Annotated in this window: 45 protein-coding genes and 2 pseudogenes; 24 read left to right on the top strand and 23 right to left on the bottom strand. The window is 47.4% G+C overall.

What is annotated here, in order from left to right:
* Nucleotides 1-378 precede the first annotated feature (378 nt).
* From JCM12259_RS03970 to efp, 8 genes are all read right to left on the bottom strand, one after another.
* Nucleotides 379-1041 (bottom strand): NigD1/NigD2 family lipoprotein, encoded by a 663-nt coding sequence (locus JCM12259_RS03970; protein ID WP_025065508.1) that lies wholly within the window; start codon nt 1039-1041, stop codon nt 379-381.
* 3 nt (nt 1042-1044) lie between these two features.
* Nucleotides 1045-2193: a 1-acyl-sn-glycerol-3-phosphate acyltransferase gene (locus JCM12259_RS03965; protein WP_025065507.1), complete on the bottom strand. Its 1149-nt coding sequence runs from the start codon at nt 2191-2193 to the stop codon at nt 1045-1047.
* A 152-nt stretch (nt 2194-2345) separates the two neighbouring features.
* Nucleotides 2346-3350: a D-alanine--D-alanine ligase gene (locus JCM12259_RS03960; RefSeq protein WP_025065506.1), complete on the bottom strand. Its 1005-nt coding sequence runs from the start codon at nt 3348-3350 to the stop codon at nt 2346-2348.
* Nucleotides 3351-3363: 13 nt separating this feature from the next.
* Nucleotides 3364-4428, bottom strand: coding sequence for an RluA family pseudouridine synthase (locus JCM12259_RS03955; RefSeq protein WP_025065505.1), 1065 nt, complete (start codon nt 4426-4428; stop codon nt 3364-3366).
* Nucleotides 4429-4430: 2 nt separating this feature from the next.
* Nucleotides 4431-5135 (bottom strand): PASTA domain-containing protein, encoded by a 705-nt coding sequence (locus JCM12259_RS03950; protein WP_025065504.1) that lies wholly within the window; start codon nt 5133-5135, stop codon nt 4431-4433.
* A gap of 362 nt (nt 5136-5497) precedes the next feature.
* On the bottom strand, nt 5498-6184 hold the full coding sequence (gene radC, locus JCM12259_RS03945) for a RadC family protein (RefSeq protein ID WP_025065503.1): 687 nt from the start codon (nt 6182-6184) through the stop codon (nt 5498-5500).
* On the bottom strand, nt 6184-7179 hold the full coding sequence (locus JCM12259_RS03940) for a glycosyltransferase family 2 protein (protein WP_025065502.1): 996 nt from the start codon (nt 7177-7179) through the stop codon (nt 6184-6186). Before JCM12259_RS03940 ends, radC begins: the two co-directional genes overlap by 1 nt.
* Nucleotides 7180-7310: 131 nt before the next feature.
* Nucleotides 7311-7877: an elongation factor P gene (efp, locus tag JCM12259_RS03935; RefSeq protein WP_025065501.1), complete on the bottom strand. Its 567-nt coding sequence runs from the start codon at nt 7875-7877 to the stop codon at nt 7311-7313.
* Between the two features lie 192 nt (nt 7878-8069).
* On the opposite strand from efp, the gene rpmH reads away from it, so the two are divergent.
* The gene (gene rpmH, locus JCM12259_RS03930; protein WP_025065500.1) at nt 8070-8225 is read left to right on the top strand and encodes a 50S ribosomal protein L34; all 156 of its coding nucleotides are present in this window, start codon (nt 8070-8072) and stop codon (nt 8223-8225) included.
* A gap of 412 nt (nt 8226-8637) precedes the next feature.
* On the opposite strand, the gene rnhB is transcribed toward rpmH, so the two are convergent.
* The 10 genes and pseudogenes from rnhB to JCM12259_RS03885 all read right to left on the bottom strand — a co-directional run bounded on the left by rnhB (nt 8638) and on the right by JCM12259_RS03885 (nt 21538).
* The gene (gene rnhB, locus JCM12259_RS03925) at nt 8638-9240 is read right to left on the bottom strand and encodes a ribonuclease HII (protein ID WP_025065499.1); all 603 of its coding nucleotides are present in this window, start codon (nt 9238-9240) and stop codon (nt 8638-8640) included.
* 11 nt (nt 9241-9251) lie between these two features.
* The gene (locus tag JCM12259_RS03920) at nt 9252-10466 is read right to left on the bottom strand and encodes an aminotransferase class V-fold PLP-dependent enzyme (RefSeq protein ID WP_025065498.1); all 1215 of its coding nucleotides are present in this window, start codon (nt 10464-10466) and stop codon (nt 9252-9254) included.
* Nucleotides 10467-10601: 135 nt separating this feature from the next.
* Nucleotides 10602-11507 (bottom strand): Fe-S cluster assembly protein SufD, encoded by a 906-nt coding sequence (sufD, locus tag JCM12259_RS13690; protein ID WP_234396539.1) that lies wholly within the window; start codon nt 11505-11507, stop codon nt 10602-10604.
* Nucleotides 11499-11953: pseudogene (locus JCM12259_RS17150) on the bottom strand (Fe-S cluster assembly protein SufD); the annotation flags it as partial. The gene sufD and the pseudogene JCM12259_RS17150, both read right to left, overlap by 9 nt.
* A gap of 17 nt (nt 11954-11970) precedes the next feature.
* Nucleotides 11971-12723, bottom strand: coding sequence for a Fe-S cluster assembly ATPase SufC (gene sufC / locus JCM12259_RS03910; RefSeq protein ID WP_024991619.1), 753 nt, complete (start codon nt 12721-12723; stop codon nt 11971-11973).
* Between the two features lie 132 nt (nt 12724-12855).
* Nucleotides 12856-14300, bottom strand: a pseudogene (sufB, locus tag JCM12259_RS13685) (Fe-S cluster assembly protein SufB).
* Nucleotides 14301-14404: 104 nt separating this feature from the next.
* Nucleotides 14405-17359 carry a translation initiation factor IF-2 gene (gene infB, locus JCM12259_RS03900; protein ID WP_025065497.1) on the bottom strand — a complete coding sequence of 985 codons (2955 nt, stop codon included), beginning with the start codon at nt 17357-17359 and terminating at the stop codon, nt 14405-14407.
* A 121-nt stretch (nt 17360-17480) separates the two neighbouring features.
* Nucleotides 17481-18746: a transcription termination factor NusA gene (gene nusA, locus JCM12259_RS03895; RefSeq protein ID WP_025065496.1), complete on the bottom strand. Its 1266-nt coding sequence runs from the start codon at nt 18744-18746 to the stop codon at nt 17481-17483.
* Nucleotides 18747-18897: 151 nt separating this feature from the next.
* Nucleotides 18898-19365, bottom strand: a complete 468-nt coding sequence (gene rimP, locus JCM12259_RS03890) for a ribosome assembly cofactor RimP (RefSeq protein WP_025065495.1) — start codon at nt 19363-19365, stop codon at nt 18898-18900.
* 463 nt (nt 19366-19828) lie between these two features.
* Nucleotides 19829-21538, bottom strand: coding sequence for a Na/Pi cotransporter family protein (locus tag JCM12259_RS03885; RefSeq protein WP_025065494.1), 1710 nt, complete (start codon nt 21536-21538; stop codon nt 19829-19831).
* A gap of 83 nt (nt 21539-21621) precedes the next feature.
* Between JCM12259_RS03885 and JCM12259_RS03880 the strand changes: the two genes are divergently transcribed.
* Nucleotides 21622-23283 (top strand): nucleoside kinase, encoded by a 1662-nt coding sequence (locus JCM12259_RS03880; protein ID WP_025065493.1) that lies wholly within the window; start codon nt 21622-21624, stop codon nt 23281-23283.
* A 74-nt stretch (nt 23284-23357) separates the two neighbouring features.
* On the opposite strand, the gene JCM12259_RS03875 is transcribed toward JCM12259_RS03880, so the two are convergent.
* On the bottom strand, nt 23358-24485 hold the full coding sequence (locus JCM12259_RS03875; RefSeq protein ID WP_234396537.1) for a C1 family peptidase: 1128 nt from the start codon (nt 24483-24485) through the stop codon (nt 23358-23360).
* Between the two features lie 158 nt (nt 24486-24643).
* Nucleotides 24644-25348, bottom strand: a complete 705-nt coding sequence (locus tag JCM12259_RS03870; protein ID WP_025065491.1) for an SIR2 family NAD-dependent protein deacylase — start codon at nt 25346-25348, stop codon at nt 24644-24646.
* Between the two features lie 132 nt (nt 25349-25480).
* On the opposite strand from JCM12259_RS03870, the gene bamJ (JCM12259_RS03865) reads away from it, so the two are divergent.
* The 16 genes from bamJ (JCM12259_RS03865) (at nt 25481) to JCM12259_RS03790 (ending at nt 44104) form a co-directional block, all read left to right on the top strand.
* Nucleotides 25481-26086, top strand: coding sequence for a BamJ family beta-barrel-assembly machinery protein (gene bamJ / locus JCM12259_RS03865; protein WP_025065490.1), 606 nt, complete (start codon nt 25481-25483; stop codon nt 26084-26086).
* Between the two features lie 63 nt (nt 26087-26149).
* On the top strand, nt 26150-27022 hold the full coding sequence (gene bamJ, locus JCM12259_RS03860; protein WP_025065489.1) for a BamJ family beta-barrel-assembly machinery protein: 873 nt from the start codon (nt 26150-26152) through the stop codon (nt 27020-27022).
* Between the two features lie 13 nt (nt 27023-27035).
* Entirely contained in the window at nt 27036-28013 is a 978-nt protein-coding gene (gene bamJ / locus JCM12259_RS03855; RefSeq protein ID WP_025065488.1) for a BamJ family beta-barrel-assembly machinery protein, read from the top strand.
* Between the two features lie 528 nt (nt 28014-28541).
* Nucleotides 28542-30392, top strand: coding sequence for a 2-oxoacid:acceptor oxidoreductase subunit alpha (locus tag JCM12259_RS03850; protein WP_025065487.1), 1851 nt, complete (start codon nt 28542-28544; stop codon nt 30390-30392).
* A 43-nt stretch (nt 30393-30435) separates the two neighbouring features.
* Nucleotides 30436-31440, top strand: a complete 1005-nt coding sequence (locus JCM12259_RS03845) for a 2-oxoacid:ferredoxin oxidoreductase subunit beta (protein ID WP_025065486.1) — start codon at nt 30436-30438, stop codon at nt 31438-31440.
* Between the two features lie 322 nt (nt 31441-31762).
* Nucleotides 31763-33253, top strand: a complete 1491-nt coding sequence (cysS, locus tag JCM12259_RS03840) for a cysteine--tRNA ligase (protein WP_025065485.1) — start codon at nt 31763-31765, stop codon at nt 33251-33253.
* Between the two features lie 762 nt (nt 33254-34015).
* Nucleotides 34016-35446 (top strand): DUF6242 domain-containing protein, encoded by a 1431-nt coding sequence (locus tag JCM12259_RS03835; RefSeq protein ID WP_025065484.1) that lies wholly within the window; start codon nt 34016-34018, stop codon nt 35444-35446.
* Between the two features lie 15 nt (nt 35447-35461).
* On the top strand, nt 35462-36142 hold the full coding sequence (gene porG / locus JCM12259_RS03830) for a type IX secretion system protein PorG (protein WP_025065483.1): 681 nt from the start codon (nt 35462-35464) through the stop codon (nt 36140-36142).
* On the top strand, nt 36143-36925 hold the full coding sequence (locus JCM12259_RS03825) for an isoprenyl transferase (RefSeq protein WP_025065482.1): 783 nt from the start codon (nt 36143-36145) through the stop codon (nt 36923-36925).
* 32 nt (nt 36926-36957) lie between these two features.
* Nucleotides 36958-39576, top strand: a complete 2619-nt coding sequence (locus tag JCM12259_RS03820; protein ID WP_025065481.1) for a BamA/OMP85 family outer membrane protein — start codon at nt 36958-36960, stop codon at nt 39574-39576.
* A 41-nt stretch (nt 39577-39617) separates the two neighbouring features.
* Nucleotides 39618-40130: an OmpH/Skp family outer membrane protein gene (locus JCM12259_RS03815; RefSeq protein WP_025065480.1), complete on the top strand. Its 513-nt coding sequence runs from the start codon at nt 39618-39620 to the stop codon at nt 40128-40130.
* A 64-nt stretch (nt 40131-40194) separates the two neighbouring features.
* On the top strand, nt 40195-40695 hold the full coding sequence (locus JCM12259_RS03810; RefSeq protein ID WP_025065479.1) for an OmpH/Skp family outer membrane protein: 501 nt from the start codon (nt 40195-40197) through the stop codon (nt 40693-40695).
* A gap of 66 nt (nt 40696-40761) precedes the next feature.
* The gene (locus JCM12259_RS03805) at nt 40762-41274 is read left to right on the top strand and encodes an OmpH family outer membrane protein (protein WP_025065478.1); all 513 of its coding nucleotides are present in this window, start codon (nt 40762-40764) and stop codon (nt 41272-41274) included.
* Nucleotides 41275-41303: 29 nt separating this feature from the next.
* Complete coding sequence (murI, locus tag JCM12259_RS03800) at nt 41304-42152, top strand: glutamate racemase (RefSeq protein ID WP_025065477.1); 849 nt, start codon at nt 41304-41306, stop codon at nt 42150-42152.
* 9 nt (nt 42153-42161) lie between these two features.
* Nucleotides 42162-42497: a 30S ribosome-binding factor RbfA gene (gene rbfA / locus JCM12259_RS03795; RefSeq protein ID WP_025065476.1), complete on the top strand. Its 336-nt coding sequence runs from the start codon at nt 42162-42164 to the stop codon at nt 42495-42497.
* Between the two features lie 263 nt (nt 42498-42760).
* Nucleotides 42761-44104 (top strand): FtsX-like permease family protein, encoded by a 1344-nt coding sequence (locus JCM12259_RS03790; protein ID WP_025065475.1) that lies wholly within the window; start codon nt 42761-42763, stop codon nt 44102-44104.
* 127 nt (nt 44105-44231) lie between these two features.
* Here JCM12259_RS03790 and JCM12259_RS03785 read toward each other — a convergent pair whose 3' ends face one another.
* Complete coding sequence (locus JCM12259_RS03785; protein ID WP_025065474.1) at nt 44232-44504, bottom strand: HU family DNA-binding protein; 273 nt, start codon at nt 44502-44504, stop codon at nt 44232-44234.
* Nucleotides 44505-44716: 212 nt separating this feature from the next.
* Between JCM12259_RS03785 and JCM12259_RS03780 the strand changes: the two genes are divergently transcribed.
* The 3 genes from JCM12259_RS03780 to secDF all read left to right on the top strand — a co-directional run bounded on the left by JCM12259_RS03780 (nt 44717) and on the right by secDF (nt 49838).
* Nucleotides 44717-45646 (top strand): rhomboid family intramembrane serine protease, encoded by a 930-nt coding sequence (locus tag JCM12259_RS03780; protein WP_025065473.1) that lies wholly within the window; start codon nt 44717-44719, stop codon nt 45644-45646.
* 1 nt (nt 45647) lies between these two features.
* Nucleotides 45648-46730 (top strand): endonuclease/exonuclease/phosphatase family protein, encoded by a 1083-nt coding sequence (locus tag JCM12259_RS03775; protein ID WP_025065472.1) that lies wholly within the window; start codon nt 45648-45650, stop codon nt 46728-46730.
* Nucleotides 46731-46847: 117 nt separating this feature from the next.
* Nucleotides 46848-49838 carry a protein translocase subunit SecDF gene (gene secDF, locus JCM12259_RS03770; RefSeq protein ID WP_025065471.1) on the top strand — a complete coding sequence of 997 codons (2991 nt, stop codon included), beginning with the start codon at nt 46848-46850 and terminating at the stop codon, nt 49836-49838.
* Nucleotides 49839-50233: 395 nt separating this feature from the next.
* On the opposite strand, the gene JCM12259_RS03765 is transcribed toward secDF, so the two are convergent.
* On the bottom strand, nt 50234-51799 hold the full coding sequence (locus tag JCM12259_RS03765; RefSeq protein ID WP_025065470.1) for a sulfatase-like hydrolase/transferase: 1566 nt from the start codon (nt 51797-51799) through the stop codon (nt 50234-50236).
* Nucleotides 51800-51831: 32 nt separating this feature from the next.
* Nucleotides 51832-53607 (bottom strand): alpha-1,3-galactosidase-related protein, encoded by a 1776-nt coding sequence (locus tag JCM12259_RS03760; RefSeq protein WP_025065469.1) that lies wholly within the window; start codon nt 53605-53607, stop codon nt 51832-51834.
* A 290-nt stretch (nt 53608-53897) separates the two neighbouring features.
* Between JCM12259_RS03760 and JCM12259_RS03755 the strand changes: the two genes are divergently transcribed.
* The 3 genes from JCM12259_RS03755 to JCM12259_RS13680 all read left to right on the top strand — a co-directional run bounded on the left by JCM12259_RS03755 (nt 53898) and on the right by JCM12259_RS13680 (nt 57079).
* Nucleotides 53898-54818: a YitT family protein gene (locus tag JCM12259_RS03755; protein WP_025065468.1), complete on the top strand. Its 921-nt coding sequence runs from the start codon at nt 53898-53900 to the stop codon at nt 54816-54818.
* A gap of 391 nt (nt 54819-55209) precedes the next feature.
* Nucleotides 55210-55431, top strand: coding sequence for a hypothetical protein (locus JCM12259_RS03750; RefSeq protein WP_025065467.1), 222 nt, complete (start codon nt 55210-55212; stop codon nt 55429-55431).
* A 19-nt stretch (nt 55432-55450) separates the two neighbouring features.
* Nucleotides 55451-57079: a hypothetical protein gene (locus JCM12259_RS13680; protein ID WP_025065466.1), complete on the top strand. Its 1629-nt coding sequence runs from the start codon at nt 55451-55453 to the stop codon at nt 57077-57079.
* Nucleotides 57080-57671: the final 592 nt, after the last annotated feature.

Below are 57671 nucleotides of genomic sequence, written 5' to 3'. Positions count from 1 at the left end.
TATTTGACTATTCTTCCGCTGCAAAATTTATAATTGAGAATTGATCATTGAGAATTGTTTATTCATCGATTGAGTTTCGGATATTAAAACAGCGAGACTTACTTCAAATAGGTTCTATCTACTGTGATCTGGCAGGCATTTATAAACAGCACAACAACGAATCGTTAGTTAACCTCCAAATAAGCATCAATCGTAGTGCAATCAACGTTTAATTAGCGTGCGATTAACGGTTAACCGAGATACAGTTTGTAAATGTCTGCCAGCTCACAGTAGATAGAATCTATTTGAAGTTGGCTTTTAGGTGCTTTTGTTCAAGACCTAAGCAAAGAATGATCCTTTCTCAATTCTTAATTGGCAACAGCCTCCCAATTCCTTAACTTAGGGCGCTAAGGTTTTGGTTAAATGAATCATTCCTTTGTAAGTATAGACGGTGAGATGAATGACTGACCCCTTGGCAACATCTCGCAGCGACACGCTGAGATGGCCACGGACACTGTAATATTGAGGCACTCCGTTCTGATGATGCAACAAGGTGAGGTAAATGTGCGACACGTTGTTGGCCGATTGCTTGACGGAATCACACGAAACGCCGAGCGTCTGACGAGCATCGGAGGTGTCAGTCTTACCTGTTTTAACAGCGAAACCGATATTGAGATACTTCCGGTTGCGACTGATCCACGCACTCTCAAAGATGAGCGGATCGGTGAACCGCGTCTCACCCTCGGCCATTTTACGCCATTTCATCACAGGAATTTGCTTCATTCGCACCGCTTCCGGTCCCTCTTCGCTAAGGTTGTAATAGGCTAACACACGATAAACGGAATCGCCCCGTACGGCCCAATCAACCGTAATGCGCGGCGAAAAAGTAACGGAATCACCGTCGTCGGTGATAAGATAATCGACCACTCGGGGCGAAGTGGTGTGCAACTCGGCAAAATCGGCACGCAGATAAGAATATTTTCCGTCGCCTGTCCGGTAGTTTTCACGTCGGCAACTCATCACGATGACAAGCAGACCGACTACTGCAAGGAATTTCTTCATAGGTTATTGGGCGGCAAGATAATTGATGGCGGGATTGGCATACATTGTCAACAGGCGTTCACGCAGATAGGATTCGTCTTTGTTTTCAAGCTCAATCTTGGCCAACTGACCACTGATGTATTGTTCAAAAGCGGTTTGGTCGACATCCGTATACGCCGAACGGTAGGCCGTCGCCCCCCGAAGCAGATCGAGTGCAACATAATTGCAGGGGTAGAGTCGATAGTTTCGGTGAATCTGTCGGTCGATAAACGCAGCGACAGAAGCATACAGTTCGGTCTTCGGCAGCGCCGGATCGAGTTGCGTGAGATAGTTGTCGAGACACGGTGCACATTGATAATGGATACGCCCTTTGTATCCGAAAATACCCGTTTGCATACTGACAAGGTCGTCTTGCGGACTCTTCTTCCATCCCTGCACATCGCGTTTGAGCTGAAACTCCTGTGCTTTGAGATAGTCGCAGGGGTCGAATTCATACGAAATTGTCAGCGGAACGATATGCAATTGGATGAGTCGCTCGACCGCAGAACCAGTTCCTCCCATCGCCATCATTTTAAGAACGGCCTCCTGTGTACGGTCATCCGAGTCCTTAGCACGGCCTTCGCGCTGTGCAATCCACACGTTTTCGTGCTTCACATTCACTGCATAGTGCATATATTCGGACAGTCTTCGGCTGGCCGCCAGCATCTGTCGTATCGGCAGATTGCGCTCGACAATAAACGATTTGTTGACTCTCACGAGGTCTTTTATCCACGGAAGCGACAGCAGGTTGTCGCCGATGGCTATCTCACAGGTCGTCGTGAAGCCCGCATCTATGAGTAATTTGTCGAGGAAAGCAGAGTCGAGCACGATGTCACGGTGGTTACTTATAAAGGTAAATCGGCCCTGATTACTAATCGCCGAGATATCGATATCGCAGCTTTTGCTGGCTTTTGACAGGAGCTTTTCAAGAAAACCGTAACAGAAAGTGTGCTGAAACTCCAAGCCGGTCTTACATTCCCGCATCCTTGTTGCAAACACATCGAAAGACATTTCGGGCATAATGAAAGCGATAACTTTGCGAAACTGCTCGTTATTCAGCAGTCTTTCAAACACTTCGGGCAGCTCTTCGGGCTCGAAAGGACGTATCGGATCGAATTCAGATAGCGTGGACATAGATTCTTGTTGATTTTTGGGAATTGTGCGTTTAGACGTTAAATCGTGTGCGTTTAATCATTAGTTGGATTGCATTTAACCGTTAGTTGGATTACGTTTAACCGTTAGTCAGGTTGCGTTTAACGGTTAAATGCAACTCGACTAACGTCTTTTCACGACATCTGATTTTCAATAATATCGGTCAAGACATCCTTAATGTCTAAGCCAGCAGCTTTCACTTGCTGCGGAATAAAGCTCGTGGCGGTCATTCCCGGAGTACTATTGATCTCGAGCATATTGATGACATCGCGACCGTTTTGATCTTGGGAAATGATGTAATCGATGCGAATGATGCCGTTGCAATGCAATATGTCATAGATCTTCGACGTCTCTTCGGCCACCCGTTCGGCCGTTTCGGGATTGAGACGAGCAGGTGTTATCTCTTCGACTTGCCCGTTATACTTGGCGTCGTAATCAAAAAACTCGTTGTTGGTAACGACTTCCGTGGCGGGAAATACGACCGACTTGTTTTTCGTTTTGTAGCAACCGACAGAGATTTCCGTACCTTTCAGGTAACGTTCTATCATCACTTCGTCGCTCTCCATAAATGCAACGCGCAAGGCAGGAGCTAACTGATCGGCGTTCTTTACCTTTGAAATACCGAAGCTCGAACCGTCGGCCGCAGGCTTGACAAAGCACGGCCACCCAATGCGCGACGCTATTTCAGCCTCGGAATACTTATCTTCTTCACCGCGACGAAGCAGCAAACTGTCGGCCACATTCACACCGAAGCCGCGCAGATAATTGTTAAGCACGAATTTATCAAACGTCATTGCCTCGACCAAAACGCCACTTGTGCTGTACGGAATATGCAGAAGCTCGAAGTAACCTTGCATTATTCCGTTCTCACCGGGCGTTCCGTGAATCGTAATATACGCATAATCGAACACTACGAGCTTGCCATTCACCAGAAAAGAAAAGTCGTTTTTATCAATGGGAGCCGTGGTTCCGTCTTCAAAATGCACGTTCCAATCGAGTCCTTTCACGTCGACAATGTAGACATTATAGCGCTCTTTATCAAAGAAAGAGTACAAACCTTGAGCCGAACGCATTGAGACGTCATGCTCGGAAGAATCTCCACCGCACACGATGGCTATGTTTCTTTTGGGATTTTTCATATCTTTTGTGTCCTTAATTATCGTAAGTGTCGATGGTGGTACCCGTTATAAAGGCTCTCCATTTATCTATCAGCTGCTCCATATCACGCGGAAGCGGTGCACAGAAATCCATCTCTCGGCCAGTAGTCGGGTGCCGGAAGCCCAGCGTTCGGGCGTGAAGTGCCTGACGATTGCATAATTTAAAGCAGTTTTGAATGAACGACTTGTACGTCGAACTACGGTTACCGCGCAGGATTTCGGTACCTCCATAACGCTCATCGGCAAACAACGGGTGACCGATATGCCGCAAATGAGCTCGAATCTGATGTGTCCGGCCTGTCTCGAGCATACATTCTATCAACGTAACATAGCCGAAACGCTCGAGCACGCGATAGTGAGTGATGGCCGGTTTGCCGATACCCGAAGTGGGATCGAATACTTTCATCCGTAGCCGATCACGTGGATCGCGCCCAATATTGCCCTCGATGCGACCTTCATTTTCAGCAAAATGCCCCCACACCAAGGCGTTATAACTGCGCCGAGTGGTCTTATTGAAGAACTGAACACCTAACTTACGCTTAGCATCGGGCGTCTTCGCAACAAGCAACAGACCGCTGGTGTCTTTATCGATACGGTGTACCAAGCCAACCTCGGGGTCGTTGGGATCATACGAAGGCAAGTCTTTCAGATGCCAGGCAACGGCATTCACCAACGTGCCATGGAAGTTCCCGGCACCCGGATGGACAACAAGTCCAGCGGGTTTATCGACTACCAGCAGCTCAGCATCTTCGTAAACGATGTTCAACGGGATGTCCTCGGCCTCGATAGTGCTATCGTGTCGCGGGCGGTCAAGCATTAAAGTGATTACGTCGTTGGACCTAACTTTATAATTACTTTTCACCGGACGATCGTTCACATGCACAAAACCGGCATCCGCAGCCTGCTGAATGCGGTTGCGACTGGAATGCTGCAACTTCTCGAACATATATTTATCGATGCGCAACGGGCTTTGCCCCTCGTCTACAACGATGCGGAAATGTTCATAGAGCGGCTGTTGTTCATCTTCCAATTCGTCGATTTCTTCTGTATATTCAGTCATTATCACTTCTTTTCCTGACCGTTGGCCGGTGCGGGTTTCGGTGCTGTTGGCGACTCGTTCGTAGGCGGACCTGTCACCTCTTCGAACTCATCGACATCGCCTTCTGTGCCTTGTTCAATGGGGTCTACATAGTTCACGGAGTCTGATTCACTACGCATGCCGTTGCCGACTTGTATTGTCAGTACGTCGTCTATGGATATTCTGTCGCCAGTCGACACGTGGTGGCCCTGCACCAAGACACCGTACACCCAATCTTTTTCACCTGGAATAAACTCGGGTGGCCCCAACTTAAAGCCCATTGCCTTGAGTTTGGCCATCGCTTCACGCAGAGAACTGTTGTCGATAACATCCGGCAGGGTAATGGTCGGCGTGTTCAGCGAGTTGATCGTGAGGTAAACGATATGCCCGGTCTTCACTCGTTCTCCTGCACCCGGCGATTGGGCGAGGATCGATCCGGGTGGAAGCGTCTTGACATAACCCGTATCTGCGACTTCGACTTGCAGTCCGGCATCGTTGAGAATATGTTTGGCGTCTTCGTAAGATTTATGCAGCACATTGGGAATCGATATGGCTTCGCCGTGATGGGTGTAGATGTCGAGCCCGAATTTGACGCCGAGTCCCAACACAATGATCACCGCAATCATGGCTAAGAGATTGCCCCAAAGGTATTTACCCATCAGTTTATGTACAAAATCCGAAGACTTCATTCCGTTCGTTTCATTGTCAGATGCAAAGTTAGAAAATAAAAGTGAGAAACCGTGTTAGGAATTGATAATTGACAATTGAGAAGTGATAATTCGTTGATTGAGTCTCAAATACAAAACCAAAAGAGCATACATCGATTGAATGTTATATGTCATTAGTAATCAAATGTTTACAAACCACACGTCAATTGACTGTAAATGGCACGACAAGTAAGCATTAGTTGCAGCGCGATCGATGGTTAGTTGCAGTGTCGTTTATAGATATCTGATGGGGCATGAGCTATGGATTCCATGTGAAGTATGCTCTTTTGTTTTTGTATCTGAAGCTCAACGCCCAATTCTCAAGCCTTCATTCTCAATGAGGATTAAAGTCTTCCGTTCTCGTGATAACTGTAATATCGGCCATCGGTGATGATGACATGGTCGAGGAAATAGATGCGCATCAGATTGCAGGCATTCTTAACGAGCTGCGTGATACAATCGTCTTCGGGACTGGGCGAGTTGTTGTTGCTGGGATGATTGTGACAAAGTGCAACGATGGTGGCGTTGTTTAGCAACGCTTCTCGAATGATTATGCGCACGTCGATGGCCGTTTCGCTGATGCCGCCACGGCTGATGAGCACATCCTTGATGAGTTTATAGTTGCGATTCAACAGCAAGACGTAAGCCTCTTCGATGCTCAAATCTTGCATTCGGGGGTGCATCAGGTTGTAAATAGCCGTTGCCGAACTCAGATCTGCGCGTTCCTCGGCTTTCTCGCGAGCACGTCGCTTGCCCAGTTCGCAGGCTGCCAGAATGGTGATAGCTTTTGCTTCGCCGATCCCTTTATAGTTCATGAGATCGTGAATGGTGTGTTTTCCCAATGTATTCAGATTGTTGTTGCAGTCGTGTAGCAGGCGTTTCATTAAGTCAACAGCACTCTCCTGGGCAGAACCAGAGCCTATGAGAATGGCCAAAAGTTCGGCATTCGACAGTGCCGAAGCACCTAATCGTTCCAACTTTTCACGTGGACGATCTTCCAAAGACCATTGAGAAATGGGGAGGGAATCCATTATTTATAAAACGTTCGTTCAAAAGCGCTGAACGCATCGCGCCCTAACACGCAGCGTTTCCACCATGCATTGAGAAAACCGAAGCCGTAACCCATCAGTTGAGTAAAGGCTGCCACGACGGCCAGCAATGCCACTTTGAGGTTTCGAGAGACACGCAACGCATCGCCAAAAATGATGGCTGCATAAAACAAAAGTAGTGAGAGAGGCCATAACGAACGCAAAAAAGCCGACAATACGACCAATAACAATACGCCGACTGTGAACAACATCGGCAGTAAATGCACGGCTTTTAGCGATTCGGGATATTTTTTATAGAGATTGATTCGGGCTATTCCGCTGTTGTAAACTTGTCGAAAGAACTTGCGAAAATCGGTCCGTCGTTTGTGCCAAACCCATGCTTCGGGAAACAAACGACAGCTGCATCCGGCTTTAAAAATGCGTATTGAAAAGTCGATATCTTCTCCGAAGCGCATCTTGGAGAAGCCTCCGAGCTGCGCATAAACATCGCGTCGGATACCCATATTGAATGAACGGGGATAGAATTTATCGAGTTTCTTTTTGCCGCCACGTATTCCTCCCGTAGTGAAAAAGGCTGTCATCGAATACGAGATGGCCTTCTGCGTATCGGTAAAAGACGCGTGTGCGCTGTCGGGACCACCAAAAGCGTCGGCCGGTTCACGCTTCAATTCATCATCAACAGCCTGCAAATAACCCGCAGGAAGCACCACATCGCTATCCAACACAATGAGATAGTCGCCCGAAGAACGCTCGGCACCATAGTTACGAGACTGTCCCGGGCCAGAATTTGACTTCTCGAAATACTTCAAATCCAGCTTGTCGGTATAGCGATTGCACACTTCCCGGCATGTCACTGATGATCCGTCTTCGACGATAATCACCTCAAACGACTTTAAACTTTGCGTTGTGAGGCTTTCCAATAACTCGTCCACCTCGTCGGGACGATTATAAACGGGGATGATGAATGAGTATTTCAATAGTACGTGAGTTAGTGGGTTGGTAAGTGAGTAAGCTGTTTTGTTTTTAAGTATATGCGTTTTTAAGTTTTGAATGAATGGTAAGTTGATTTCAAAATCTTAAAAACTCATACACTTAAAAACATGTAGTCTCACTCTTTCACACGCTGCAAATAAGATCCGTCGCGCGTATCTACCTGCACCAGTTCACCTTCGTTGATAAACAACGGGACGCGAATTTCAACGCCGGTTTCCAATGTTGCAGGCTTGGTTGCATTTGTTGCGGTATCTCCTTTGAGGCCCGGTTCCGAGTGCGTGACGCGCAACACCGTCTTCACTGGCATTTCGGCGAAGAGCACAGTGCCGTCGGTTGTATCGGTAACCACTTCCACCACGTCGCCTTCTTTCATAAAATCGATGCCCGTAACGGCTTCTCTGGGGATGGGAGCTTGCTCAAAAGTCTCTTGATTCATGAATATATAGTCCTCCCCGTCTTGGTAAAGATACTGGTAAGGACGGCGTTCTATGCGCACGTCTTCGAGTTTGAAACCCACCTGAAAGGTGCGATCCAGCACGCGACCTGTGGTCACATTCTTCAACTTTGTGCGCATAACGGTGTTTCCCTTGCCCGGTTTCACATGCTGAAAATCGATGCAAGTGAAGATCTGATTGTCAAGACGGATGCACGTTCCGATCTTAATCTCCTGTGAATTGATCATTTTGTTTTATCTTGAATGAATGATAATATGTGTCGATTGACTGTTCTTTGAAGCGCTGCAAAGTTACAAATAAAATGCAAAAAACCGTAGATTGGACGCTAAAAAAGCGCTTTTCCTTGGTGATTACAAAAGAATTGCGTAATTTTGCACCCCAAAGCGTAAAATATTAACAATAAAAATACAGTCGTAACAATGAAAAGAACATTTCAGCCTCACAACAGACGGAGAGTGAACAAGCACGGTTTCCGCGAGAGAATGGCAACAAAGAATGGTCGGCGTGTGTTGGCATCGCGTCGTGCTCGCGGTCGAAAGAAACTCACAGTTTCTGATGAGCACCACGGAAAATAAGGCTTTCCGCACATCCTTTGCAGGTTAGTAAACCAACGTACGGCAGCAAATTCCTTGATCGGAGTTTGCTGTTTTTTTATTCATTTGTGCTCAACCGCTTGTTCAAAGGTGTGCAGCACGATACCTTTTCTGAGTTAGGTCGCAGCAGACGAGTTGACAAGTAAACGGATAGATCGAATAGATCGCGTTGCAACTCATGATTTGTTGTGACGTAAGTAAGCATGGGTTGTCGTGCGATTCATGCTTCGTTGCAACACAACTGACGGCTTGTTGCAGGGTGGTCCGCATCTGTCTGATAAATAAGGATATATAGATGCTATTGGTGTTATGTGTTTGGGGCTTTGGGACTACAACGTAATTGGCGAATGATGATTTGTCAATTCTTAATTGATCAATTCTCAAATGTCAGTTCTCAATCATCAAACAAGAGGTCCAACTCACCTAAAAGCTGGAAACTACGGCGGTGATAGGGACTGATGCCAAATGCACGGATGGCCTCGCGATGACGACGAGTGGGATAGCCTTTATTGCTCGCCCAATCGTACACGGGATATTCGCACGCCAGCTGCTGCATATATTCGTCGCGATGGGTTTTGGCCAGAATGCTCGCAGCAGCTATCGACTGATATTTTCCATCGCCTTTAACGATGGTGGTGAAAGGCAAATTCTGATAAGGAACAAACCGATTTCCGTCAACGATAATGGCCTGTGGGCGCACCCGAAGCTGGTCTAACGCGCGGTGCATAGCCAAAAAGCTGGCACGGAGAATATTGATTCGGTCAATCTCTTCGGGTGTAACCACTCCCACAGCCCACGCCAATGCGTCGCGCTCTATCGCCTGGCGGAGCTGCGACCGACACTTAGACGACAACTTCTTAGAATCGTTCAGCGCCGGATTATCATAATCATCGGGTAGGATAACAGCTGCTGCGAAGACGCTTCCGGCCAAACATCCGCGTCCCGCTTCATCGCATCCAGCCTCGATCAGACCGTTATAGTAATGTGGGGTAAGCATTCGACTCGCACTTAAAACATATTGCTTACACGCCGAATGCCTGCTACGAGTGCATCGATCTCTGCTTTCTTGTTGTACAAAGCAAATGAAGCCCGCACCGTTCCGGCAATGCCCAAGTGCGTCATTAGCGGCTGAGCACAGTGGTGCCCGGTGCGAACAGCAATGCCGAGGCGGTCTAATAGCGTGCCCATATCTAAGTGATGGATGTCGCGAACAAGAAAACTTACCACGGCATCCTGATGCTCTGCCTCACCGAACAGTCGTATCCCCTCAATTGTTTTCAGCTCCTGCACGGCATAACGGGTAAGCTCCTGCTCATGCCGTTGAATATTATCGAGACCGAGATCGGTCATAAATCGGATGGCCGTTGCAAGTCCGTGAGTGGCAATATAATCAGGTGTGCCGGCCTCGAATTTGAACGGGAGCTCGGCGAATGTTGTCTTTTCAAAGTCTACATTGGCAATCATCTCACCGCCGCCTTGATACGGCGGCAGGCGGTCTAACCACGACTCCTTGCCGTAAAGCACACCAATGCCTGTGGGACCATACATCTTATGTCCGCTGAAAGCAAAGAAATCACAGTCTAACTCCTGCATATCCACCTTAAAATGAGGAGCACTTTGAGCCCCATCCAACACCACGGGGACATCGTGTTCGTGAGCTATTCGGATGATGTCTTGCACGGGATTCACCGTCCCGAGCACGTTACTTACGTGGGCAACGCTTACCAATCGCGTGCGTGATGTAAACAGATTAGCATACGCCTGTATGTCGAGTTCACCGCGATCGGTCATTGGAATCACGCGGATGGCAATGCCTTTACGAGCCGCTTGTAACTGCCACGGCACGATATTAGAATGGTGTTCCATCACCGAGACAATCACTTCATCGCCCGGTTGCATCTCGCCGTCGCAGAAAGAAGTGGCTACAAGGTTCAGACTTTCGGTGGTTCCGCGGGTGAAAACAATCTCATTCGTCGAACGAGCGTTGATAAACCGGCGCACGGTTTCGCGTGCTTGCTCGTGCAAGTCGGTAGCTTGCTGAGAGAGATAGTGCACGCCTCGATGCACATTTGCATTGACATTGAGATACTCTTCACGCATAGCATCGAGCACACAAAGCGGCTTTTGCGTGGTAGCTGCATTGTCGAGATAAACCAACGGATGCCCATACACCTCGCGAGAGAGTATCGGAAAAGAAGCACGGATTAATTTATCATTCATCATTCACAATTCATAATTGGCACCTTCGATAGTAGACGTATCCCCTTTCATTATCTTAATCTCTTACTTTCTTACTCTTTTAATCCTCTTTTCATCTTTCATTAATCATCATTCATCCCTTTTCACCCTTTCACCTTTTCACTTTTCCATTCTTAATTGCCTGCATCCCTCACATCGATCGAGTTCACCACGGAAGCGTTTTTCCACTAAATGGTGCAGGCGATCGCGCAAAGGTGTGAGCTGCATTTGGTCGATCACCTCGTTGATAAAGGCAAATTCGAGCAAGAGCTTGGCTTCTTCAAGACTGATTCCACGCTGACGCATATAGAAAAGAGCGGCATCATTGAGCTGGCCTACAGTCGAACCGTGGGCGCATTTCACGTCGTCGGCATAGATTTCGAGCATCGGTTGCGTAAACATTCGAGCCTCCTTGGTGACGCAGATGTTCTGATTGCGCTCCTCGGAACTGGTCTTCTGTGCTCCATGACGTACCAATACGCGGCTCGCAAAAGCTCCGGTTGATCGGTCGTCGAGTACATATTTATAGAGTTCCCGACTGGTACAGCGCGGCACTTGATGGTCTATCATCGTATTGTTGTCTACGTGCTGTTGCCCGTCGGCCACGACACAGCCGCAGAGATTACATTCAGCACCCTCGCCTTTGAATATAAGGTCGGCACGATTGCGTGTAATTCCGTTGTGAAGTGTGATGACATTGTGATTCACCCGACTGTCGGCCTGCTGCTCAATATACACATTGCTCACCCTGACATTCTTGTAATGGGTTTCCTCCAAACAGTAAAGATCGAGCTGAGCGTTGGCTTCCACGTACGCCTCTATCACCTGTGTGGCCAGGAAATTGCGGTCGTCCATCGTGTGATCGCAGAAAAGAAACTTTGCTTCTGCACCTTCTTCGAGTACGATCAACACCCGACGGTTAACCATCAAATCGACATCCGAGCGGAGAATATTCACCACTTGAATGGTGCGATCTATCTTTACGCCCCGCGGAACATACACAACGAGTCCGTCTTCGGCCAGCATCGTGTTGAGCGCCGTTATCGCATCGTCGGCCGTTTGGGCCAACTTTGCATAATAACGGGCAATAAGCTCGGGCCGATCAGCAGCCACTCGGTTGAGCGAATCAACCAAAACGCCTCGGGCAGCTGTACTTTGGGTTGCGTTCGGGTGTAAAAACTGTCGTTGACAACGAAATACAGTGATGTACTCAGATTGGGAACGTCACAGCTGAAGACGTCGTATGGGTTGACGGGAATGTCGATTCGTTTGAGATTCAACCCGTAATCGGGCTCGAAAAGTTGCTGTATGTCGGTATATTTATATCGTTCTTGTTTACGCGAAGGGAACCCTTGGCGACGGAAGTCATCAAAAGCTCGGTCGCGAACGGCATTGAGCGGTGCAGCAGAATGGTCGAAAATCACCTGCCGATTGGCCTCATACAGGTCGATATATTGTTTTTCGCTTTGCATAAATTCAGTCTTCTTGCTTATTCACCGACCTCTGCTTTAATCCAGTCATAGCCTTTGGCTTCGATCTCTTTGGCTAATTCTGGCCCGCCGGACTTCACAATTCGCCCCTTGTAAAGCACGTGAATGACGTCAGGTTTGAGGATATCAAGCAGACGTTCGTAATGTGTTATGACTATAGTCGACGTATCAGCACGCTTCAATTTATTGACACCCTCGGCCACAATACGCAGTGCATCGACATCTAAACCGGAGTCTGTTTCATCCAAAATAGCCAATTTCGGCTCGAGCATAGCCATCTGGAAGATCTCGTTTCGTTTCTTTTCGCCTCCGCTGAAACCCTCATTCACAGAGCGATTGGACAATTTTGCGTCGAGTTCTACAATGCTTCGCTTCTCTTTCATCAGCTTGATGAAGTCGGCGGCAGACATCGGCGGGAGTCCCAGATACTTGCGTTTCTCGTTGATGGCAGCACGCATAAAGTTGGTCATAGATACACCCGGAATCTCAACCGGATATTGAAACGAGAGAAACAAGCCCTCATTGGCCCTGTCTTCGGGCTTCATTTCGAGTAGGTTTTTACCGTTAAAGTAAGCCTCTCCACGTGTAACCTCGTAGAGTGGATTGCCCACCAACACGGCCGACAGTGTACTTTTACCCGATCCGTTGGGGCCCATTATAGCGTGGGTTTCGCCATCTCGTACGGTGAGATCAATGCCCCGCAATATCTCTTTGCCTGCAATTGAGGCGTGTAAATCTTTTACTTGCAACATAAGTTTATGAGTTGATGAGTTCATAAGTTTGTGAGTTGATGAGGTAATGAGTTTGTAAATTGGTGCGTTTTAAGTTTTAAACGCTCATCCTTCACCATTCATCCGTCATCCATCAGCATTCATCCGTCACTCCTACCCTACTGTTCCTTCGAGCGAAACACTCAAAAGTTTTTGGGCTTCAACGGCAAATTCCATCGGCAATTTATTTAAAACTTCCTTGGCATAGCGTTAACAATCAGGCCGACAGCTTGCTCCGTAGGTATGCCTCGCTGATTGCAGTAGAACAATTGCTCCTCGCTGATCTTGCTGGTTGTGGCTTCGTGTTCTACGATTGCCGTGTCGTTGTGAATGTCCATATATGGAAACGTATGCGCACCACAGTCACTTCCGAGCAGCAGACTATCGCAAGAGCTGTAATTCCGGGCATTATCCGCATTGGCAGTAGCACGTACCAAGCCTCGATAAGAGTTCTGACTATGACCCGCACTGATACCTTTCGAGATGATGGTAGACTTTGTATTCTTGCCCATATGAATCATCTTGGTACCCGTGTCGGCCTCCTGATAATTGTTGGTAACGGCTACCGAATAGAATTCTGCTTGCGAATCGTCGCCCCGAAGAATACAAGACGGATACTTCCAAGTAATGGCGCTGCCCGTTTCTACCTGTGTCCACGACAGCTTCGAGCCGTTACCGCGCAGGTCACCGCGCTTCGTTACGAGGTTAAAGACACCTCCTCGGCCTCTCTCATCACCCGGATACCAGTTCTGAACAGTTGAATACTTCACCTCAGCAGCCTCTTTTACGATAATCTCTACTATCGCAGCGTGCAGCTGATTCTCGTCTCTCATTGGGGCAGTACAGCCTTCTAAATAGCTCACATACGCGTTATCTTCGGCCACAATGAGTGTACGCTCGAACTGACCGGTATTTCTTGCATTGATGCGGAAATATGAACTGAGTTCCATCGGGCAACGAACACCCTTGGGAATATATACAAACGAACCGTCGCTAAACACTGCACTGTTGAGCGCTGCGAAGAAATTGTCACTATAAGGAACGACTGTTCCCAAGTATTCGCGTACCAAGTCGGGATGCGTTTTAACGGCTTCGCCGATTGAACAAAAGATAATTCCTTTCTCGGCGAGCTTTTCCTTGAATGTCGTTTTCACCGAAACGGAGTCCATAATGGCATCTACTGCCGTTCCACTCAATGCCAAACGCTCTTCCAAAGGGATGCCAAGCTTCTCGAAAGTCTTCTCCATTTCGGGATCGATCTCTTTGTTTTTGGGCTTCTTAGCCAATGGATCGGCATAATAAGAGATGGCTTGATAATCGATTTCAGGCAATCGGACGTGTCCCCACGAGGGCTGTTTCAGCTTCTGCCAATAACGAAATGCCTGTAAGCGAAACGCCAAAAGCCATTCCGGTTCACCTTTTTTTACGGAGATCAAACGCACAACATCTTCGCTCAAACCTTTCTCGATGATATCCGTATGCACGTCTGTGGTGAAGCCGAACTCATATTTTTGTTCGGCTACTTGTCTCACATACGCATTCTTATTGTTATTATCCATCATTTACTGAATGATTAACCGATTGTAGGAACATACGCTACGTACGCCCCTACAATCGTCAGATACAAAATCCATACCACACTTCGGGATGGTAACAAATGTGCCTACAACTTCTGTTGAACCTCAATCTCGGTGAAGGTTTCGATAATATCGCCTTGCTGAATATCGTTGAAGTTGACGAAACTGATACCGCACTCGAAGCCGAAAGCCACCTCTTTGACATCGTCTTTATAACGTTTCAAGGCGTTGAGATCGCCTGTATGGATCACAATTCCGTCGCGAACGAGCCGCGCTTTGTCGCTTCTGTGCACCTTGCCTTCGGTTACAAAGGCACCGGCAACAGTTCCGACCTTCGATATTTTGAATACTTCGCGCACCTCAACTTCACCTGTTACCACTTCTTTCTTCACTTTATCGAGCATTCCGATCATTGCAGACTTCACGTCGTCGATGGCGTCGTAGATCACGGAATAGGTATTGATCTCTACACCTTCTTGCTCAGCCAGCTTGCGTGCAGCAGCCGACGGGCGCACTTGGAAGCCCACTATGATGGCGTCAGAAGCATCGGCCAAGGTGACATCACTCTCTGAAATCTGTCCAACGGCCTTGTAAATGACGTCTACTTTGATCTTTTCGGTAGACAGTTTGATGAACGAATCGCTCAGCGCTTCTATCGAACCGTCGGTATCTCCTTTGACAATGATGTTCAGTTCTTTGAATGATCCTAAGGCAATTCGATGTGAGATATCGCTCAGCGTCAATCGTTTCTGCGTGCGAAGACCTTGCTCTCGTTGCAGCTGCAACCGCTTGTTGGCGATGTCGCGAGCCTCTTGCTCGGTCTCTAAAACGTGGAATGTGTCGCCGGCTGTCGGTGCACCGTTAAGTCCCAAGATAATGGCAGGCTCAGCAGGACAGGCTTCTTCAATGCGCTGATTGCGCTCGTTGAACATCGCTTTGATTCGACCCCAACTGGTTCCGGCAATGACATTGTCGCCCACTCGCAGTGTTCCGTTGTTTACGAGCAACGTACTTACATAGCCGCGACCCTTATCTAATGACGATTCGATGATACTTCCCGTAGCCTTTCGATTGGGATTAGCCTTCAAGTCGAGCATTTCGGCTTCGAGAAGCACCTTTTCCAAGAGCTCTTTCACACCCAAACCCTGCTTGGCACTAATCTCCTGACACTGGTATTTACCACCCCAATCTTCCACAAGAAGATTCATTTGCGAAAGATCTTCACGTATCTTGTCGGGGTTGGCACCCGGTTTATCAATCTTGTTGATGGCAAACACCATCGGCACATTAGCTGCTTGAGCATGCGCAATAGCCTCGCGCGTGGTCGGCATCACACTGTCGTCGGCCGCAATGATGATAATCGCGATGTCGGTAACCTGTGTTCCGCGGGCACGCATAGCCGTAAATGCTTCGTGTCCCGGGGTATCCAAGAAAGTGATACGGCGTCCGTCTTCGAGCTTCACGTTGTAAGCACCGATGTGTTGAGTGATTCCGCCGGCCTCACCTGCAATGACATTAGTCTTGCGAATGTAGTCGAGCAGCGATGTCTTACCGTGATCCACGTGTCCCATCACCGTTACGATGGGGGCGCGCGATACGAGTTCCGACTCGTCGTCGGCCTCTTCGGTCACGGCTTCAGACACTTCGGCACTCACATATTCAGTCTTGAAGCCGAACTCTTCGGCAACAAGATTGATTGTTTCGGCATCCAGGCGCTGATTGATCGACACCATAATGCCGACACTCATCAACGTACCGATAACCTGATTGACCGATACATCCATCATCGTTGCAAGTTCGCTGACGGTGACAAACTCCGTGAGCTTCAGCGTTTTGCTGTCTTTGCGCTCGGCACGAGCCTCTTCGTTGAGCTTCTCCTGCACGGCATCGCGCTTCTCTTTGCGGTATTTTGCCCCCTTCTTGTTCTGATTCTGTTTATTGGTAAGCCGTGCCAGCGTCTCCTTTACTTGGCGTGCTACATCCTCTTCGTTCACTTCCAAAGGCTTGTGATTGCGCTTGCGGTTCTTGCTTTTCTTACCGGAGGCATTTTTGTTTGCGGCCGAATTACCGGTATTCGCAGGCTGATTGGCCGCAGCATTGATATCTACGCGCTCCTTGTTGATACGAACCCGCTTCTTACGCTCGCCTCCTGCCTGTCGGTTTTTCTCTTCGCGCTCTTTCCGCCGTTCTTCTTTCGACTTCTTCTTAGGCCGTGTACTCTGGTTGATTGCATCGAGATCGATTTTTCCGAGTACGTTTACCTTGGGCGCGTTGAGCATCGCCTTTTCGCTTTTGAGCTGGAAAATGGCTGGACCAGAATCCTTATCTTCGGTCGACCTAGACGCTGTTTGTTCGGTGGATTTCGGTTCCTCGTCGACAGAAGTATCTGCGGTCGGTTTCTCGGAAACCGTTACTTGCGTTGCGTCTAATGCTTTTTCGGGTTGCGAATCAGCGTTAGTTGCATTGTGATTTACTATTGGTTGCGCGGTAGATTCTGCCGACTTTGCAACCTCTTCATGATCAGAGGGTTGCGAAGTAGCTTTCATTTCGGCCGTCACAATGGATTTCGCTTCTTTCTGTTCTTGTGCAATGACCGGTTCGGTTGCTATCTGAACGGTTTCTTGCGGTGCTTCGGTAACTGGAGTCGGTGTACTACTGTCTTTTTTCGTAACCGTTTGCTGCGCAGACTCGACAGGTATATCGGCAGCCGATTTCTTACCGACGTTGTCGAGATCGATTTTACCCAGCGGTTTAAACTGCTGTTGTTTGGTCGATTTGAGCAGACTCTCTGCCCGATTGTCTTTGGCTTCTCGCGAAGGCTTCTTATCCTTGGGCTTCTTCGAGAAAAGGCGTTCGGCCTGGCTACGGACCTCTGCATCCTGCTTGAAAGCTTCGATCAGCGCTTGGTATTGGGCCTCACTGAGTTTGAAACTCAGTTCGTTTTTCACTTCTCCCAGTTCGTTTCGTTTCTCCAAGAACTCAACGGCCGTTTGAAGTCCGATGTTTAATTCACGTAATGCTTTATTTAATCTGATGCTCATTGAATATCTCTCTTTTCTGTTGATAGGTGTTGGGACGCATCGGCGTTACGTTCCGTTGGTAATCGTTTGCTGGTTGGAAAGAACGCACACGCCGCCGTGCGCTCCTATGACGGGGTGCCCATTACCGTTCAAATTCGGCTTGGAGCACGCGCAGCACGTTGTCGACAGTCTCCTCTTCAAGGTCGGCTTTCTCGATCAACATCTCCCGAGGAGCATTGAGTACAGCCTTAGCTGTATCAAGACCGATGGCCTTGATGGCATCAATAACCCACTGATCAATTTCATCTGCAAACTCATCGAGATAGATATCTTCGTCTCCCTCGTCGCCGGCAACTTCTCTGAACACATCGATTGTAAATTCGGTGAGCATCGAGGCGAGCTTAATATTGAGCCCGCTACGGCCGATTGCCAATGAAACTTCTTCCGGTTGGAGGAATACTTCAGCCTTATGATTCTCCTCATCGAGCGTAATGCTGCTCACGCGTGCAGGACTAAGAGCACGCTGAATGAAGAGTTTCGTATTGGAAGTGTAATTGATTACGTCGATATTTTCATTGCAGAGCTCACGCACAATGCCGTGAACACGACTACCCTTGACGCCCACACAGGCTCCCACGGGGTCTATTCGCTCGTCGTAACTCTCAACAGCCACCTTGGCTCTTTCACCTGGCATCCGGGCGATTCGCTTGATAGAGATGAGTCCATCACTGATTTCGGGCACCTCAGCTTCCAACAATCGTTCGAGGAACATAGGACTGGTGCGACTCAAAATGATCTTCGGATTGTTGTTTTCATTATCCACTCGCAGGATGACGGCGCGCAAAGTCTCGCCCTTGTGATACTGATCTGAGGGGATTTGTTCAGACTTCGGCAGAATTAACTCATTGTTTTCGTCGTCAACTACCAGCACTTCGCGTTTCCATATCTGATAAACCTCACCCGAAATAATCTGTCCCACGCGGTCCTTATACTTATTATATAAGGAGTCATGTTCAAGTTCGAGGATCTTGGAAGCCAGTGTTTGGCGAAGCGTCAGTATGGCGCGGCGTCCGAATTTGGCAAAATCTACGCGTTCGGAAACGTCTTCGCCCACCTCATAATCGGGTTCGATCTTCTGCGCCTCAGCAAGAGCAATTTGCTTGTTTTCGTCTTCCACATCTCCGTCTGCTACCACAATACGATTGCGATAGATTTCAAAGTCGCCCTTATCAGGGTTTACAATGACGTCAAAATTCTCATCGCTGCCGAATATTTTGGTCAAAACGTTGCGGAAACTCTCTTCGAGTACGCTCACCAAAGTAGTGCGATCGATATTCTTTGTGTCTTTAAACTCCCTGAAAGTATCAATCATACTGATTGTCTCTTCATCCTTTTTTCTTAGTGCCATATAAGTTTTTGAATTTTATTTTTTCTGAGTTCATTCGCTTTTAAGTTGATGAGCGGATGGGGTTTCGCTTTCGTCGAGTATAGAACAATAGTAACTCGAAAGTTCGTTTACTGCAACCTCCGCCGACTTCAAGGTTAAAAAACGAAAAGACTTACTTAAAGTCGATGATGTATTTCGTATATTTCACTTTGTCCATTTGATACTCGTGCACCACATCTTGCAGTTCGGGGCGCTTCTTTCCTTCTACTTTCACCTTTTCACGAACCGTGACCGTGAAGTCGTTCCCATCCACATTGGTCAAAATTCCTTTGATTTTCTTGCCCTCGGAGTCCATCACTTCCACCTCTTTCCCAATGAAATTGATGTACTGTTGCGGCACTTTGAAAGGCTGACCGAGCCCTGCCGAACCTACTTCCAGCTCATAATCTTCTTCGTCTCGGCTGAGATGATCCTCAATGTAACGGCTTAATTCTACGCAGTCTTCAATCCATACGCCCTCGGCGTGGTCGATTTCCACCACGATTTTATCGTCTTGGCTGATCTCAATACCTACTAAAAAGTAGTCTTTTCCTGTAAGCCACTCATCGACTAACGTTTTTACGATCTTCTTGTCAATCATAAATAATTTATTAAAAACAGAATGAGGAGCTCTTATCAGAGCCCCCCATTCCACTGAACGGTGCAAAGTTACGAACATTTCCGCACATAACCAAGCATTTTCTGAGATATTTTCGATCGGCCGATTCACATAAAACTCCCTGTGTTTTTTATTCCGATCGAAAAAAGTTTTATTTCAATCGAACAACAACAAACAGACACCCCGCTTCTCATTAACCGTTAAATGTCGCGCAACTAACCGTTAGTCACCCTTCGTTTAACCGTTAATTGTGCGCCGATTAACGGTTAGTTGCAGCGTGATTAACTATTAATCAGAACGGCCTCTCTATCTTTCTCTGCAAATAAGTATATACTGTTATGTTTTGGCGATAATAAAACGTAAAAAGAAAAAAGGCTGAAAAGATGGCACAGAGATGTTTTGTACCGTCTTTTCAGCCGCTCATATTTTCGTATCTAATCTCTAATCACGCTTCGCGTTGCCGCGTACCCATACGCGCTTCGACTACATTGACAACGTAATCGCCGAGCTTTTCACATTCGGCAATAATATCCATATACATCGTTCCGATAGCATAGGTATAGAGATGATCGTTTACATCGTTGATGTTTTCACTCTTTAACTGGTTGCGATAGTTGTTGATCTCGTTCTCAATGTTGAACGAACGGTTGACGTCGAGATTCTCCTTGCGGTCGTTGAGCATAATATTCATCTGCGAGAGAGCATCGTCGGTCAGTTCGAACATCTGATGAATGTGTTCGTATTGCCGTTCGGTGAAGTCTTCTTTGCTCTTTACTTTGCGGCTGATGGTGCGAGCTATGTTGTAACAACTGTCTCCGATGCTTTCAAGTTCGCTGATTTCGCGCAGCATCGCACGGATATTCGCTTTGGTTTCATCGCTTAAATGGGCATCGCTCACTTGATCGAGATACTTCGCTATTTCAATTTCCATATTGTCGCTGATGCCTTCATACTTTTCGATGCGTGTAAAAAGTTTGATGAAAGCGCCATCGTCGGTCGTACCGAGTAGCTCTCTAACCATTCCGAACATGCGTTGGATGCGCTCTGCAAACGACTGAATTTCTTTGCGAGCTTCCAACACCGAGAGTTCGGGAGTCTGCAAAATACCGCTGCTGATGAAGCGAAGTCGGAAGTCGTCTTCGTCTTCCGAACGGCGAGGTTTGATGACTCGGCACACGAGTTTCTCTATTTGAGGAATAAACCAAATAAGAATCATCGTATTGGTGATATTGAAAACCGTATGGAAAGCAGCCAAAACAAACGAGAGTTTGGCAGCATTTGCAATGAAAGCGGCGTTTCCTGGCACTAAGTTTTCATCGTAACCAACAAGTGAGCAAATCATATCTACGAATGGTCTGAACACACACAGCATCCAAATCACGCCGAAAACGTTGAAGAACATATGGGCGAATGCAGCCCGTCGAGCCTGTGTGTTGGCTGTGAATGCAGCGATGTTAGATGTCACTGTGGTACCGATGTTCTCACCCATGACCAATGCAATGCCTTGATATATGGGCAGAACGCCACTCGAACACAGGATCATCGTGATAGCCATAATGGCTGCTGACGACTGAACACACATCGTCAGCACGCTGCCGAGCAGCAAGAAGACGATCGTTGTGATAAAACTGTCGGAGTCAAAGGAGGAAAAGAAGTCGAGCACTGGCTGATTATGGGCCAGGTCCATATCGATACCCGTCTGGCGGAGTGTGCCCAATCCAAGGAACATAAACGCCACGCCGAAGAGGAAATCGCCTATATTCTTGCGCCGTTTATTATAAATCAGGATAATGGCAATGAAGAATGCGGGATAAACAAAGTCGGTAATGTTGAATGAAAAGCCTGCACTCATAATCCAGGCAGTGAGAGTCGTTCCGATGTTTGCACCCATTATGACCGAGATTGCCTGTGCAAGCGTGAGCAATCCGGCGTTAACGAACGACACGGTCATCACAGTTGTGGCTGTGGAAGACTGTACGGCAGCTGTCACGAACATACCGGTTATCATTCCTGTAAAGCGGTTTGTAGTCATCGCTTGCAGCACGTGGCGCAGCTGCGAACCTGCCATCTTCTGCAAACTTTCACTCATCGATTTCATACCGTACATCAAAAGGGCCAGCGAACCGATAAGTTTTAAGAAAATCCAAATCGACATATTTTTATCTAATTTAAGTGAGTTGCAATGTCACTTTATGCGCTTTTTGCTTACTTTTACGCAACATTATTCTTTAAAAAGAAATGAAACAAACAGTACAAATCCGTTGCAAAAATAATAAAAAAACTCAAAACGTTGCTATCGGAAGCACACTTTCTGACATTTTTCGTGACTTTCAGCTCGCTATGCCGTATGGACCTATCAGCGCAAAGGTCAACAATAAGGTAGAGGGAATGCATTTCCGGGTGTTCCATAACAAGGATGTGGAGTTCTTGGATATGCACTCTGCATCGGGTTCTCGTGCTTACACGCGATCGTTGTTCTTCGTTCTTTGCAAAGCCGTTCACGACCTTTATCCCGGCAGCGAAGTAGTAATCGACACGCCGGTTTCTAACGGTTACTTCTGCAATCTGCAATTGGGGCACCCTGTTATGCAGCAAGACGCCGACCGAATCCGCATCCGAATGCAGGAGATTATAGATGCACGATTCCCCATTCTGCGGCACGAAACCACCACAGAAGATGCTATCAATATGTTCCGTAGCTTGGGAGACGGAGCCAAAGTCAAGCTCCTCGAAAGCTCGGGAGCGCTCTATACCATCTATTATACGATTGACGATTATAAGGATTACTATTATGGGTCGATGCTTACCAATACTTCACAGATCTATCTCTTCGGAATTGAGAAGTATTATGACGGTGTTTTGCTGCGTATTCCGTCTCTTCAAGACCCCGGAAAACTTGGAGAGATGGTGCCGCAAGATAAGATGTTCGAGGTGTTTAAGGAGCATCACCGCTGGCAAAGCATCTTAGGCATCACGACAGTAGGCGACTTTAACGAGGCAGTGAAGCAAGGACACACCACAGATCTTATCAATGTGTCGGAAGCATTACAAGAGAAACGTATCTCACAAATTGCCGATCAGATTGCCGATCGCTGCGGAACGCGAGTGGTTTTGATTGCAGGACCGTCGTCAAGCGGCAAGACTACCTTCTGCAAACGCCTCTCGGTGCAGCTTTTGGCAAGCGGAATCAAACCCGTTCAGATATCACTCGACGATTATTTTGTGAATCGTGAACTCACACCTAAGGACGAAAAGGGAGAGTTCGACTATGAAAGTATCTACGCACTTGACATTCCGCTCATCAACGAACAGTTTCAAGCGCTCTTCCGGGGAGAAGAAGTGGAACTGCCGAAATATAATTTTCAGACCGGGAAGAGCGAAAAGGGAGGCCGCCGTTTGCAGCTTGCTGACAATAATGTGTTGGTAGTCGAGGGCATTCACGCACTCAACCCGCAGCTCACCGACCGCATTCCGGCTGCACAGAAGTTCAAAATCTATGCTTCGGCACTGACAACCATCCTATTGGATGACCACAATTACATTCCCACAACAGACAACCGACTGCTGCGTCGCATCATCAGAGACAATAAATACCGCGGTTGTACAGCACAGGAAACGATCCATCGTTGGCCGAGTGTACGTGCCGGAGAGAACAAGTGGATATTCCCGTACCAGGAAAATGCCGATGTAATGTTCAATACAGCAATGCTTTTCGAGCTGGCGGTTATCAAAGCACAGGCCGAACCGTTGTTGGAGATGGTGCCGGAGAATTGCGAAGAATACGCAGAAGCCTATCGGTTGCGCAAGTTTTTGAAGTATTTCTCTCAGATTCCGAATCGTAGTCTGCCGCCCACTTCATTGCTCCGCGAGTTTCTCGGAGGTTCATCGTTTAAGTATTGAACAGGTTTAGAGGAGCGAACGAGTAGACAAGTAAACAAGTGAACGAGCTCATCGCTTAAGTATCGAATGAGTTTTCAGTCCGCTAAATTCAAAAGATGAGGCTGTAACTTACTCACTGCTTCACGCCGCAAATACACGGCTACGGTCTTCAAATAAACGTATTCGCGAGACAGATACATCCATCCGCCGTAGCGGTTGTGCGTTCCCCACGAGTTCTTGGCTATGAACCAACGACGCCCTTGATGGTCGCGGGCCAGGCCAATGAGCTCCATCACGTGGTCGTCGGTGGTCTTACGACGCTCGAAAAGACGCTGTCTCGCCGCCTGCGTGCAGACCGCTCGAGGAACGATGTCGGCCTTTCCGTCCTCGAAAGAGAAGCCGGGCTCGCTCATATCTCCCTCCCAACACACGGCGTGTCCGGCCGAGAGGGCCGCCTCAATAAGGTTTGTCAACTGCCCGATAGGCACATTCAAGAACGCATCGCGTGTACGGTTATCGGGCACTTCAAGTACGAACGTTCTTCCGAAAGGATGGTGCGTGAAACTGGTCAACCCCATATATTCGTCGCGTCTGCACACACTCTCGCCGAATTGCAGCGGTGTATACTCCATCCCCAACATATAAACGTGCTGCGGTTCGGGGCCAATCTCGTCGTCCATCATCGTTTGACCGCGCGCGATGAGAGCCGAAAGCGAGGGTTGCGTACCGGCAATGCGCAGCAGTTTGCGTGTCAGTGCGTCATAGTTCACAGGCTTTGGGTTGCAGTAAGCATCGTAAGGCATCGCCCCATATGCCACCAGAGCGTGTTGCGCCATCAGTGACGTGCCTCGCAGCGAGATGCCGCTCCGTCCGCCGGAGAGGAAACATCGCCGCGTTTCATCTTCTAAAACACGCCGTGCGAGATAGTCTGTGGAGAGATTGACAGAGTCTCCTGACATTAGATGTTCGCTCTCGACAGTAGCTAAAAAACCATAGAGCCAGCACAGTTGACTGCGCCCTTGGTCTTTCACCGGTGTAGTTTTGACAAGCCGTTCGGTGACAAATTCATTGCGCTCTACCACCTTTTTCGTTGGGCGAGAACATCCGGTGAAGAAGAAAAGAGCAGTAACGATCAACAGTTTTACCATCTTCGACTTGATCGTTGCGACTTGTTCATTTGTTTTGATTGCCTTAAAAGCGAGCATCTTTCTGTATCTTTGCATCGGAATCAATGATTGATAACTACTTGTTTTAAATCTTACAGTGAATCAATGAGATAAGAGTGCTGTTACAAGTAAGCGTTAAACGCACTGCAACTCATGCTTAGTTGCACGCTGATTAACGGTTAATTGCATCGCAAGTAACGGTCAATTATTAATTATTAATTCTCAATTATCAATTGGACAAACTCTCTCATGCCGGCGCTCGCACCCTTAGCGATGTGCACGATATGGGTGTTTGTGCGAGCGATTACGGGTTCGGGATCGATCATATAAATAGGTGTGCCGGGACGAACATAATGCACCAAACCTGCGGCAGGATAAACATTGAGCGACGTACCGATGATGACGAAGATGTCGGCTGTGCCCACTTCGGTGGCCGCAGGCTCTATCATCGGCACCGATTCGCCGAAAAACACGATGAAAGGACGCAACAACGAGCCATCGCCGGCACGCGTTCCGGGTTGTATGTCTGGATTTTCGGCCGTGAGTTTTTGAATGAAATGCGGGTTGTAAGGATCGCGTTCGGAGCACACTTTGGCCAATTCGCCATGCAAATGAATGACGGTTGACGAACCGGCACGCTCATGCAAATCGTCCACATTCTGCGTGATGACCGTCACATCGCAGTTTTTCTCCATGTCGGCAATGAGTCGATGTCCCTCGTTTGGTTGTGCATTAAAGAGCTTCCGACGCAACATGTTATAGAAATTCGTGACAAGTGTGGGATCGTTTTCCCATCCTTCGTGCGATGCCACTTGCTCAACGGGATAGTTTTCCCATAGTCCATCGGCTCCGCGAAACGTCTTGAAACCGCTTTCGACAGACATTCCCGCACCGGTTAAAAATACGATTTTCTTTCTCATTGATGCCAGGTTTAAATGATGAATAATGTACAAAAATAGCATTTTTCAGTGATTTGCACGTGCACTATCAATAAAAAGTAGTATCTTTGTGCGTTTTTAAACATTTCATATTTATTCGAAGACAAAATCTTTATGGACAAAGTGAGTTATGCCTTGGGGTTAGGCATCGGTCGACAGTTGTGCGATATGGGTGCGAAAGCATTGAATATCGACGACTTCGCACAAGCTATCAAAGACGTGATTGGCGGTGTTGAGCCGCAAATCGGTGATCAGGAAGCGCAGGAAATTGTGCAACATTTTTTTCAGGAGCAGGAAAAGAAGCAGCGTGCAGCTGCTGCGGAGAAATATAAGGATAGCAAAGACGCCGGCAAAAAATATCTCGACGAGAATGCGAAAAAGGACGGCGTGGTGACCCTTTCGAGTGGTTTGCAGTATCAAGTGTTGAAAGAAGGCAATGGCAAACGTCCTCAAGCAACCGACAAAGTGAAGTGTCACTATGAGGGAATGCTGATTGATGGCACGATATTCGATAGTAGTGTGCAGCGCGGCGAACCTGCAACATTCCCGTTGAATCAGGTGATTGCCGGTTGGACAGAGGGTTTGCAGCTCATGCAGGAAGGTGCCAAATATCGCTTCTTTATTCCTTATCACCTCGGTTATGGCGAACGCGGAGCCGGCAGTTCGATACCTCCTTTTGCCACATTAATCTTCGATGTGGAACTGATTGCTGTGGTTTGAATCGGCGATCGACATGCAAACGAATATTCAATAACAATTAATAAAACATAGAGTAAAGCTAACATGAAGAAACTTTCAATTGTAGCCGTTTTGGCTATCGCAGCTGCAACGATCACGTCTTGCGGCAATTCAACTCCCAAGGCAGACTTGAAGAGTGACTTGGATTCGATGAGTTATGCAATGGGCTATTCCCAAACGCAGGGTCTGAAAGAATATATGGTGGGTCGACTGAATGTGGACACCACATACATGGACCAATTTATCAAAGGTATTAACGATGGAGCGAATGCCGGAGATGATAAATCTAAGACTGCGTATTATGCCGGAATACAGATTGGTCAGCAGATTAGCAACATGATGATCAAGGGCATTAACCATGAAGTTTTCGGTGAGGACTCCACCAAGAGCATCTCAATGAAGAACTTTATGGCTGGTTTTATGGCTGGTACTACGGGTAAAAAAGGTCTCATGACGATGGAACAAGCACAGCAAATCGCACAGACCAAGATGTCGGCTATTAAAGCGAAGAGCATGGAAAAACAATATGGACCGAATAAAACAGCCGGTGAAAAGTTCCTCGCTGCTAACAAAACGAAGGCCGGTGTGAAGACTTTGCCATCCGGAGTACAATATAAAGTCATCAAGGAAGGTAATGGCCCGATGCCCAAAGACACATCTCTAGTGAAGGTGAATTATGAAGGTCGCACCATCGATGGTAAGGTTTTCGACAGCTCTTATGCGCGTAAACAGCCCTTGGAATTGCGTGCTAATCAGGTGATCAAGGGTTGGACAGACGCACTTGTACACATGCCCGTTGGCTCGGTATGGGAAGTTTACATTCCGCAAGAGCTTGCTTACGGCGAGCGCGAACAAGGAGATATCAAGCCTTTCTCGGCTTTAATCTTCAAGATTGAGTTAATCAGTGCCGGTAAGTAATCATCGACGCATCATGAAAAGGATTTTTTTACTGACATTGGTTTTCGTTGTTGGCGCTTCGATCAACACAGTTTGGGCCGGTAAGAAGAAAGAAAAGAAAGAGTCGAAAGGGAAGACTGAGCAGGCTGTTGTGAAGCTTTCGTCATCTGTTGACTCGTTGAGCTATGCCGCAGGAAAGGCTGCCACGCGCGGACTTATTCCTTATGTGCAACAGCAGTATCAAGTAGACACGACTTATATGGCTGACTTTGTGCAGGGATTTAAAGATGCGTTGGGCAAGACAAACGATCTGAATTACACGGCTTATTTGGCTGGTGCGCAAATCGCTCGAATGGTTCAGCAGCGCATTTTGCCCGGAACTAAGAATGATTTCGCCGGTACACGCGATTCAATCAACAGCAAATTGTTCATCTGCGGATTCATTTCGGCTCTCTCGAAAGATACGACACATTTCACCGATGATGCCGCTCAGAAATTCTTCGAGCAGCGTCTCAAGGCCGACAAAGAGGCTGTCGTCGCACAGTATAGGACTGAAAACGAAAACTGGTTGGCTGAAAATGCCAAGAAAGAAGGCGTGAAAACCACAGCCGATGGCTTGCAATACAAAGTGTTGACACCTGGAACAGGTGCTGTTCCGAAGCCTACCGACCAGGTGGTTGTGAAATATGAGGGTAAACTCATTGATGGAACGGTTTTCGACAGTTCGTATAAACGCGATCCGCAAACGGCTATATTCCGTTGCAATGGCCTGATTAAAGGTTGGACAGAAGCATTGACGATGATGCCGGTGGGTAGTAAATGGGAACTTTATGTTCCTCAGTCGCTGGCTTATGGAGCAAGTCAAGTCGATAAAATCAAACCTTATTCCACGCTGATTTTCACCGTAGAGCTGCTCGAAATCCAGCAATCCAAACCGGAAATGGAAGATGAAGACATCTCTGTTTCTGCTAAGAAACCTGTGGTAAAGAAGTCTTCGCGCAAGCGCAAATAATCTCCTTTATATATAATAAGGTATAATCGTCAGTTCATAAGTTGATCGGTTGACTCGTTACTGCTTGTCGATCGTTGTGCGATCTCTTGGATTCCGCATCGACAAGAAGCAACTCGAAACCCGATGAAACTTATGAACTGATTTTTTTGTACTACCTTCCCACCTTTCAATTCATCGTTATTTGCACGCCGATCCACCGTTAATCAAAGTGCAATTAAGCATGAATCGCACGTCGATTAACTGTTGCTTGCAACCCAATCAATTCTTGTCTACTCGTTTACCAGCAAATGCGTCTATTTCATCCAACCATGACTTGACATTTGTCAAGCATCAAAATCCGTTTTAAGTTGATTTAAATCATGATTTTGGAGGTAAACTATCGATTTTTTACTCTTTTCATATCAAAATGCAAGTAAATGACATGTTTGTAAGCATTAAATTGAAAATAAACTGTTTTTCATTTTGCCGTGTCTTGAATTTAAACTATATTTGCCAGCAGAATATACAAAAATCTTATATTTACATATTATGACAAATGAGTTAGAAGTAAAAGAGTTAGAGCGGGTTGTTGTGCGTTTTTCCGGCGATTCCGGCGATGGTATGCAATTGGCCGGTAACATTTTTTCCACCGTCTCGGCCACGGTGGGCAACGGAATCTCTACGTTTCCCGATTATCCCGCAGATATTCGGGCCCCGCAAGGGTCGCTTAACGGAGTGTCGGGTTATCAAGTACACATCGGCACAGGCGAAGTGTTGACGCCCGGTGACTATTGCGACGTGCTCGTTTCGATGAATGCAGCTGCATTGAAAACACAGTACAAGTATGCCAAACCGCAAGCAACGATCATCATCGACACTGATAGTTTCGGTCCGAAAGATCTGAAAAAGGCCGAGTTTAAGACCGAAGACTATCTCGGCGAACTGGGAATCGATCCCGATCGCGTGGTGGCTTGTCCGATCACTCAAATGGTGAAAGACTGCCTGAAAGACAGCGGAATGGACAATAAAGCTATTCTCAAATGCCGAAATATGTTTGCCGTAGGTATCGTTTGTTGGCTTTTCAACCGCGATGTAGAGTTAGCGGCAGACTTTCTAAGAAAGAAATTCGCGAAGAAACCGCAGGTTGCGGAGAATAATATCAAGGTGGTGCAGGCCGGATATGATTACGGTCACAATACACATGCATCTGTTCCGGCCACTTATCGCATAGAATCGAAAAGCAAAGTGAAGGGCCGTTACATGGATATTACGGGTAACAAAGCCACCGCTTACGGATTGATCGCAGCGGCAGAACGTGCCGGATTGCGGCTGTTTCTCGGCTCTTATCCCATCACTCCGGCTACGGACATCCTCCACGAGTTGGCTAAACACAAGAGTTTAGGCGTTACCACCGTGCAATGTGAGGACGAAATCTCGGGCGCTGCGAGTGCTGTGGGTGCTTCGTTTGCCGGTGCTTTGGCTGCAACTTCAACTTCCGGACCTGGTCTTTGTCTGAAATCCGAAGTGATTAATTTAGCTGTTATCGATGAGCTTCCATTGGTTATCATCGACGTTCAACGCGGAGGTCCATCCACAGGATTGCCTACCAAGAGCGAGCAAACCGATTTGTTGCAAGCGCTCTATGGTCGAAACGGTGAGTCGCCGATGCCTGTCATCGCAGCTACTAGTCCCACCAACTGTTTCGATGCAGCCTATATGGCTTGTAAGATAGCCCTCGAACATCTCACGCCCGTTATCCTTCTGACCGACGGATTCATTGCAAACGGATCGGCAGCGTGGCGTTTACCCGATATCAATAAGCTCCCAGAGATTCATCCTCACTATGCAACGGCCGAGATGAAAGGTGCTTACAGCCCTTACAAACGCGATCCGAAGACCGATGTTCGTTACTGGGCCGTACCGGGACAAGAGGGTTATGAGCATATCATTGGTGGCTTGGAGAAAGACAGCGACACGGGAGTTATCTCCACAGAACCCGATAACCATAATCTGATGGTGCATTTGCGGGCCTCCAAAGTGGCCAAAATCGAAGTGCCGGATGTGGAAGTTCTCGGTGATAAAGACGATGCCGAGCTGCTCATTGTGGGCTTCGGCAGCACCTATGGACACCTTTATTCGGCAATGGAAGAGATGCGCAAGTCCGGTAAGAAGGTGGCAATGGCACAGTTTGAGTTCATCAATCCGTTGCCGAAAAACACCGAAGCTGTGCTCAAACACTATCCGAAGGTGGTTGTAGCAGAGCAGAATCTAGGCCAGTTTGCTAGGTACCTGCGAGGCCAAATCGATGATTTTGTACCTTATCAATACAATGAAGTGAAGGGCCAGCCATTCGTTGTTGCACAGCTGGTTGAGGCTTTTGACAAGATATTGAGAGACTAAACAACTTAAAAACGAATCAACTAAACAACTCAAAAACTAAGCTATGACCTATACAGCACAAGATTATAAGAAGGGACAACCACGTTGGTGCCCCGGCTGCGGAGACCATTTTTTTCTTGCATCGTTGCACAAAGCGATGGCCGAACTGAATATCCCGCCTTACGAGACGGCCGTTATCTCCGGCATTGGATGTTCAAGTCGATTGCCGTATTACATGAACACGTATGCGATGCAGACCATTCACGGTCGTGCGGCAGCTATTGCTACGGGGGCAAAAGTCACCAATCCCAATCTTACAATATGGCAAGTGAGTGGTGATGGAGATGGTCTTGCCATCGGTGGAAACCATTTTATTCACGCGCTTCGACGCAATATCAACATCAATATCATCCTTTTGAACAACCGTATTTACGGATTGACAAAAGGCCAATATTCCCCAACTTCACCGCGCGGATTCGTTTCCAAGTCATCGCCTTACGGTACGGTGGAAGATCCTTTTAGGCCAGCTGAATTGGCATTTGGTGCTCGTGGCAAATTCTTTGCACGTGCCGTGGCCACCGATAGTGCTGGCGTGGTGGAGATTATGAAGGCCGGTTGCCAACATAAAGGCGCTTCGGTGTGCGAGATTTTGCAGCATTGCGTGATCTTCAATGAGGGTGCTTACGACTCGGTTTATACCAGTCCAGGCCGCAAAACCAATGCCATCTACTTGAAACAAGGCCAGCCGATGCTCTTCGGAGAGCACAATGAGTATGGTCTGATGCAAGAAGGCTTTGGTTTGAAAGTGGTTAAGATCGGTGAGAATGGCATTACGGAAAACGATATTTTGGTGCACGACGCACATACGGAAGATGCTACGCTCCATATGAAATTGGCCTTGATGGACAATGAGAGCGGTTTCCCTGTTGCTTTGGGAGTTATTCGCGACGTAGCCGGTCCCACTTATGACCAAGCCGTCAACGAGCAAATCGAAGAGGTGAAAGGCAAGAAGAGCTATCATAATTTTACTGAATTGCTGGAAACTAACGATATTTGGGAAGTGAAGTAAAGGATCATTCAGAATCGATAATTGATCATTCGAAAAGGCGAAATGATCATTGAAAGAGAATAATTCATCATGGCGAATTGAGCGTTTTTGATAGGAATTTCTCAACACTTCATGTTCACTTCTCAATGATCAACCCTACTGCCAGTAACAACTCACTGTTACTTGCCATGCGAAAAGTCGTTAGATGCACTGTGATTAAGCGTTAATCGCAGCGCGTTTAACGGCTTTTCAGAATGCACATTCTACTGTTTTTTATACTCCGAAAGTAGTGATCATCCGATAAAATCGCTACCTTTGCATGCAAATAAATAGGTTTACAGTCATGGAACAGAAGTTTTTTGTCTATAATACGTTGACTCGTCGCAAAGAGTTATTCATCCCGTTGCACGCTCCGAATGTAGGAATGTACGTCTGCGGACCCACTGTTTACGGTGATCCTCACCTCGGACATGCGCGCCCGGCGATCACTTTCGACGTGCTTTTCCGCTATCTTCGACACCTAGGTTATAAAGTGCGGTATGTCCGTAATATCACTGATGTGGGTCACTTGGAGCATGATGCCGATGAGGGCGACGATAAGATTGAGAAAAAGGCACGGTTAGAACAACTCGAACCGATGGAGATCGCTCAGCATTACAGCAATCGCTATCACGATGCCATGGCTGCACTCAACGTGCTTCCGCCCAGCATCGAACCTCAGGCAACAGGTCATATTATCGAGCAAGAGCAGTTGGTCAAGGAGATTTTAGACAACGGTTATGCTTACGAAAGCAACGGATCAATCTATTTTGACATAGAAAAGTATAACAAAGAGCATCATTACGGCATTCTTTCTCACCGCAATCTGGACGACATTATTAATAATAGTCGCGAACTGGATGGCGTCGGCGAGAAGCGCAATCAGGCCGATTTTGCACTTTGGAAGAAAGCGCAGCCCGAGCATATCATGCGTTGGCCCAGTCCATGGAGCGATGGATTCCCCGGCTGGCATTGTGAATGTACGGCGATGGGACGTAAATATCTCGGTGCACATTTTGATATTCACGGGGGCGGAATGGATTTAGTCTTCCCGCATCATGAATGCGAAATCGCACAGGCTGTGGCCAGTCAAGGCGACCAAATGGTACATTATTGGATGCACAACAACATGATCACCATCAACGGACAGAAGATGGGAAAGAGTCTCGGGAACTTTATCACGCTCGAAGAATTCTTTACCGGCAGTCATCCCAGCCTGCAACAAGCCTATGCTCCGATGACGATCCGCTTCTTTATTCTATCCGCTCACTATCGTGGAACGGTTGATTTCTCTAACGATGCACTGCTGGCGAGCCAGAAAGGATTAGATCGTTTGATGACTGGAATGACCGATTTAGATCGTATCCAACCGTCGGGCGCCTCGGATGAGGCCACGCATCGGTTTGTGGCTGAGTTGCGACAGCGTTGTTATGATGCGATGAACGACGATCTGCAAACGCCCACCGTTATTAGTTGTTTGTTTGAAGCGTGTCATGTCATCAATTCTGTGATCGATCACAAAGCCGCCATCGATGCTGCCGATCTGAAAGAATTGTCCGACACGATGCATCTTTTTGCATTCGATCTTTTGGGTTTGAAGCCAGAGAAAGGCATCGACAACAGCGTTCGCGAAGAAGCTTTCGGTAAGGTGGTAGATATGGTTCTCGAGCTCAGAGCTAAGGCCAAGGAAGCCAAAGACTGGGCAACGAGCGATCGAATACGCGATACGCTCGCACAAGATGGCTTTGAAGTGAAAGACACCAAAGACGGTGTGACGTGGCGATTGAATAAGTAGCAAAAGCGGATCGGATGCGAAGTGGCCTCTCGGTTGTATTGATCCGATTTTCAACAATTTATAAACCGTATTCCGATTCATGCTTAAACGCCATGCAAGTAAGCATCATTCGTATGGCGTTTGAGTGTTACTTGCATAGCGTTTAACAGCGAGTTGTGATCGCATGACGATATCTTCGATTTTCACCATGCGTCTGATGGGGTAAGGAAGCGGGATATTTGAACTCGTAATAAGCCGTTTCCTAACTTTTAAATCGCATAAAACTTGATCTAAGTCAAGAAATTTGCGCGCGAGCAAAAATAATGATCGGAAAAGTTGTTGACATAAAAACAAGATGATATCTTTGCACCGTGTTCGCGAGAATACATTGCATTTTTAATAAGTTTTCATTAGGTTAGTAGTTTGATAGATTTTTTAAGGTAAAGACTATGTTATTAGATGGAAGTACAATCGAGATGTTATTATGGTTCATTTTATTGGTCATTCTTAGCATTATCGCATTGGTCCATACGCACATCCAATAACATTATTCTTTCAGGAGTCAGTGCGAGTGATTCGTGTTGCCCTCTTTTTTTTGTTTATACGCGAAACTTGGTGTATAACGCATGCTCTTGGTGCATTCTTTCAGCATCGTTTGGCTTTATCTAAACAAACTTAAAAAACACAAGATTGCATGTCCTTTTGCACAATAAACCGTTAAAAGCGCGTTGTGTTTGCGGATTTCTGATTAAATTTGCAGCTAAATTCATAATTTAGGGTGTAATGAAAAAGAAGCTTTTAACTTCTATGTCGCTGCTGGTAGCAGTGTTTTTGATGGCATCTTGTTTGAAAGGCGAGGATCGAGATGTGACTTATTACGAAGACACGGCTGTCACTTCGTTTGCAATAGGGACACTCAAAAGAACGGTCCACACCAAGACTAAGGCCGGCAAAGACAGCACTTACCGCACTAAATTCAATGCCAGCAAATACGCATTCTATATTGATCAAACCAAGCGTGAGATCTATAATCCCGACTCTCTGCCCGTAGGCGTGGACGCATCGAAGGTGATTGCCACGATCGCCGGTAAGAGTGGGGGCGTCATTGTGCTGAATATGAAAAAAGCGGGAGCCACAAAAGATAGTCTTGTGCGCTATGTGTCGACCGACTCTTTGGATTTTAGTCGTCCGCGAGAAGTGCGTGTTTACAGCAATTCCGGCAATAATTATCGCGCTTATACGGTGCGGGTGAATGTGCATAAGGAGTCTCCAAATGTATTCAATTGGACGGAGCTGACGGCCAACGCATCATTGGGTGGTTTGCGGGGAATGAAAGCCGTGAACACTAACGGCAAGATTTTTGTCTTCGGCGATGATGGAACGGCTACGGTTGCTTATGTTACCGCTATGTCAGATGGCAACAGTTGGACGCTTGCCGGTACGCAAACGTTTGGGCGCGAGGCATATCTGAATGTGTGTGTGATGAACAATCAGCTGTATATTTTAGATAATGGTGCACTCTGGCAATCATCGGATGGCGCTGCGTGGACGCAAGTGGCTACGCCGAATGTGGTTCGGCTGATAGGCTCCAGCGGTAACAAACTTTATGCTTTGAATGCCTCGAAGGCGCTGGTGACTTCTGCTGACGGCGGAACGACATGGACAGAGGAACAAATTGATGACCAATCGACTTTGCTCCCGACGCAAGACATCAATCTTTGTACGCTGCCTTTGAAGACAAATAAAAATGCTTCGCGTCTCATTCTTATTGGGAATCGCAGCGCAACAGACTATGCTGCCGACGCAGCCGCAGCGATTTGGGGCAAAATCGAAGATACATCAACGGGTGCACAGTCGCAACCGTGGGCCTATTATGGCACAGTCGGTGGTGGAACCTATCGTCTCCCGCGATTGCAAGGTATGTGTGTGGCAGGCTATAATGATGGTTTGTTGGCTGTCGGCGGTCATGGTCTCGGCGCCGATAAGACCCAAGGTTTTGCAGCGGTGTATATGAGTTATGATGCCGGTATCGTCTGGAGGCCCGACACGGCAATAACAATCCCATCAGGATTCACCACGACTGCCACTGTGTTTGCATTGACAGTGGATGCAGATAATCATGTTTGGATGATCTGCGGAGATAGGGGGCGCGTGTGGAAAGGGCGTCTCACACAGCTCGGTTGGCGTAAAGAGCAAAACGTGTTTAAGGAATAACACGACGTGAGAGGAATGCAGCGGCTGCTTGTCTTTATGTTGTTTTTTGCAGCGGCAACGATTGCCAGTGCGCAAGACGACATGGAATACCGATGGGAAGCAGGTGCGGCCATCGGAACGGTGGCCTATGATGGAGATTTCAACGGTAATATTTTGCGGGGCATGCACCCCGCAGGTGTACTGTTGTTAAGGCGTATCCTTAATCCTTATATGGCTCTGAAATTCGGCGTGAGTTATGGGAAACTGAAAGGATCATCGGCAAATGTCAAGACCTTTTATCCTACTTATCGACGCCAGTCTTATCGATTCGACAATGCGTTGACCGATATCGGTATTGCGTATGAATATAATTTTTGGCCCTATGGGACAGGACGTGATTATCGAGGAGCCAAGAGATTGACACCGTTTGTGATGGTGGGGATTGGCGGAACCTATGTGACGGGTGAGGGAAAGCATGTTTTTACGGGCCAGATTCCATTGGGATTGGGTGTGAAATATAAATGGGGCGAACGCTTGAATATCGCTCTTGAATGGGCGATGCACTTCTCGTTGAGTGACGAACTTGATGGCGTGAAAGATCCTTACGGCGTGAAAAGCAGTGGCATTTTTAAAAATACTGATGGCTACAGCACGCTAATGGTGGGACTGACATATAACTTTGCGCCTAAATGTAGAACCTGTAACAAAGACTTCTGAATGATAGAACAGATCGATCTAAACCGTATTCCACAACACATTGCCATCATTATGGACGGCAATGGACGTTGGGCGGCAGAGCGAGGAAAGCCTCGCAGCTTCGGACATCAGGCCGGAGTGGACACGGTGAAACGGATAACGGCGGAATGTACGAGGCTTGGTGTGAAGTTTCTTACGCTTTACACGTTTTCTACGGAGAACTGGAATAGGCCGGCTGATGAGGTTTCGGCTTTGATGGGATTGGTCTTGTCATCGCTTGAAGATGAGATATTCATGAAGCATCATGTGCGTTTTCGCGTGATCGGAAACATCAATCGATTGCCCGAAGAAGTGCAAAAGAAGTTGCAGCAAACCCAAGATCACACTGCGCAGAACACTGCAATGACTATGGTTGTGGCTTTAAGTTATTCTGCACGATGGGAGATCGTCAAGGCGATGCGAGCCAATCTGCGTGAGATTTTAGCTGCGTCGCGGGGAGAAAGCAATGGATCGATGGTGCAACAGCTCACCGAAGAGACTTTCAGTAACCATCTTGAAACGCACTTTATGCCTGATCCCGATCTGTTGATACGCACCGGTGGTGAGTTGCGAATATCCAATTTTCTGCTTTGGCAGATCGCTTATACAGAGCTATATTTCTGTGATACGTATTGGCCTGATTTCAAAGAAGAAGATCTGCAACGTGCCATTGCGAGTTATCAAAGTCGTCAACGTCGGTTCGGAAAGACCGAAGCTCAAGTGGAACAGGCTGAATCGGGAGAAAGAAAAACGTTCTGTGAATGAGCAAATTCCGGCATTTTGAAAATATTTTAGATATGAACTATATAAATAAGGTATTGCTTTTGTTGGTCGTCATGTTGTATTTCGGCTTGCAGATGAGCGCACAGGATAAAGTCGATTATCCTGAAATCTCTTACGCCGGCATTCCGCGTACGGTGACGATAGGCGGCATCAACGTGTCGGGTGTTGATGGTTATGAAGACTATGTGCTGACAGGCATTTCGGGATTGACAGTCGGACAGGAGATTACGATCCCCGGAAGCGCTGTCACCGACGCTGTGAAGCGTTATTGGAAACATGGCCTTTTCTCAAAAGTTGCGATTTCTGTGGATTCGATTATCGGTAGTAAAGCTTATCTTCACATTGAATTGAGTGTGCGTCCGCGCGTATCCACAATCAATTATATTGGTTTAAAGAAATCTGAAAAGGATGATATGGAAGCCAGATTGGGGTTGCTCAAAGGGGCGCAAGTCACACCTAACATGATCGATCGTGCCAAAATCTTGGCCAAGAAATACTTTGATGACAAAGGATTTAAGAATGCCGACATCGAGATCAACCAGCGGGACGATGTCGCCAACAAGAATCAAGTAATTCTGGATGTGGTGATCGATAAGAAAGAAAAGATGCGTGTGCATGAGATTCAGCTTGTCGGTAATGAGCAAGTGGCGGACAGACGTATCAAGGGAACATTCTTCTCGAAAGGTGCTTTTGCCAAAACACATGAGGCGGGGAAGTTTGCCAACTTGCTGAAATCGAAAAAATACACGCCCGAAAGATGGGAAAAAGACAAGAAAAACGTAATAGACAAATATAACGAACTTGGTTTCCGCGATGCAGCTATTGTCAAAGACAGCGTGTGGAACTATGACGGCAAGCATGTCGACATCTTTTTGAAAGTGAACGAAGGTAAGAAATATTATCTGCGTAATATCACTTGGGTGGGCAATACGGTGTATTCGACAGATGATTTGAGCCGTATTCTTGGAATGAAAAAGGGTGACGTGTATAACCAAAAGCTGTTGAACAAACGACTTACAGAGGATGATGATGCTGTAGGTAATGCCTATTGGAATCACGGTTACATCTTTTATAATCTGCAACCGACAGAAGTCAACATCGTGGGAGACTCCATTGACTTGGAGATGCGGATAAGAGAAGGACAACAAGCACGTCTGAGTCATGTTCGTATTAATGGTAATAACCGTCTCTACGAGAATGTTGTGAGGCGAGAACTTCGTACGAAGCCGGGTGATCTTTTCTCCAAAGAGGCCCTTCAAAGATCTGCTCGTGAACTGGCATCGATGGGCCATTTCGATCCCGAAAAGGTGAATCCGGATGTCAAACCCAATGATCAAGATGGTACGGTGGATGTAAATTGGAACCTGACTCAGAAATCCAACGACCAAGTTGAGTTCTCATTGGGTTGGGGACAGGCCGGACTTATTGCGCGAGTGGGTCTCAAACTTAATAATTTCTCTATCGCAAACCTTTTTAATAAGAATAAAGAGCATCGCGGAATATTACCTGTCGGCGACGGTGAAGTACTCTCGATAGGAGCCCAAACCAATGCGAAATACTATCAATCTTATAACGTTAACTATTCGACTAACTGGTTTGGAGGCAAGCGCCCGATACAATTTAGCGTGGGAGCTTATTTCTCTAAATACTCAGATGTATCTAGCAACTATTATAATTCGGCATGGCAGAACAGTTATCTGAATTCTCTTTACGGTTACGGACGCAGTTATTATAATAACTATGAGAACTATTACGATCCCGATACGTATATTAAACTCTTCGGTGTCTCATTCGGATGGGGTAAGCGTTTGCGGTGGCCGGATGACTATTTCACGCTCTCCGTGCAACTCGCTTATACCCGTTATATGCTCAAGAATTGGAAATACTTCCTGATGATGAATGGTAATTCTAATAATTTAAACCTTGGAATCTCCCTCAGCCGTACATCAACGGATAACCAACTCTTTCCCCGTCGCGGCTCAGATTTCCTCGCTTCGGTGACGGTTACGCCCCCTTGGTCAGCTTGGGACCATAAAGACTATGCTCATTTAGCAACCAATCCCAGGTCGCCTAACTATTCGGCAGAGCAGCAAGAGAAGTTCCGTTGGGTGGAATATCATAAATGGAAGTTCAAAGCCAAGACCTACACAGCACTGTCCGGTGGTCAGAAGTGTTTCGTTTTGATGACGCGCGTCGAGTTAGGACTGCTCGGATCGTATAATAAAGACAAGAAGAGCCCCTTTGAAACCTATTATATGGGAGGTGACGGAATGAGCGGTTACTCCACAGGTTATGCCGAAGAGACCATCGGTTTGCGTGGTTATGAGAATGGGTCGTTGACTCCTCAGGGTGCAGAAGCCTATGCTTACGATCGCTTTTCGCTCGAACTCCGCTATCCGTTTTTGCTCGGCAATACCACGATTTACGGCTTGACATTCCTCGAAGCAGGTAATGCGTGGACACAAACATCTAAATTCAACCCCTTCGATATGAAGAGAAGTGCCGGTGTTGGTGTTCGAATCTTCTTGCCGATGGTAGGTTTGATGGGTATCGATTGGGCTTATGGATTTGACAAAGTATATGGAAGAAAAGGCGGAGGACAATTTCATTTCATCCTCGGTCAGGAGTTTTAATGAGCCAGAAGAAGGCAAAACAATCATTCAGCAAAGAGAAAATGAAGAAGTTAATGATACTGCTGCTACTTGCTTTAACGGCAACAGCGGCCAACGCACAGAAGTTTGCGCTCATCGATATGGAGTATGTTTTGAATAATATCCCCGCTTATGAGCGGGCCAATGAGCAACTCAACCGCATCTCCAAGAAGTGGCAGGCCGAGGTGGAAGCTCTTAATACGGCTGCCGCAACGCTGTATAAGAATTATCAAAATGAGTCGGTTTTCCTCTCGCAAGAGCAGAAAAAGGCCAAGCAAGATGCTATCATGAAGAAAGAGAAAGCTGCAGCCGACTTGAAAAAGAAATATTTCGGTCCCGAGGGTGAACTTTTCAAGAAGCGCACGAGTTTGATAACGCCCATTCAGGAAGAGATTTACAACGTTGTGAAAGAGATCTCCGAGCGTCATGGTTATGCACTTGTCATCGACCGAAGCAGTGATAATGGCATCATTTTCGGTTCACCCAAGGTGGATATCAGCAATGAAGTATTGCAGAAGTTAGGTTATTCGAACTAAAAGCTGTATATTTGCAGCGATATAACGAACAAGAAGATAGATAATCAAAAAATAAAAAACAGAGATGAAAAAGCTTATTTTAACGTTGCTGTTGTTCGCTCCTCTGTCGCTCTTTGCACAGAAATTCGGACACTTGAATGCACAACAAGTCATGTCGGATATGCCTGAATTTGTCAAGGCCCGTGGTGAAATCGAAGCCAAGGCCAAGCAATTCGAGAACGATTTGAAGGCTATGCAAGACGAACTTCAGCGCAAGAGTTCGGAGTATGAGAAGACAAAGAGCACAATGAATGCCACCAAGCAAAAAGAGACTGAGCAGAGTTTGCAAGACATGTATGCGAAGATCCAGCAGACTTATCAAGACAATCAGCAAGCACTTCAAAAGCTCCAGCAAGAGAAAATGACGCCGATCACCACCAAATTAGTTGATGCCATCAAGGCAGTAGGCAAGAGTGGCGGCTACGTTTACATTATGGACGTGTCGGCAGGTATCCCTTACATCAGCGATACACTAAGTAAAGATGTCACTTCTGATGTGAAGGCTCAGCTCAACAAGCTCAAATAACATTACCGAATGAATGAGGCGGGCCTTCCGGTCCGCCTTTATTGTTTACCTCAAACATGTCACACAATGAAAAAGTTGGTGCTTTTCCTGCTTTTTGCTGCACTCTCTTTTGCAGCTGAAGCACAGTCGCAGTCGTTTCGTTTCGGTTATTTCAGTTATCAAGAAGCCCTCAAAGCGATGCCCGGATATACTATTGCGCAACGTCATTTGGATGAGTTGAAAACCAAATACGATGCCGAAACCAAGCGTGCAGAAGATGAGTTTAATAAGAAATATGAAGAGTTTCTCGACGGACAACGCGATTTTGCGCCTTCGATTCGCAACAAACGCCAAGCCGAATTGATGGATCTCATGGCCAGAAACGTGGCTTTTAAGGCCGAAGCTAAGCGTTTGATGGACAAGGCAACGATGGATGCTTATGCGCCGTTGAAGGCTCAATTGACAGCCACTGTGCAACGGATTGGACGCGACAAAGGGTATGCCTTTGTTTTAAACACTGACAATGATACTACGCCTTACATCAATCCGATGCTGGGCGATGATATTTCGGTCGCAGTCAGAGAGGCTGTTACCCGTTGATCGAGACTTTCCGATAGCGTTATCACACAATGACCCCCGAATCATTTTTCCCCGAACAGCCCGGTCCCATCGGTGTTTTCGATTCTGGTTATGGCGGACTCACCATTCTTCACGGTATTCGGGAACTGCTTCCCGACTATGATTTTCTGTATCTCGGAGATAATGCGCGTGCCCCGTATGGTGCTCGTTCGTTTGAGATCGTATATCAGTTCACGCGCCAGGCCGTACTGAAGTTGTTCTCAATGGGGTGCCATCTCGTTATTTTGGGCTGTAACACAGCGTCGGCCAAAGCATTGCGCACAATCCAACAGAATGATCTTCCGCGGCTCGATCCACATCGGCGCGTGCTCGGAATCATCCGACCCACGGCTGAATCAATCGGTCATCTCACGACGAGTAGACACATCGGCATCCTCGCCACAGAAGGAACCATCCGTAGCGAAAGCTATAATCTTGAAATAAGAAAACTTTTTCCTGATATCGAAGTGAGTGGAGTGGCCTGTCCGTTGTGGGCTGCCATCGTTGAGGCTGACGAATCGGGAACACCCGGAGCAGATTATTTCGTGAAGAAACGCATCGACACCCTGATGCGGAAAGACCCGCAGATTGATGCCGTCATACTGGGTTGCACACATTATCCATTGCTCATGAGCAGTATTAAGAAATATGTTCCGCAGGGCATTCGGGTAATTCCGCAAGGCCAATATGTGGCTGAGAGCCTGCGCGATTACCTGCATCGGCATCCCGAAATGGATGCACGTTGCACCCGACAGGGGCTTTGCCGTTATCTCACAACCGAGAATGCAGCTCGTTTCAAGGCCAGTGCACGCATCTTTCTCAATGAAGATGTAGATGTGAAACATGTTGATTTAGAATGATTTAAACGTATGCAAGAAACAAGACAAAACCGAATTGCGCGACTGTTACAGAAAGAACTCAGCTTAATCTTTCAGTCGCAGACCCGTGCCATGCATGGTGTGATGGTGAGTGTGACGCGTTGTCGTGTCTCGCCAGATCTCAGTATCTGCACGGCTTACCTCAGTATATTTCCTTCGGAGCGCAGCGACGAGATGTTGCAAAACATCAATCGCAATGAGAAAACCATTCGTTACGAGTTGGGCACACGGGTGCGCAATCAGCTGCGCATTATTCCTGAACTCCGTTTCTTTGTCGACGATAGTCTCGATTACTTGGAGAGGATCGATGAGTTGTTGAAAAAGTAATGAAAGACTCATCTTTAACCACCTCTTCCTTGGGAAAGAGAAACTCAATCAATTGATGTTGAGCGCATCTGGTTCAATCAATAAGATCGTTCTTATTTCTCCTAAGGAAAGAAAGGTTGTGGTGAGACATGCATTTCAATTCACCGTTACTTGCATGACAACTAACGGTAAAATGCAAGGCAACTAACGGTTAGTTGCAGGGCGAAAAACCGTATTTTATTTTTCAAGTAATCAAGACGCATTTTTCAATTGGTATCATCGCAATGGAAAATAACAACTCAACAGTTTGGCAAACAGCTTCTCTCCACCCAGAGAAAGAGGCCAAAGGTGAAGTCGGAAAAGAGCCCAAGGGAGCGACCGGAAGTACTTCCCGATGGTCATTTCCGCTCTTCATTGCTCGTCGCTATCTCTTTTCCAAGAAGAGTACGCATGTGATCAACGTCATCAGTGTGATCTCGGTGATTGGCGTTTCGGTGGCAACGATGGCGCTGGTCATCGTGCTCAGCGTGTTCAATGGCTTTCACGATTTGGTCGCTTCGTTCTTCACCAGCTTCGATCCGCAACTGAAAGTGGTGCCGGTGAAAGGCAAGACAGCGCCAGCCGACGATCCGATTCTCACGCAGATACGCCGACTTCCCCAGGTGGATGTGGCCACCGAGTGTGTGGAAGACAATGCTTTGGCCGTTTATCAGGACAAACAAGCGATGGTGGTCATCAAAGGAGTGGACGATAATTTTGCCGAACTCACTCATATCAAGGATATTCTCTATGGTGACGGAGCCTTTGATTTGCATGCCGGCAATCTGCAATATGGCACCATTGGTCTTCGATTGGCCCAGGATTTGGGCACGGGCACGCAATGGAAAGGCGGTTTGAAAGTTTATGCTCCACTGAAAGACGGGCAGCCGGATCTCACGAATCCCGCCTCATCTTTCGTTGTTGATTCGCTCGATTCGCCCGGTGTGGTCTTCTCCGTTAAGCAATCTAAATATGATCGGAGCTATATCATCGCCCCGATTGCTTTTGCACGCAATCTGTTCGGTGAACAAGGATTCCTCTCTTCACTTGAATTGCGACTCAAAGCGGGGAGTGATTTTGAAGGTGTCAAGGGTGAGATGCAGCGTATAGCAGGTGCTAAATATCGCGTTCTTGATCGATTCGAACAGCAAGATGACACGTTTCAGATCATGGCGATTGAAAAGTTTATCGCCTATATCTTCTTGACGTTTATTCTGGTGGTGGCTTGTTTCAATATCATTGGATCGCTTTCGATGCTCATTATCGATAAAAAAGATGATGTGGTGACGCTTCGAAATCTCGGTGCCGATGACCGACAGATCACGCGAATATTCCTTTTCGAAGGTCGGATGATTGCTGTTGTGGGGGCAGCCATCGGCATTCTGCTGGGCCTTCTGCTGTGTTGGCTGCAACAGGAATACGGCTTTGTGCGGCTGGGCGACAGTGATGGATCGTTTGTCGTCAATGCTTACCCCGTGAGTGTGCATTATATCGATGTCACAATTATCTTCTTCACGGTTATCGCTGTGGGGTGGTTAGCCGTGTGGTATCCTGTGAGATACCTCAGTCGACGCCTTTTAGCGGAGTGAGACCCATGGCTTGCTGCGAATTGCTGATTGGCGATTCGCTTGTTCATGACTTGTTTTTCTTATTTTTAGAAACAAAAAACGGCGACTCCATTGAGGAATCGCCGTCTCTTGTATGCAGAATTTCTTACTACTGGATTGCGTCAGAAAGCTCTGCGCCAGCTTTGAATTTAGCCACCTTTTTAGCAGCAATCTTAATCTTTTGTTTGGTTGCCGGGTTGATACCTTCACGTGCGGGACGCTCGGTTACACTAAAAGTGCCAAAGCCGATAAGCTGTACTTTATCGCCAGCTACAAGTGCTTTCTTCAATGTGTCAACACAAGCCTCTAAGGCTTTCTTTGCATCAGCTTTGGTCAAACCTGCTTCTGCTGCAATCTTCTCGATTAATTCTGATTTGTTCATGACTTTGTTTATTAAATTGGATGATAGTTATTTATCCTATCGTTATTCGCCGGCAAATATAGGACTTTCATCTTGAAAATCAAACAAAAAGCACAAAAAAGTGCGCAATTTAGCGTAAAATAGTGCGTTGAGGAGTGTTTTCGTGCTTGATAACGGATATTTTTCGTATTTTTGCGGGCGTAAAATGATAACGTAACTTGATTGATTTTCGAATGCGAACGATTCCCGTTGTGACCAAGAATCTGCTTATTTGCAACGTCTTGGCATTTTTTTTGATGTATGTGTTGAGGTCTGTTTCGGGCATCGACTTGAATGATTTGTTGGGCCTTCATTTCTTGATGGCTTCCGATTTCCATATTTATCAGTTGGTGACTTATATGTTCATGCATGCCAATATCGAGCATATTCTCTTTAATATGTTTGCTCTCTGGATGTTCGGTTGTGTGGTGGAACGGGTTTGGGGACCGCAAAAATTCCTCTTCTATTATATCTCTTGCGGCATCGGAGCCGGCCTTTTGCAAGAAGCAGCACAATTTGGTTCCATTTATTTCGACCTTTATGCGCAGACTCCCATCGGCCTTTCGCAAGCCATCGAAGTGATGCACGCCAATGCATCGGCTCTCAATGGATTGACCACAGTGGGTGCATCGGGGGCGATTTACGCGATATTATTGGCCTTCGGAATGCTTTTTCCAGAAGAAAGAATCTTCATTTTCCCACTTCCGGTGCCAATTAAGGCTAAATGGTTTGTGTGTGGTTATGCAGCAATTGAATTGTTTTCGGCCCTAGCAACACCCGGAGATAACGTGGCACATTTGGCCCATCTCGGTGGAATGTTATTCGGTTTCCTGACAATTCGTTATTGGCAACGACATCCGGCAGGCGCAAACCGGTATGGCAGATCGCATGGAGAACAATTCTTTCAGAACTTACGCAACCGTTGGGAACAGCGTACAGGTAAGTCGACCGACACTTTTCGGTCCGATGACAATACACCGAATGAGACCGATTGGGACTATAATGCGCGTAAGAAAAACGAACAAGAAGAGGTCGATCAGATCTTGGACAAGATTCGGAAAAGCGGTTACGATAGTTTGACTAAGGCCGAGAAACAGCGGCTGTTTGAGCAAAGCAAAAGGTGAGATGATTAGGCAATTGAAGCGATTGACGGTTCAATTGGTGGCAGGTGCTAATGTGGGTACGGTCATCTTGATGCTCTTGGTGGGCTATTCGGATTGTATCAACCCTGTCACCCACCCCTTCTTGGCTACGATTGGGCTTCTTTTTCCTATCTTTTTAGCGTTGAACCTCGGCTTTTTAGTGTTTTGGCTGATCTTCAAATGGCGCTATGCATTGATTCCTTTCATCGGTTACGTCATCTGTTATGGGCCGGTCCGCACCTATATTCCTGTAAATGTGAATCGTGAAGCACCCTCGGATGCTCTCAAAGTGATGTCTTTCAATGTATGGTTGTATGCTTATTGGACGGTGGAAGAGGGTAAACCGAATCCTGTTGTGGATTATCTTGCTGCGCAGGATGCCGATATTCTATGTCTGCAAGAGGCACAAATGGGCAGGAAAGACGGGCAGGAATATCTCGATTCGGTGATGTCCAAGCATTATCTTTATGCCGATACGGTGCAAAAAAATCATGGAGATGTCATTGCCTTGTATAGTAAATATCCTATCATTAGGCACGAACAGATCCACTATGAATCGCGAAGCAACGTCAGTGCAGCATTTCACGTTAAATTAGGAAATGATACTGTGATTGTGATTAATAATCATTTGGAAAGTGTCGGATTGTCTCCCGAAGACCAAATGCAGTTTAAGGAGATGATGAAAGGTCAGCTCAAAGGTGAGACTTCTAAGCAAGAGTCCCGTCGTTTGATCGATAAACTCGCTGAGGCTGTACGCAAACGAGCTCCTCAAGCTGATGCCGTAGCTCGCTATATCAGAACTCATCGTGGTCGGAGCATCATCTGTTGCGGCGATTTCAACGATAGTCCGATTTCTTATGCACATCGAGTCGTGGCTCGGGAACTTACGGATTGCTATGTGGCAACGGGCAATGGCGCCGGCATTTCTTATCATCACAACGGCTTCTATGTGCGAATTGACAATCTGATGTGCTCTGATGATTGGGTGCCTTATGCTTGTAAAGTGGATGATAAGTTTGGCCTCTCTGACCATTATCCCATATCTTGCCGATTAAAAAAGCGCTAAATGCCTGATTTTTGAATAATAAAGAGGTATAAATTTTCTATTATCTGAAAATTTGTTTACCTTTGCACGGCTTATATTTCGTGATTGGATGAACAATTAAATATAATAAAATACAAAATGCAAAACAAAGGAATTGTAATTGTAACGGCCGTATTGCTGACCCTTGCAAGTATCTTTTACCTGTCGTTTTCTGTCGCAACGCATTATTATGACAGTCAAGCGGCGAAGCTGAAAGACCCTATTGCACAGCAGGATTATAAGGATTCGGTGAAGTATTTGGGTATTTACTCTTACCAAAAATGCTTGGAAACACAGATAGGATTAGGTCTTGACCTCAAAGGAGGTATGAATGTGATCCTCGAAGTGTCTGTTCCCGATGTGATTGAAACGCTGGCCGATCATAAGACCGACCCTGCTTTCGTGAAGTCAATGAAGCAAGCCAAGGCAGAAGAAGAGACCAGTCAGGCCGACTTTATCTCGCTTTTCACCAAGTATTATCACCAAAACGCACCGGGACACCACCTTGCTGAGATCTTTGCTACACAACAGTTGCAGGGCAAAGTGTCGCCGCAGAGTTCCGATTCTGAGGTAGAGAAGGTGTTAAGAAGTGAAGTTCAGGCTGCTATCGACAACTCTTTCAATGTTGTTCGCACACGTATCGATAAATTCGGAGTGGTTCAACCCAACATCCAAAAGCTCGAAGGACAAGAAGGACGCATAATGGTTGAGATGCCGGGTGTACGTGAACCCGAACGGATGCGTAAACTTTTGCAGGGCAGTGCGAACTTAGAGTTCTGGGAAACATACAATTCCGACGAAATTATTCCTTATTTGCAGCAGATCGATCAACGTTTAGCCAACGGCGAAAGCGAGCAAACCGATACGGCGAACGTGCAAAAGGAGACTGCAGAAAAGGCTCCGGAAGCCAAGCCGAAATTCCAAATCAAAGGTGCAAATACGGCTAATGTGAATGCAGCTAATGCCAGCTCGGATGCGCAAATGGCTGCGGCTAAGAAGCAACATCCGCTTCTTGCGATGTTGCAACCCACTAACGGACAGCTCTCTATGGTGGGATTGGCTAACGTTCGAGATACTGCGGCCATCAATAAAATCATTCATTCGGCTGTTGCCAAGCAAATTCTGCCTTCAGATGTGAAACTTTTGTGGGGCGCTAAACCCACGGATATGCTGCAAGGAGCTAAGAATGTGTATGAACTCCATGCCTTGAAGGTGACCTCTTCCAATGGACGCGCACCTTTGGAAGGTGATGTTGTGACCGATGCTAAGGATCAATTCAATCCCACAACAGGTCAACCCGAAGTGAGTATGTCGATGAATTCTGAGGGCGCTCGCCGTTGGGCTGCTCTCACTAAGGCCAATGTGGGTAAAGCGATAGCTGTTGTCCTCGATAATGTTGTATATACTTCGCCTCGCATTTTGGGTGAAATCGACGGCGGACAATCATCTATTACCGGACATTTCACCATCGAAGACACCAAGGATTTGGCCAATACGCTCAAATCTGGACGCATGCCGGCACCTGCTCGCATTGTTCAAGAGGAGGTTGTAGGGCCTACGCTCGGTGCACAATCTATCCAACAGGGTATTATTTCGTTTGTTATCGCATTCGTTGTGTTGATGCTTTACATGGTGCTCATGTACGATTTCATTCCCGGAATGATGGCCAATTGTGCCCTGCTTGTCAACTTATTCTTCACGTTAGGTATCTTGACATCTTTCCAAGCAGCCTTGACAATGTCCGGAATTGCCGGTATGGTGCTCTCGTTAGGTACTGCCGTCGATGCCAACGTGCTTATTTACGAACGAACCAAAGAAGAACTCAAAGCCGGAAAAGGCATCAAACAGGCCATTGCTGCGGGTTACAGCAACGCGTTCTCAGCCATTTTCGACTCCAATTTGACGAGTATCATCACCGGTATTATTCTTTATGTCTTCGGTACCGGCCCCATCCGAGGCTTTGCTACGACGTGGATCATCGGTATTTTGTGTTCATTCTTCACAGCAGTTTATCTTACCCGACTGGTTTATGAGAACCGTTTGAAACACGATAAATGGCTCAAACTCGATTTCACTACACGTTTTTCGCGCAATCTGATGCAGAATGTGCACTTCCCGTTTATGAGTATTTACAAACGCACATTTGCTCTTGTGAGTGTTGCTTTGGTTGTGTTCGCTATTAGTTTTGTTGTTCGCGGACTCAGCAAGAGCATCGATTTCACTGGCGGACGCAATTATGTGATCGCTTTCGAACGCCCGGTTGAACCCGAGCAGGTGCGAGGCATTCTCTCAAATGCATTCCCCAGCTGCAACACCAGCGCTTTGGCACTCGGTACGGATCATAAAACCATCCGCGTGTCGACCAACTATAAGATCGAAAGTAATAGCCCTACGGTGGACGACGAGGCTGAAACCATTCTCTACAATGCTTTGAAGAAGGGCGGACTCGTATCTCAAAAGAATGTCGATTCGTTTAAGAATCCCGACATAAGACAAGGCGGTTCCATCATCAGCAGCACCAAGGTAGGTCCCTCTGTGGCCAAAGATATCACTTATGGCGCCATCATCAGCGTGCTGTTTGCATTGGTTGCGATCTTTATTTACATTCTCGTTCGGTTCCGTAATGTGGCTTTCTCCGTCGGTTCTACCATCGCTTTGGCTATCGATACGTTTGTAGTTATCGGCTTCTATTCGTTGCTTTGGGGCGTGATGCCGTTCTCGTTGGAGATCGACCAGACGTTTATCGGCGCTATTCTGACCGTGATCGGTTACTCCATTAACGATAAAGTGGTGGTGTTCGACCGTATTCGTGAGAACATGCAACTGCATCCCAAACAGGATTTGCAATCTCTTTTCAATGACAGTATCAACCAAACGCTGGCCCGTACGGTCAATACATCGTTCTCAACGTTGATTGTTCTCCTCTGTATTTTGTTCCTCGGAGGTGAGAGTATACAGAGTTTTGCGTTCGCGATGAGCCTCGGTGTTGTCTTCGGTACCTTGTCTTCTATCTTCATTGCGTCCCCGATCGCTTATTTGGTGTTGGGTCATCGCATCAAGGAAGAAGCTCCGGCGCTTGCCCAAGCATAATCGAAAAGACGATATTTCATCCCTCCACGTCTTCCGAAAGGAACGTGGAGGGATTTTTCTATATATGTCATTCATGTGTCGTTATATATGAATAACAAGTCAGCTGATCGTTAGACGCATGACAAATAATGGTTAAACACACAACGTCTAACCATTATTTATCGTGCGTTTGATGCTTTATTGCGATGGTGTTTATACGTGTCGGTTGTGCTACTGATGCCGATTGCGACACAAACCGAACGAGAAGCTAATCTTCAAGAGATGTTGCATGGAGTAAAAGTGGTGGACACGGCCGATGGACTGCGAATCTTCCCGACCCATAAACAGCTGATTTTGTCATACAAAACCGATCAACTTTACACGCATATCATGCCTGATGACTCACGCCTGGTGAATCACTTCCCCTTTCCCTCGCGTGCTCTTCGCAGTATGTTTTGCAGTTCGAAGACCACTCGGGGATGGCTCTCGGCAACGTTGGTTTGTTCAAAAGGCGATGCCGTCATATCATAGAGTTGCGGTGTGGCGAGGTTACCCGTTTCGATTTTCGGACCCCATGGAATCATTTTCGGGCCGTCGTTGGGTTCGATGTATTTCCATTGCGGAGTGCGGACAGACAATACGCGGGTGTTGGATTGCTCGATTACGAAAGGTCGGTTGGTCTTGTTTTCACCGAGAAAAGTGCCGAGACAGTCGCGACTATCGGGTGCACTGCCTTTCGGAAACACAGCTTTGACCAGTCGGCCGAGCGAGGCCATCAAGTCGATTTGGCTGACCAAGGCACCCGATTGCTGTCCCTGTGCCACTCGGCGAGGCCAACTCACGATGAGGGGAATGGCCGTTCCGCCCTCAAATGCACTGTATTTGTTGCCGCGGAAAGGACCGGCGGGCTTGTGACCATTCAATAGTTCTTCGGCGCGATCGGCATAACCGTCGTCCACCACAGGTCCGTTGTCGCTCGTGAGAATGATAAGCGTGTTATCGGTCAATCCCAACCGATCCAAGGTTTGTGTGATTTGTCCCACCGTCCAATCAAATTGCACGATAGCATCTCCTCTGAGTCCCATTGCGTTATGCCCGCGGAAACGATTGTGGGGGAAGCGAGGCACATGCACGTCGTTAGTGGCAAGATACATGAAAAACGGCCGATCTCGATGGCGCTTGATGAATCCCACGGCATGTGCAACGATGGAGTCGGCGATGTTTTCATCCTTCCACAAAGCTCGTCCGCCGCCTTTCATATAACCGATGCGGCCGATCCCGTTGACGATCGACATGTCGTGGCCGTGACTCGAACGCTGATTGTAAAGCAATTCAGGATTAGAACGCCCTGTGGGTTCGCCCTTGAAATTGCGGTGATAACTCACTTCGATGGGTGCGGAAGGATCGTAATTGGCCACGCGTCCGTTTTCGATGAACACGCAAGGAACGCGGTCTGCTGTGGCCGCCATGATGTAATGGTAATCGAATCCGATGTCGCCGAGCGCTTGCGGAAGCGGTGCATTCCAGTCTTGTTCGCCCTCTTTGTCGCCCAATCCGAGGTGCCATTTGCCGATGGCACATGTGGCATAGCCTGCGTTTTGAAACATATCGGCCATGGTGAATTGGCTGGGGCGGATGATCATAGCAGCATTTCCCGGAGCAATATCGGTGTCGGGGCGGCGCCAAGCATATTCACCTGTGAGCAGGGAATAGCGAGACGGTGTGCTGATAGCGGCCACTGCGTGCCCAGCAGTGAATCGAATGCCGCGCCGGGCAAGTCTGTCCACATGGGGAGTCTGCACGTTTCGGGCGCCGTAACACGCCAGATCGCCATAACCTAAATCGTCGGCGAGGATAATGATCACATTGGGTCGGTCGTCTGTTACGGTTTTGGTGTTTTTGATTTGTTTAGCTTCGGCGGTGAGTGTCGGGGCTAATGCCGGCATGAGAAGCGCCGTTGTCAAGAGTTTGTTGTTGTTCATTGTCGTTTGTTGATGATTGATTGTTGTGCGATTCATTCTATTTCGGCTCGTGTGACATGCTCCAACACAAAACGACTTTTGCCAGGAAGCAACGGCAGAAAGTCTTTATTAGGCTCGATGATGTTGTTTTTGAACAGCAATCCGTCAACAGATCGGGCGTAGAGAATGGGTGAGTCGAAAGTTCGGAAAACGTTGTGTTCGATACGGATAGCACGACTTCGGCCGCCGTGATAATAGCTTTGCTGATGCGCGAGATCGGGAATGACAGGGAAAATGGAGATGATCGCATTGGTGAATTGATAGAGACTGGTGAGGTTGTTGATGAAAATGTTGTCGCGGATCGTGATATCTCGGCATGCTCCCGATTCATACCAGCCGTTGCAGTCGCCGCAAAGCAGGATGCCTGAACCAGCTGTGTGGTCGAAGAGGTTATGTTCGACGATGGTTTTCCGAGGTGAACTGAACAAAGCTCCACGCGCTCGATTGTTGCGAATGAGATTGTCATAAAAATGCACTTCGGGTGTCCACGTAAGGTTTTCGAGTCCTATTTCGCTCGCGTTGAGATTATATGATGGCAGCGAGTCTCTGAAAACAATGCGAAACTCTTTCATTCCTATGCCGTCGACAGCATCTGTTGGTTCGATCCTTTCGATCGTGTTGCGGCCGATCACATCCATTGTTTTCGCAGCAATCAACTGTATGCTGTCGCCGACTTGGCCCCAATTGAATCCCCAGGCTTGGTGATGCATGTAGCGGGCAATGACAGTTCGGCGATCCGTTTGCTGCATCACTTTCAGATAAATACCGTGAACGTTGATGGCATCGTCCATCATTCCCTCGTAGATACCACCATGGGAGTCGATCCGCCCGCGACATTGCGAAAAGTGAGTGGCGTCGGCTTGCGTGGTGAAATAGCGCGGATCATCATCACCTTTCAGGCAAACACCGAAGTTGTCGAGCACGATTCCGTCGCAGCGTTGTGCCAAAAGCCCCATTCCTTGTGCATAATGCACCTTGACATGATGTATTTCCGTGTGCGTGTTTCCACTGAGAAAGATGCCCGGCGAAGGTCTTTCCCATGAGCGAAGAGCCACGATGGTGCCCGGAATAAGTGCTTCGTGAATGAAATGGGGAGCGTGAAAGACATTCCGACTCATGACCCGAATGTCTTTTGAAGAGAATGAGATGTCGCTTGTATGATAGATCGGATGTCGGCTTTGGGGATCGAAAGCCATACCCATCAGCAGTCGTTGCGTCCATCCTTCGCCGTAAGTTTCGAGTTCGCCGGCGTTGATCCGGTATTTCACCTGCGGCGAAATGCGGAATGTAATGCCGTCTGCGCCTTCGTTTTTCAGTACTTTGATCTGCGCGATCCACGGATTTTCGAAATCGATACTGAAATTATTGAGCGAGCAACGGTGTGAATTGACCAGGGCGACAGGTAGCATCCGACCATGGAATATGAATCGCGCACCGCCTCCGTCGATGCAAACGTGTGCCATATTTTCTATGACTAATCCCACGCGATGTGTCTTCACTTGATCATGATTCGAGATAAAATAAGTTTTTGCAGCGGCTTTTCGCGCATGGAAATGATATTCGCCGGCTTCGAAACGTAGAATGATACTGTCGCCGGGCGATGTCTTTTGCCGGATGTCTGCAAGTGCGCGGTACACTTTCTGACTCACATCCGTTTTTTGATTGGGTCTCACTCCATAGTCGGCCAATTTAAAAACACGTTGTGCCTGGATTGAAATCAGTCCCGTCAAACACGTGAGCCAGACGGTGAGAAGTCGGTGGTGTCTCATTAGCAATTGTCTATTAAATGAATTGAGATGTTTTGTTTGCAAAGATACGATTATCCGGTGGAAATTTGTTTGATCTACCGTTACTTGTAATCAAATCGTATCGGAATGAGACGAAAACACCTGGATAGAAATTGCCAACACGATGCTTTGTAGTAAAAAAGTAATTTCGTATATTTGCAACCGGAATTATTAACGAGGCCAGAAAGCTGTTGTGCAGCCCCGAGAAACGATAAAGAACCGGACGGGAAGACATGGCGCAGCAGCAGAACGCGACTTAAAGAAAATACGTTATGACACGAAAGAAACAATTGGGTGAGCTTTATGACTATTTGCTCATTGCTTTGGCAATGTTCATCGGAAGTGCAGGCTGGGTGCTGTTTCTGCTTCCCAATCACATCACGCTGGGCGGATTGCCCGGCATCTCATCCGTACTCTATTGGGGATTGGGTATTCCCGTGACGCTCTCTTACTTGGTCATCAACTTGATTTTATTGGGAGTCGCGTTAAAAATATTGGGTTGGCGCTTCTGCATCAAGACCATTTGGGCTGTGCTGACATTCACGCTGTCTACGTCGGTGTTACAAAATCTCATGGGCGGGACGGGGTTGCTCACCGACCAACCGTTTATGTCGACCGTCATCGGAGGTTGTTTTCTCGGTGTGGGTGTAGGTCTGGGACTGTCCGGCAATGGTAGCACGGGCGGCTCGGATGTCGTTGCGGCGATGATCAACAAGTATCATGACATCTCTCTGGGAACAGGAATCCTGCTCTGCGACATCGTGATCGTCACATCGAGTTACCTGGTCTTGAAAGACTGGAATCAGGTGATTTATGGTTATGTCGTACTGATCCTCTCGTCCATCTGCGTGGATCACGTGGTTAACCGACTGCGGAGATCGGTGCAATTCTTTATCATTTCCAACAAATACAAGGAGATTTCGCGCGCCATCAACACCACAGCCGACCGCGGTTGTACGATTCTCAACGGCCAAGGCGTGTATTCCGGTCGCGAAGTGCGCATGCTTTTCGTGTTGGCCCGACAGAGCGAATCGTCCAAAATATTCTCACTGATCGACGATATCGATCCCGGTGCGTTTGTGTCTCAGAGTGCCGTGATCGGCGTTTACGGCCTGGGCTTCGACAAATTCAAACGCAGCAAGAAGTCTGTCAAACCCCAACCCCAACCCGTTGCAGCGCCGACAGAAAACTAACTTTTTTACCTTTTCCTTGTCTGTTTAAGATTAATTACCTATCTTTGCCCCCAGTTTCCGCCCCCTAAGTTAGGGGGTTGGGGGGCTGAACAATGAAAGAGATGACAAAACAAGCAAATATAACCAGCAGCGCGATGCAAAAGAACTCCGATTCTCTTGCATCTTTTAACGGTTTATATTTGCATATCTCGGAAAAAGTCTTAACACACACACACATCTTACCTGGCATAGACACTTTCACAGCTTTATCTTACGCGCGCGCGTAAGACGTGAGCTAAACACCAATAAACAAAGGGCTTCTCGGAGTTCCCTTTGTTCGCTTTTTCATGCCCTTTTGTCAACCACGCAAGGGGGAATTTTTCACGAATTATTCACTCAAAACATAGCGATTATGAAACAAAAACAATTAGAGAGCAGGGTTTACGCGAAGCCCGCAGTGACCATCAACCCAGTCGACACAGAAGCTTTGTTGGCGAGCGGTTCCAAGTTCGGCGGCGGACACAACCAAGGCCACGTGGGTGGCGGTGGAGGTGACGCCAAACAAGGATGGTTTGATGAGGAAGACGAGGACGAAAGCCCCTCTTCCACGAGCGAGGAGAACCTTTGGGATTAATTGAGTAACACAACACAAAATGAAAAATTACATGAACATGAAGACAAACATCACTTCCATATTTGCCGCTGCACTCGTGCTCTTCACGGCATCTTGCGCTAACGAAGAGACCACCAAGCAAGACGCCAATCAAGAAACCACCGCAGGCACAAACTTCGTAGGCGGCAGCGCTGTCAAAACCCGTACATCGCTCGACGTGACTTTACCGGGCGGCACAACCATCGACTATTTCTGGGAGCCGAACGACAAGATTTGGACGGCCGATGGAGCCACGGGCACGGCACAGATCACAGCCAAGTCGGCCACGGCCAACTTCCGCATGTCGAAGGCTTACAACACGCCGACCGTAGACGTATATTATCCGGGCGTAAATGCCACGGCCTACAACCAAGTGACCATCGCAACGGCACAAACGCAAACCGCTCCCAACTCGACCAAACATCTCGGCGAGGCCGGCGACTGCGGCGTAGCGACGGCCCACCAGCAGTCGGACAACAGCTACAAATTTGACCTCGACCACAAGGCCTCGTATCTCTGCCTGTTGCCTCGCACGCCGAATGGACTGGTGAGTACTTACATCACGCAAGTAAAAATCACATCCGACAACAATATCGCCGGAACTTACACGCTTACCAAAACTGGACTTACCGGCAGTGGCTCATCCAACACGATTACCCTCACCACGCCCGGCGACGGATCGCCTGCTATCGGCCCTTACAACTATTGGACTGGAGCAACCACCGTTCCTGCTCCCGGTTTTCCACTTAATAATGCTGCCACCAGCCAAGCCACCAACGCCATGTACGTGGTCATTGCGCCGGGCACCCACGCGCTCACCATCGAGTACACCCTCTACGACACCGGAACCCAAAAAGGAGGCGTCGTCAAAAAGACCATCGCCTCGGCTGCCTACGCTCCCAATACCCTCTATCCGCTCACGGCCAACATCAATCCAGTGAATTATCCCAATAACATCTATTACATGTGGGATGCGGCCGATGGCCAGAACTATTGGAATGGTTACGAAAACGTGATACCCGACATGAATGATAAGAAAAACCAAAACGACTATCCCAAGACCAATGCCGACCCTCGTTGGTATAACGAAACGGCTACTTTCCCCGCGCAAGCTACTCGCAGCGCCAAAAACTATCCGAATGTAAACGAATGGGCTTGGTATACTTCACAAGATGGCGACCCACATTATGACAACACCACGCTTTGGTGCCTGATGGGACATTTATACACCAAAGGAATGTGGATTAGAAAACAAAGCGTTATCGCTGCAAAAACCGGCAAAACGATTGTACAACTCAAAGCCGCGGCTCCCGATGGAATCGATTATACAACGCAAACATCTGGATTCATGCCTTCTTATCGTACCCTTCCGACAGGTCTTCCCACGCCCATCGGCGATTATTTCTTCCTTCCTGCATTGGGTAATACAAGAATATATCTTGTCGATGTCGGCAACTATGGCCATTACTATTCAAGTTCTACTGGTCCTGGAAGCCCCATGAACCTTTATACAGTAGGTTTCCATACCAATGAGATTAGTATAGGCATCACTGCCGGGAATCAGAGAGATAACGGCCACCCTATGTTCAATACCACCGACGAAGATAAATATCGGCCCAACGGACTGTAACTCGGCTTGTTCCTCTCGATGGAACGAGCAAAAATGAGAAAATAGAGTCGTCCCAACATTGGGAAAGGCCGAAAACGACGAAAACAGGCCTTCCCAATGTTGGGAAAACGAGAAAAGAGTAAAAATAGGCCTTCCCAACTTTGGGAAACTCAAAAAATGAGGAAAACAACCTTTCCCAACTTTGGGAAACCGCAAAAACCATAAAAACAGTGTTTCGCCCACGGGCGAAAGCTTCAAAATGACAAAAACAGCGCTTCGCCCGCGGGGCGAAAGCTTCAAAATCGAAAAAACAGTGTTTCGCCCGCGGGCGAAGCTTTGAAAAAGTTCCGGGCGACCTTTCGCCCCGGGGCGAAACTCAAAAAAAGGCAGTGGTATCGCAACAAGTCACGTCTTTTCTGAAAAGATGAACCATCTAAGTTAAACAATTATGGAATTAAAAGACATTCGTAAATCGCATCTCCAAAACATGGAGCATTTTCAGTTTGCCGGCCACGTGCTGGCCATGTGTAAAACGGCCAATGTCGAAAAACTCAATCCGCTGCTCGCACCCCTCGAGGCGGCCATCGGAAAGGAAGACGAGGCGCTCAACCTG

Origin of the sequence: Hoylesella enoeca JCM 12259 (assembly GCF_000613405.1) — a bacterium.
Lineage (GTDB): Bacteria > Bacteroidota > Bacteroidia > Bacteroidales > Bacteroidaceae > Prevotella > Prevotella enoeca.
This window is presented reverse-complemented; position numbering and strand designations above follow the sequence as displayed.

Excerpts from the sequence above, each read along its gene's own strand:
- sufD (WP_234396539.1), bottom strand. The coding sequence starts at position 11,507 with ATGCTGGCCGAAGACGGACTCGTTGTGTATGTTCCGCGGGGCGTAAAG.
- JCM12259_RS03755 (WP_025065468.1), top strand. The coding sequence starts at position 53,898 with ATGACACGAAAGAAACAATTGGGTGAGCTTTATGACTATTTGCTCATT.
- JCM12259_RS03850 (WP_025065487.1), top strand. The coding sequence starts at position 28,542 with ATGACAAATGAGTTAGAAGTAAAAGAGTTAGAGCGGGTTGTTGTGCGT.
- JCM12259_RS03760 (WP_025065469.1), bottom strand. The coding sequence starts at position 53,607 with ATGAGACACCACCGACTTCTCACCGTCTGGCTCACGTGTTTGACGGGA.
- JCM12259_RS03785 (WP_025065474.1), bottom strand. The coding sequence starts at position 44,504 with ATGAACAAATCAGAATTAATCGAGAAGATTGCAGCAGAAGCAGGTTTG.
- JCM12259_RS03845 (WP_025065486.1), top strand. The coding sequence starts at position 30,436 with ATGACCTATACAGCACAAGATTATAAGAAGGGACAACCACGTTGGTGC.
- murI (WP_025065477.1), top strand. The coding sequence starts at position 41,304 with ATGACCCCCGAATCATTTTTCCCCGAACAGCCCGGTCCCATCGGTGTT.
- JCM12259_RS03775 (WP_025065472.1), top strand. The coding sequence starts at position 45,648 with ATGATTAGGCAATTGAAGCGATTGACGGTTCAATTGGTGGCAGGTGCT.
- JCM12259_RS03875 (WP_234396537.1), bottom strand. The coding sequence starts at position 24,485 with ATGCAAAGATACAGAAAGATGCTCGCTTTTAAGGCAATCAAAACAAAT.
- bamJ (WP_025065489.1), top strand. The coding sequence starts at position 26,150 with ATGAAGAAACTTTCAATTGTAGCCGTTTTGGCTATCGCAGCTGCAACG.
- radC (WP_025065503.1), bottom strand. The coding sequence starts at position 6,184 with ATGGATTCCCTCCCCATTTCTCAATGGTCTTTGGAAGATCGTCCACGT.
- JCM12259_RS13680 (WP_025065466.1), top strand. The coding sequence starts at position 55,451 with ATGAAAAATTACATGAACATGAAGACAAACATCACTTCCATATTTGCC.
- JCM12259_RS03805 (WP_025065478.1), top strand. The coding sequence starts at position 40,762 with ATGAAAAAGTTGGTGCTTTTCCTGCTTTTTGCTGCACTCTCTTTTGCA.
- rimP (WP_025065495.1), bottom strand. The coding sequence starts at position 19,365 with ATGATTGACAAGAAGATCGTAAAAACGTTAGTCGATGAGTGGCTTACA.
- JCM12259_RS03955 (WP_025065505.1), bottom strand. The coding sequence starts at position 4,428 with ATGACTGAATATACAGAAGAAATCGACGAATTGGAAGATGAACAACAG.
- JCM12259_RS03815 (WP_025065480.1), top strand. The coding sequence starts at position 39,618 with ATGAAGAAGTTAATGATACTGCTGCTACTTGCTTTAACGGCAACAGCG.
- JCM12259_RS03870 (WP_025065491.1), bottom strand. The coding sequence starts at position 25,348 with ATGAGAAAGAAAATCGTATTTTTAACCGGTGCGGGAATGTCTGTCGAA.
- bamJ (WP_025065488.1), top strand. The coding sequence starts at position 27,036 with ATGAAAAGGATTTTTTTACTGACATTGGTTTTCGTTGTTGGCGCTTCG.
- JCM12259_RS03835 (WP_025065484.1), top strand. The coding sequence starts at position 34,016 with ATGAAAAAGAAGCTTTTAACTTCTATGTCGCTGCTGGTAGCAGTGTTT.
- JCM12259_RS03960 (WP_025065506.1), bottom strand. The coding sequence starts at position 3,350 with ATGAAAAATCCCAAAAGAAACATAGCCATCGTGTGCGGTGGAGATTCT.
- JCM12259_RS03880 (WP_025065493.1), top strand. The coding sequence starts at position 21,622 with ATGAAACAAACAGTACAAATCCGTTGCAAAAATAATAAAAAAACTCAA.
- porG (WP_025065483.1), top strand. The coding sequence starts at position 35,462 with ATGCAGCGGCTGCTTGTCTTTATGTTGTTTTTTGCAGCGGCAACGATT.
- JCM12259_RS03825 (WP_025065482.1), top strand. The coding sequence starts at position 36,143 with ATGATAGAACAGATCGATCTAAACCGTATTCCACAACACATTGCCATC.
- JCM12259_RS03920 (WP_025065498.1), bottom strand. The coding sequence starts at position 10,466 with ATGATGAATGATAAATTAATCCGTGCTTCTTTTCCGATACTCTCTCGC.
- secDF (WP_025065471.1), top strand. The coding sequence starts at position 46,848 with ATGCAAAACAAAGGAATTGTAATTGTAACGGCCGTATTGCTGACCCTT.
- rpmH (WP_025065500.1), top strand. The coding sequence starts at position 8,070 with ATGAAAAGAACATTTCAGCCTCACAACAGACGGAGAGTGAACAAGCAC.
- JCM12259_RS03965 (WP_025065507.1), bottom strand. The coding sequence starts at position 2,193 with ATGTCCACGCTATCTGAATTCGATCCGATACGTCCTTTCGAGCCCGAA.
- sufC (WP_024991619.1), bottom strand. The coding sequence starts at position 12,723 with ATGTTGCAAGTAAAAGATTTACACGCCTCAATTGCAGGCAAAGAGATA.
- JCM12259_RS03885 (WP_025065494.1), bottom strand. The coding sequence starts at position 21,538 with ATGTCGATTTGGATTTTCTTAAAACTTATCGGTTCGCTGGCCCTTTTG.
- JCM12259_RS03765 (WP_025065470.1), bottom strand. The coding sequence starts at position 51,799 with ATGAACAACAACAAACTCTTGACAACGGCGCTTCTCATGCCGGCATTA.
- JCM12259_RS03950 (WP_025065504.1), bottom strand. The coding sequence starts at position 5,135 with ATGAAGTCTTCGGATTTTGTACATAAACTGATGGGTAAATACCTTTGG.
- bamJ (WP_025065490.1), top strand. The coding sequence starts at position 25,481 with ATGGACAAAGTGAGTTATGCCTTGGGGTTAGGCATCGGTCGACAGTTG.
- infB (WP_025065497.1), bottom strand. The coding sequence starts at position 17,359 with ATGAGCATCAGATTAAATAAAGCATTACGTGAATTAAACATCGGACTT.
- JCM12259_RS03820 (WP_025065481.1), top strand. The coding sequence starts at position 36,958 with ATGAACTATATAAATAAGGTATTGCTTTTGTTGGTCGTCATGTTGTAT.
- JCM12259_RS03750 (WP_025065467.1), top strand. The coding sequence starts at position 55,210 with ATGAAACAAAAACAATTAGAGAGCAGGGTTTACGCGAAGCCCGCAGTG.
- JCM12259_RS03780 (WP_025065473.1), top strand. The coding sequence starts at position 44,717 with ATGCGAACGATTCCCGTTGTGACCAAGAATCTGCTTATTTGCAACGTC.
- JCM12259_RS03790 (WP_025065475.1), top strand. The coding sequence starts at position 42,761 with ATGGAAAATAACAACTCAACAGTTTGGCAAACAGCTTCTCTCCACCCA.
- rnhB (WP_025065499.1), bottom strand. The coding sequence starts at position 9,240 with ATGCTTACCCCACATTACTATAACGGTCTGATCGAGGCTGGATGCGAT.
- rbfA (WP_025065476.1), top strand. The coding sequence starts at position 42,162 with ATGCAAGAAACAAGACAAAACCGAATTGCGCGACTGTTACAGAAAGAA.
- cysS (WP_025065485.1), top strand. The coding sequence starts at position 31,763 with ATGGAACAGAAGTTTTTTGTCTATAATACGTTGACTCGTCGCAAAGAG.
- JCM12259_RS03810 (WP_025065479.1), top strand. The coding sequence starts at position 40,195 with ATGAAAAAGCTTATTTTAACGTTGCTGTTGTTCGCTCCTCTGTCGCTC.
- efp (WP_025065501.1), bottom strand. The coding sequence starts at position 7,877 with ATGATCAATTCACAGGAGATTAAGATCGGAACGTGCATCCGTCTTGAC.
- JCM12259_RS03970 (WP_025065508.1), bottom strand. The coding sequence starts at position 1,041 with ATGAAGAAATTCCTTGCAGTAGTCGGTCTGCTTGTCATCGTGATGAGT.
- nusA (WP_025065496.1), bottom strand. The coding sequence starts at position 18,746 with ATGGCACTAAGAAAAAAGGATGAAGAGACAATCAGTATGATTGATACT.